This window comes from Streptomyces sp. NPDC031554 (assembly GCF_055580685.1).
In genome coordinates, this window is the sequence record NZ_JBVIKX010000016.1 from 55922 (window position 1) to 113126 (window position 57205).

The 57205-nt window shown below is 74.9% G+C and carries 45 protein-coding genes and 2 pseudogenes (2 of these 47 cut by a window edge); 27 read left to right on the plus strand and 20 right to left on the minus strand.

Annotation, left to right across the window (positions count from 1 at the left end):
- Positions 1-128, plus strand: partial view of a lysophospholipid acyltransferase family protein gene (locus ACZ5FU_RS31175; protein ID WP_451527533.1) — the 3' end only. The gene continues 601 nt to the left of window position 1, outside the view; only the last 128 of its 729 coding nucleotides appear in the window; the start codon falls outside the window, past its left edge; the stop codon is at positions 126-128.
- 470 nt (positions 129-598) lie between these two features.
- On the opposite strand, the gene ACZ5FU_RS31180 is transcribed toward ACZ5FU_RS31175, so the two are convergent.
- The 4 genes from ACZ5FU_RS31180 to ACZ5FU_RS31195 all read right to left on the minus strand — a co-directional run bounded on the left by ACZ5FU_RS31180 (position 599) and on the right by ACZ5FU_RS31195 (position 4520).
- Positions 599-1171 (minus strand): transglutaminase domain-containing protein, encoded by a 573-nt coding sequence (locus ACZ5FU_RS31180; RefSeq protein WP_451527534.1) that lies wholly within the window; start codon positions 1169-1171, stop codon positions 599-601.
- A 96-nt stretch (positions 1172-1267) separates the two neighbouring features.
- Positions 1268-2338 (minus strand): threonine aldolase family protein, encoded by a 1071-nt coding sequence (locus ACZ5FU_RS31185; RefSeq protein WP_451527535.1) that lies wholly within the window; start codon positions 2336-2338, stop codon positions 1268-1270.
- Positions 2335-3081, minus strand: a complete 747-nt coding sequence (locus ACZ5FU_RS31190) for an SDR family NAD(P)-dependent oxidoreductase (RefSeq protein ID WP_451779975.1) — start codon at positions 3079-3081, stop codon at positions 2335-2337. Before ACZ5FU_RS31190 ends, ACZ5FU_RS31185 begins: the two co-directional genes overlap by 4 nt.
- Positions 3082-3122: 41 nt before the next feature.
- Entirely contained in the window at positions 3123-4520 is a 1398-nt protein-coding gene (locus ACZ5FU_RS31195) for a DUF6421 family protein (RefSeq protein WP_451527536.1), read from the minus strand.
- 233 nt (positions 4521-4753) lie between these two features.
- Here ACZ5FU_RS31195 and ACZ5FU_RS31200 point away from each other — a divergent pair, with 233 nt between their 5' ends.
- Positions 4754-5467 (plus strand): glycerophosphodiester phosphodiesterase, encoded by a 714-nt coding sequence (locus ACZ5FU_RS31200; protein WP_451779939.1) that lies wholly within the window; start codon positions 4754-4756, stop codon positions 5465-5467.
- Between the two features lie 279 nt (positions 5468-5746).
- Here the strand turns inward: ACZ5FU_RS31200 and ACZ5FU_RS31205 are convergent, their stop codons facing one another.
- Complete coding sequence (locus ACZ5FU_RS31205) at positions 5747-6286, minus strand: GNAT family N-acetyltransferase (RefSeq protein ID WP_468837404.1); 540 nt, start codon at positions 6284-6286, stop codon at positions 5747-5749.
- A gap of 69 nt (positions 6287-6355) precedes the next feature.
- On the opposite strand from ACZ5FU_RS31205, the gene ACZ5FU_RS31210 reads away from it, so the two are divergent.
- Both ACZ5FU_RS31210 and ACZ5FU_RS31215 read left to right on the plus strand, forming a co-directional pair.
- Entirely contained in the window at positions 6356-6748 is a 393-nt protein-coding gene (locus ACZ5FU_RS31210; protein WP_451527539.1) for a VOC family protein, read from the plus strand.
- Positions 6749-6821: 73 nt separating this feature from the next.
- On the plus strand, positions 6822-7586 hold the full coding sequence (locus ACZ5FU_RS31215; protein WP_469047539.1) for a VOC family protein: 765 nt from the start codon (positions 6822-6824) through the stop codon (positions 7584-7586).
- Between the two features lie 87 nt (positions 7587-7673).
- Here the strand turns inward: ACZ5FU_RS31215 and ACZ5FU_RS31220 are convergent, their stop codons facing one another.
- Together ACZ5FU_RS31220 and ACZ5FU_RS31225 are read right to left on the minus strand one after the other, a co-directional pair.
- A complete protein-coding gene (locus ACZ5FU_RS31220; protein WP_451779973.1) occupies positions 7674-8240 on the minus strand; it encodes a MarR family winged helix-turn-helix transcriptional regulator in 567 nt (188 codons plus the stop codon).
- 167 nt (positions 8241-8407) lie between these two features.
- The gene (locus tag ACZ5FU_RS31225) at positions 8408-10132 is read right to left on the minus strand and encodes an FUSC family protein (protein WP_451527541.1); all 1725 of its coding nucleotides are present in this window, start codon (positions 10130-10132) and stop codon (positions 8408-8410) included.
- Positions 10133-10317: 185 nt separating this feature from the next.
- Between ACZ5FU_RS31225 and ACZ5FU_RS31230 the strand changes: the two genes are divergently transcribed.
- From ACZ5FU_RS31230 to ACZ5FU_RS31245, 4 genes are all read left to right on the plus strand, one after another.
- Positions 10318-10881, plus strand: coding sequence for a DUF5134 domain-containing protein (locus tag ACZ5FU_RS31230; RefSeq protein ID WP_451527542.1), 564 nt, complete (start codon positions 10318-10320; stop codon positions 10879-10881).
- Positions 10882-11012: 131 nt separating this feature from the next.
- Positions 11013-11948, plus strand: coding sequence for a M56 family metallopeptidase (locus ACZ5FU_RS31235; protein WP_469047541.1), 936 nt, complete (start codon positions 11013-11015; stop codon positions 11946-11948).
- Positions 11949-12003: 55 nt separating this feature from the next.
- Positions 12004-12675 carry a phosphatase PAP2 family protein gene (locus ACZ5FU_RS31240; protein WP_451527544.1) on the plus strand — a complete coding sequence of 224 codons (672 nt, stop codon included), beginning with the start codon at positions 12004-12006 and terminating at the stop codon, positions 12673-12675.
- A 362-nt stretch (positions 12676-13037) separates the two neighbouring features.
- Positions 13038-13790: a TetR/AcrR family transcriptional regulator gene (locus ACZ5FU_RS31245; RefSeq protein ID WP_451779933.1), complete on the plus strand. Its 753-nt coding sequence runs from the start codon at positions 13038-13040 to the stop codon at positions 13788-13790.
- Here ACZ5FU_RS31245 and ACZ5FU_RS31250 read toward each other — a convergent pair.
- Complete coding sequence (locus ACZ5FU_RS31250; protein ID WP_451527546.1) at positions 13778-15280, minus strand: LVIVD repeat-containing protein; 1503 nt, start codon at positions 15278-15280, stop codon at positions 13778-13780. The genes ACZ5FU_RS31245 and ACZ5FU_RS31250 overlap by 13 nt on opposite strands.
- A gap of 200 nt (positions 15281-15480) precedes the next feature.
- Here ACZ5FU_RS31250 and ACZ5FU_RS31255 point away from each other — a divergent pair, with 200 nt between their 5' ends.
- Entirely contained in the window at positions 15481-16125 is a 645-nt protein-coding gene (locus ACZ5FU_RS31255; RefSeq protein WP_469047543.1) for a DUF305 domain-containing protein, read from the plus strand.
- Positions 16126-16541: 416 nt separating this feature from the next.
- Here the strand turns inward: ACZ5FU_RS31255 and ACZ5FU_RS31260 are convergent, their stop codons facing one another.
- Positions 16542-16898: an ArsR/SmtB family transcription factor gene (locus ACZ5FU_RS31260; protein ID WP_469047545.1), complete on the minus strand. Its 357-nt coding sequence runs from the start codon at positions 16896-16898 to the stop codon at positions 16542-16544.
- A gap of 119 nt (positions 16899-17017) precedes the next feature.
- On the opposite strand from ACZ5FU_RS31260, the gene ACZ5FU_RS31265 reads away from it, so the two are divergent.
- Complete coding sequence (locus ACZ5FU_RS31265; protein WP_468645231.1) at positions 17018-18097, plus strand: NADH:flavin oxidoreductase/NADH oxidase; 1080 nt, start codon at positions 17018-17020, stop codon at positions 18095-18097.
- A gap of 216 nt (positions 18098-18313) precedes the next feature.
- Here the strand turns inward: ACZ5FU_RS31265 and ACZ5FU_RS31270 are convergent, their stop codons facing one another.
- Positions 18314-19660 carry an extracellular catalytic domain type 1 short-chain-length polyhydroxyalkanoate depolymerase gene (locus ACZ5FU_RS31270; protein WP_469047547.1) on the minus strand — a complete coding sequence of 449 codons (1347 nt, stop codon included), beginning with the start codon at positions 19658-19660 and terminating at the stop codon, positions 18314-18316.
- A 377-nt stretch (positions 19661-20037) separates the two neighbouring features.
- Here ACZ5FU_RS31270 and ACZ5FU_RS31275 point away from each other — a divergent pair, with 377 nt between their 5' ends.
- Positions 20038-20844, plus strand: coding sequence for a pectate lyase (locus ACZ5FU_RS31275; protein ID WP_451527550.1), 807 nt, complete (start codon positions 20038-20040; stop codon positions 20842-20844).
- A 117-nt stretch (positions 20845-20961) separates the two neighbouring features.
- On the opposite strand, the pseudogene ACZ5FU_RS31280 reads toward ACZ5FU_RS31275, so the two are convergent.
- Positions 20962-21577 (minus strand): annotated as a pseudogene (locus ACZ5FU_RS31280) (PaaX family transcriptional regulator C-terminal domain-containing protein); the annotation flags it as partial.
- 36 nt (positions 21578-21613) lie between these two features.
- Positions 21614-22186: an Rv1733c family protein gene (locus tag ACZ5FU_RS31285; RefSeq protein ID WP_469047549.1), complete on the minus strand. Its 573-nt coding sequence runs from the start codon at positions 22184-22186 to the stop codon at positions 21614-21616.
- Positions 22187-22463: 277 nt separating this feature from the next.
- On the opposite strand from ACZ5FU_RS31285, the gene ACZ5FU_RS31290 reads away from it, so the two are divergent.
- Positions 22464-23549 carry a WD40/YVTN/BNR-like repeat-containing protein gene (locus ACZ5FU_RS31290; RefSeq protein ID WP_451527552.1) on the plus strand — a complete coding sequence of 362 codons (1086 nt, stop codon included), beginning with the start codon at positions 22464-22466 and terminating at the stop codon, positions 23547-23549.
- A 90-nt stretch (positions 23550-23639) separates the two neighbouring features.
- Here ACZ5FU_RS31290 and ACZ5FU_RS31295 read toward each other — a convergent pair whose 3' ends face one another.
- Together ACZ5FU_RS31295 and ACZ5FU_RS31300 are read right to left on the minus strand one after the other, a co-directional pair.
- Positions 23640-23828: a hypothetical protein gene (locus ACZ5FU_RS31295; protein ID WP_451527553.1), complete on the minus strand. Its 189-nt coding sequence runs from the start codon at positions 23826-23828 to the stop codon at positions 23640-23642.
- A gap of 133 nt (positions 23829-23961) precedes the next feature.
- The gene (locus tag ACZ5FU_RS31300) at positions 23962-24639 is read right to left on the minus strand and encodes a uracil-DNA glycosylase (protein WP_451527554.1); all 678 of its coding nucleotides are present in this window, start codon (positions 24637-24639) and stop codon (positions 23962-23964) included.
- Positions 24640-25160: 521 nt separating this feature from the next.
- On the opposite strand from ACZ5FU_RS31300, the gene ACZ5FU_RS31305 reads away from it, so the two are divergent.
- Both ACZ5FU_RS31305 and ACZ5FU_RS31310 read left to right on the plus strand, forming a co-directional pair.
- Complete coding sequence (locus tag ACZ5FU_RS31305) at positions 25161-26168, plus strand: N-acetylglucosamine kinase (RefSeq protein ID WP_451527555.1); 1008 nt, start codon at positions 25161-25163, stop codon at positions 26166-26168.
- Positions 26169-26327: 159 nt separating this feature from the next.
- Positions 26328-27257 (plus strand): sirohydrochlorin chelatase, encoded by a 930-nt coding sequence (locus ACZ5FU_RS31310; protein WP_451779925.1) that lies wholly within the window; start codon positions 26328-26330, stop codon positions 27255-27257.
- Between the two features lie 140 nt (positions 27258-27397).
- Here ACZ5FU_RS31310 and ACZ5FU_RS31315 read toward each other — a convergent pair whose 3' ends face one another.
- Together ACZ5FU_RS31315 and ACZ5FU_RS31320 are read right to left on the minus strand one after the other, a co-directional pair.
- Positions 27398-28435: a lactonase family protein gene (locus tag ACZ5FU_RS31315; protein ID WP_451527557.1), complete on the minus strand. Its 1038-nt coding sequence runs from the start codon at positions 28433-28435 to the stop codon at positions 27398-27400.
- 292 nt (positions 28436-28727) lie between these two features.
- Positions 28728-30221, minus strand: a complete 1494-nt coding sequence (locus ACZ5FU_RS31320) for an FUSC family protein (protein WP_451779923.1) — start codon at positions 30219-30221, stop codon at positions 28728-28730.
- A 268-nt stretch (positions 30222-30489) separates the two neighbouring features.
- On the opposite strand from ACZ5FU_RS31320, the gene ACZ5FU_RS31325 reads away from it, so the two are divergent.
- Both ACZ5FU_RS31325 and ACZ5FU_RS31330 read left to right on the plus strand, forming a co-directional pair.
- The gene (locus tag ACZ5FU_RS31325; protein WP_363090268.1) at positions 30490-30966 is read left to right on the plus strand and encodes an Lrp/AsnC family transcriptional regulator; all 477 of its coding nucleotides are present in this window, start codon (positions 30490-30492) and stop codon (positions 30964-30966) included.
- Positions 30967-31181: 215 nt separating this feature from the next.
- Positions 31182-33971 (plus strand): beta-L-arabinofuranosidase domain-containing protein, encoded by a 2790-nt coding sequence (locus ACZ5FU_RS31330; RefSeq protein ID WP_468837392.1) that lies wholly within the window; start codon positions 31182-31184, stop codon positions 33969-33971.
- Positions 33972-34000: 29 nt separating this feature from the next.
- Here the strand turns inward: ACZ5FU_RS31330 and ACZ5FU_RS31335 are convergent, their stop codons facing one another.
- Positions 34001-34792: a LysR family substrate-binding domain-containing protein gene (locus tag ACZ5FU_RS31335; RefSeq protein WP_451527561.1), complete on the minus strand. Its 792-nt coding sequence runs from the start codon at positions 34790-34792 to the stop codon at positions 34001-34003.
- Between the two features lie 58 nt (positions 34793-34850).
- On the opposite strand from ACZ5FU_RS31335, the gene ACZ5FU_RS31340 reads away from it, so the two are divergent.
- The 9 genes from ACZ5FU_RS31340 to ACZ5FU_RS31380 all read left to right on the plus strand — a co-directional run bounded on the left by ACZ5FU_RS31340 (position 34851) and on the right by ACZ5FU_RS31380 (position 50028).
- On the plus strand, positions 34851-35246 hold the full coding sequence (locus tag ACZ5FU_RS31340; protein ID WP_451527562.1) for a DUF5997 family protein: 396 nt from the start codon (positions 34851-34853) through the stop codon (positions 35244-35246).
- A 123-nt stretch (positions 35247-35369) separates the two neighbouring features.
- Positions 35370-35759, plus strand: a complete 390-nt coding sequence (locus ACZ5FU_RS31345; protein ID WP_451527563.1) for a cold-shock protein — start codon at positions 35370-35372, stop codon at positions 35757-35759.
- A 253-nt stretch (positions 35760-36012) separates the two neighbouring features.
- Positions 36013-36867, plus strand: coding sequence for a DUF4132 domain-containing protein (locus ACZ5FU_RS31350; protein WP_451527564.1), 855 nt, complete (start codon positions 36013-36015; stop codon positions 36865-36867).
- Entirely contained in the window at positions 36864-41924 is a 5061-nt protein-coding gene (locus ACZ5FU_RS31355) for a hypothetical protein (protein WP_468837390.1), read from the plus strand. The genes ACZ5FU_RS31350 and ACZ5FU_RS31355 overlap by 4 nt, the downstream gene beginning before the upstream one ends.
- 35 nt (positions 41925-41959) lie before the next feature.
- Positions 41960-43129: an ATP-binding protein gene (locus ACZ5FU_RS31360; protein ID WP_451779970.1), complete on the plus strand. Its 1170-nt coding sequence runs from the start codon at positions 41960-41962 to the stop codon at positions 43127-43129.
- Positions 43130-43197: 68 nt separating this feature from the next.
- On the plus strand, positions 43198-46731 hold the full coding sequence (locus ACZ5FU_RS31365) for a vWA domain-containing protein (RefSeq protein ID WP_469047575.1): 3534 nt from the start codon (positions 43198-43200) through the stop codon (positions 46729-46731).
- Positions 46728-48506, plus strand: a complete 1779-nt coding sequence (locus tag ACZ5FU_RS31370) for a hypothetical protein (protein WP_469047550.1) — start codon at positions 46728-46730, stop codon at positions 48504-48506. The genes ACZ5FU_RS31365 and ACZ5FU_RS31370 overlap by 4 nt, the downstream gene beginning before the upstream one ends.
- A gap of 74 nt (positions 48507-48580) precedes the next feature.
- Positions 48581-49114 carry a DinB family protein gene (locus ACZ5FU_RS31375; RefSeq protein WP_451527568.1) on the plus strand — a complete coding sequence of 178 codons (534 nt, stop codon included), beginning with the start codon at positions 48581-48583 and terminating at the stop codon, positions 49112-49114.
- Between the two features lie 317 nt (positions 49115-49431).
- Positions 49432-50028, plus strand: coding sequence for a GtrA family protein (locus tag ACZ5FU_RS31380; RefSeq protein ID WP_468645252.1), 597 nt, complete (start codon positions 49432-49434; stop codon positions 50026-50028).
- A gap of 214 nt (positions 50029-50242) precedes the next feature.
- Here the strand turns inward: ACZ5FU_RS31380 and ACZ5FU_RS31385 are convergent, their stop codons facing one another.
- The gene (locus tag ACZ5FU_RS31385) at positions 50243-52504 is read right to left on the minus strand and encodes a hypothetical protein (protein WP_469047552.1); all 2262 of its coding nucleotides are present in this window, start codon (positions 52502-52504) and stop codon (positions 50243-50245) included.
- 449 nt (positions 52505-52953) lie between these two features.
- Between ACZ5FU_RS31385 and ACZ5FU_RS31390 the strand changes: the two genes are divergently transcribed.
- Complete coding sequence (locus ACZ5FU_RS31390; RefSeq protein ID WP_451527571.1) at positions 52954-54138, plus strand: type III polyketide synthase; 1185 nt, start codon at positions 52954-52956, stop codon at positions 54136-54138.
- A gap of 70 nt (positions 54139-54208) precedes the next feature.
- On the opposite strand, the pseudogene ACZ5FU_RS31395 reads toward ACZ5FU_RS31390, so the two are convergent.
- Positions 54209-54869, minus strand: a pseudogene (locus ACZ5FU_RS31395) (IS701 family transposase); the annotation flags it as partial.
- Between the two features lie 109 nt (positions 54870-54978).
- Here ACZ5FU_RS31395 and ACZ5FU_RS31400 point away from each other — a divergent pair.
- Entirely contained in the window at positions 54979-55311 is a 333-nt protein-coding gene (locus ACZ5FU_RS31400) for a type II toxin-antitoxin system PemK/MazF family toxin (RefSeq protein ID WP_468645257.1), read from the plus strand.
- A gap of 282 nt (positions 55312-55593) precedes the next feature.
- Here the strand turns inward: ACZ5FU_RS31400 and ACZ5FU_RS31405 are convergent, their stop codons facing one another.
- Positions 55594-57205 carry the 3' portion of a SpoIIE family protein phosphatase gene (locus ACZ5FU_RS31405; RefSeq protein ID WP_468645259.1) on the minus strand. Its footprint extends 530 nt past the window's final position, so only the last 1612 of its 2142 coding nucleotides appear in the window; its start codon lies off the right edge, out of view — the gene reads right to left on this strand; the stop codon is at positions 55594-55596.

A 57205-nucleotide genomic window follows, 5' to 3' on the forward strand; every position in this document is an offset into this window, starting at 1 on the left:
TGCTGGAGGCGGCCCAGCGCGCCTACCCGGTCCGCCCCAAGGACGCGGGCGACACCTGGTGGATGCCGGCCCACCTGGGCGGCACGGCGCCGACCCCGGAGCAGGTCCGCGCGGCCGAGGCCCGCTGACCCCGTCCCCCGCCTCCGGGGAGCGGTCCGGCGGCCGACAGGGTCCCGGCGGGGAACCGGGAGCCCGGCCTCCGAGGCATCGGTGGTGGTCGACGACGTACCGGGCGAGCACGCGGGCGACGCCGGGCGCCACGCCGTCGGGCGGTTCGACGTCGTTCAGGACCGCGGCCACCGCGAAGGCGGCGCGGGCATGGGCAAGGGTGTGCGGCACGTCGCCGCCGGCGGCTCGGGTGGCCGCGTCCGCCACCGCGCCGAGCACCCCGCCGTCGCCGCAGGGTGTTCGTGCACCAGGAGCGCGCCTACGGCGTCGAGGCGCCCGAGGTCGTCGCCCGGGTGGCGCGGGGTCCGCCGACCGCCCGGCCCGCTGGCGCGGTTCGCCGCTTCCGTCCGCATCGGCCTCTCGGGCCTCTCCCCCCTCGCGCATGCCGGGGAGGTCGGCGACCGCGACCGTCCGGGTGCGCGGCGGGATGTCACAGCGAGGTGGGGAGCGTCCTCCAGAGGTGGGGACGGTCGGGGGCGGCCTGGAGCGCGCGCAGGACGGGCGGGGGCGGCGCGGTGTACAGGACGGGGTGGTCGCGCTCGCCGGCGGCGGTGTCGGGGCGGAAGGCCAGCCGTTCGCCGTCCAGGGAGAACCGGGCGTCCACTCCCGGCTTGTTGCCGCGGGGGTCCTGGCGGTGCCAGGCGCCGTCGAAGCGGACGGCGACCAGCCCGTGGAGCACGTCGAACGTCTGGTAGCACAGGGCGGTCGGGATGTCCTCGGCGCGCAGCAGCGCGGCCAGCGCGTGGGCCTTGGCATAGCAGATGCCGGTGCGCAGCTCCAGCACGTCGGAGGCGCGCCAGGTGACCCGCGGATCGCCGGAGTCCTGGGAGTGGGGGATGGTGTCCCGCACGAATTCGAAGGCCAGCCGCGCATAGTCATACGAGTCGTCCGCGTCCTTGGCCAGCCGCGCGGCGGTGTCCCGGACCAGGGGGTGCTGGTGGTCGATGACCTCATCGGCCGCCAGATACGCGGACAGGTCGGGGTTTTCCTGGATCAGCTGCATGCCTGGAGAGCATAGGAAAGCGATCACCCGAACGTCAATCGTTTTTCAGGTGATCGCATACCTATGCACAACGTGTGATCGCTGCCGCGGTCGCCGCTAGCGAGCCGTCTCCTCCTTGAGCGCCGCCAGGAACGCGTCGACGTCCTCCTCCGTGGTGTCGAAGGAGCACATCCAGCGCACCACGCCGGCCGGCTCGTCCCAGAAGTAGAAGCGGAACCGCTTCTGGAGCCGCTCGCCCACGTCGTGCGGCAGCCTGGCGAAGACGCCGTTGGCCTGCACGGGGTGGAGGATCTCCACCCCGTCCACCGCGCGCACGCCCTCGGCCAGCCGCTGCGCCATCTCGTTGGCGTGCCGCGCGTTGCGCAGCCAGAGGTCCTTGGCCAGCAGGGCCTCCAACTGCACCGACACGAACCGCATCTTGGAGGCGAGCTGCATGGACAGCTTGCGCAGGTGCTTCATGTGGGAGACGGCGTCCTGGTTCAGCACCACGACCGCCTCGCCGAACAGCGCGCCGTTCTTCGTCCCGCCGAGCGAGAGGATGTCGACGCCGACCGCGTTGGTGAAGGTGCGCATCGGCACGTCCAGGGAGGCGGCCGCGTTGGCGATGCGGGAGCCGTCCAGGTGCACCTTCATGCCGTGCGCGTGGGCGTGCTCGCAGATCGCGCGGATCTCGGCGGGCGTGTAGAGGGTGCCCAGCTCCGTGCTCTGGGTGATCGAGACGACCTGCGGCATCGCCCGGTGCTCGTCCTCCCAGCCGAACGCCTGCCGGTCGATCAGCTCGGGGGTGAGCTTGCCGTCCGGCGTCGGGACGGTGAGCAGTTTCAGGCCGCCCATGCGCTCCGGCGCGCCGCCCTCGTCCACGTTGATGTGGGCGCTCTCGGCGCAGATCACCGCGCCCCAGCGGTCGGTGACCGCCTGCAGCGCGACGACGTTGGCGCCGGTGCCGTTGAAGACCGGGAACGCCTCCGCCGTCGGCCCGAAGTGGCCGCGGACGATCCGCTGGAGGTTCTCGGTGTAGTCGTCCTCGCCGTAGGCGACCTGGTGGCCGCCGTTGGCCAGGGCCAGGGCGGCCATCACCTCCGGGTGGGCTCCGGCGTAGTTGTCGCTGGCGAAACCGCGGACCTCCGGGTCGTGATGACGACGCGCGTCGGTCCTGGGGGGGTTCACGGCTTCTCGGTGAGCCACAGACGGTGTCCGTTCACTTCGGCGGCGGGCTTCTCCCAGACGTCGGCGATGGCCTCGGCCAGGTCCTTGACGTCGGTGAAGCCCGCGAACTTCGCGTTGGGCCGCTCGGCGCGCATCGCGTCGTGCACCAGCGCCTTCACCACCAGGATCGCAGCCGCCGAGTTCGGCCCGTCGGGTCCCCCCGCCTTGCGGAAGTAGTCGGCCATCGAGAGCGTCCACGCCTCGGCGGCGGCCTTGCCGGCGGCGTACGCGGCGTTGCCCGCCGTGGGCTTGCTGGCTCCCGCGGCGCTGATCAGGACGTACCGGCCGCGGTCGCTGCGCTGGAGCGCCTCGTGGAAGGCGAGCGACGTGTGCTGCACGGTGCGGATCAGCAGCAGTTCCAGGAAGTCCCAGTCGTCCAGGCTGGTCTTGGTGAAGGTCTCGCTGCCGCGCCAGCCGCCGACGAGGTGCACGAGACCGTCCACCCGGCCGAGGTCCTTCTCGATCCGGGCGGCCCAGTCCTGGGTGGACTTCAGGTCGAGCAGGTCGACCGGCTCGCCCATGACGGTGGCGCCGCCGGCGGCGTAGCTCGCCGCGTCGACGGCCTCCGCGAGCCGCTCCGGGTCGTTGTCCGCGCCCACCACGGTCGCGCCCGCCTCGGCGAGCCTGATCAGCGCCGCCCGGCCGGCGGGTCCGCCCGCGCCGGCCACCGCGATCACCGCACCGCTGAGAGCCCCGTTCCCCATGGTCTTCGCCTCCTGAGCAGTGTTCTCGGTACGCAGGTCGCTCACGCGGCGATCCGCTCGGCGCCGTCCGCGGTGATGCCCCGGGTGGAGGCGATCACGTTCTTCAGCTTCTTGGACAGCGCCTCATAGAACATGCTCAGCGGAAACTCGTCCGGAAGCACGTCGTCGACGAGCCTGCGGGGCGGCTGGGTCAGGTCCAGGGCGTCCGGCCCCTTGGCCCACTTGGATCCGGGGTGCGGGGCGAGGTAGGTGGAGACCAGCTCGTAGCCGGCGAACCAGTGGACGAGCTTGGGGCGGTCGATGCCGTCGCGGTAGAGCTTCTCGATCTCGGCGCACAGTTCGTTGGTGACCTGCGGGGCGCGCTGCCAGTCGATGTGCAGCTTGTTGTCGGTCCAGCGGACGACGTCGTGCTGGTGCAGGTAGGCGAAGAGGAGCTGGCCGCCGAGGCCGTCGTAGTTGCGCACCCGCTCGCCGGTGACCGGGAAGCGGAACATGCGGTCGAAGAGGACCGCGTACTGCACGTCACGGGCCTGCGGGACGCCGTCGGCCTCCAGCTTCACGGCCTCCTTGAAGGCGGTGAGGTCGCAGCGCAGCTCTTCCAGGCCGTACATCCAGAACGGCTGGCGCTGCTTGATCATGAAGGGGTCGAAGGGCAGGTCGCCGTGGCTGTGGGTGCGGTCGTGGACCATGTCCCACAGCACGAAGGCCTCCTCGCAGCGCTTCTGGTCATGGACCATGGCGGCGATGTCCTCGGGCAGTTCCAGGCCCAGGATGCCGACCGCCGCGTCGGTGACGCGACGGAAGCGGGCCGCCTCGCGGTCGCAGAAGATGCCACCCCAGGAGAAACGTTCCGGCGCCTCGCGGACGGCGATGGTCTCCGGGAAGAGGACGGCCGAGTTGGTGTCGTAGCCGGCCGTGAAGTCCTCGAACTTGATGCCGCAGAACAGCGGGTTGTCGTAGCGGGTGCGCTCCAGCTCGGCCAGCCAGTCCGGCCAGACCATGCGCAGCACGACCGCCTCGAGGTTGCGGTCCGGGTTGCCGTTCTGCGTGTACATCGGGAAGACGACCAGGTGCTGGAGGCCGTCCGCGCGGCCGGCGGCGGGCTGGAAGGCCAGCAGCGAGTCCAGGAAGTCCGGCACCTCGAAGCCGCCCTCGGCCCACCGGTCCAGGTCCTTCACCAGGGCGCGGTGGTAGTCGGCGTCGTGCGGCAGCAGCGGCGACAGCTCCTCGACCGCGGCGGTCACCCGCTGCACGGCCCGCTCGGCGTCGGCGCGCCCGGGGGCGCCCTCGGCGGCGAAGTCGATCGATCCGTCCTTCGCCTGCCAGGGCCGGATCCGCTCCACGGCATCCTTGAGCACGGGCCAGGCCGGGTGCTCCACCACCCTGACCACGGGAGGAACCCGCCCCTCCGAACCCGCCTGCACAAGAATTTCCGTCATGTCCCATCCTCCACGGAGAACCTCACGTACGGACACCGTATGCATAAGAGGTTTCTTCCAGCAAGATGACCTTCGGGAAAATATCCTGCTCACCCCCATGGTAACCGTGTTTTTTCCTGTACGTCATCGGGTGGTCGGGGGCTTCCCCGGAGGCTTCCGGCGCGTGTCGCCGGGTAGGGGTCCCCGCGGTGCGCGCCGGCCGCACCGGTCCGTCCAGGGAAGCGAGTCGTGACGTGAACGTCCCCACCATCGGCCACCGCGGGATCATGGGCGTCGAGCCCGAGAACACCCTCAGGTCGTTCGTCGCCGCCGAGCGGGCCGGTCTCGACGCGGTCGAGCTGGATCTGCACCTGAGCAAGGACGGCGCGCTCGTGGTGATGCACGACGCCGACGTGGACCGCACCACGGACGGGAGCGGTCCGGTCGCCGACCACACCCTCGCGCAGCTGCGCGCCCTGGACGCCGGGCTCGGTGAGCGGGTGCCGGTCTTCGAGGAGGTCCTGGCGGCGGTGTCGGTGCCGCTCCAGGCCGAGATCAAGGACGTGCAGGCGGCGCGGGCGCTCGCCGAGGTGATGCTGGAGCGGGACCTGGTGGGGCGAGTGGAGGTGTCGTCGTTCCACGACGAGGCCGTCGCCGAGATCGCCCGGCTGGTTCCCGGCGTGCGCACCGCGCTCATCGACAGCCTCCACCCCGTCCGGCCCGGGCCGGACGGGCGGATCCCCCACGGCCCCGGCGTCGCGGAACGCGCGGTGGCCGCCGGCGCCGCGACCGTGTGCCTGAAACTGCGGCGGCTCACCCTGGAGCTCGTCGAGGAGGTCCGCGGACACGGCCTGCGGGTCATCGGCTGGGTGGTCAACACCCCGGACCAGCTGCGCCTGGCCCGGGCCTTCGGTCTGGACGGCGTGACCACGGACCGGCCGGAGATCGGGGGCGCGGGGCGGGTCTAGGGCGGGAGCGGGGGTCGGGGTCGGGGTCGGAAAGCAGGTCGAGGGCGGGGGCGGGGGCGCCGGTCGGCCGTGGGCCCGACGCCGACGGCCGGGTAGCGGGCCCGCCCACCGGTCACGGCGGACGGGCCCGCCGGCTGCGTCCGGGGGCGACGTACGGGCGGCGGGCGGGGTCACCGGCCGGGCCGGAAGCGAAGTCACCGGAGCGGGCTCCCGGCCGTCCCGGATCGGGCGCCCCGGCCGGCCGGGGGCCGGACACGCCGCCGTCTCACGGTGTGCGGCTCATCCGAGGGGCTTGACCAGCAGCTCGAATCGGAGGTCGTCGCGCTGCGGGATGCCGAAGCGCTCGTCGCCGTAGGGGAACGGCGTCATCCGGCCGGTACGGCGGTAGCCGCGCCGCTCGTACCAGGCGATGAGGTCGTCGCGCACCGAGATCACCGTCATGTGCATCTCGGTGACGCCCCATTCGGCGCGGGCCCGGCGCTCGGCCTCCTCCAGCACCGTCCGGCCCAGACCGCCGCCCTGGACGGTGGGGCTGACCGCGAACATGCCGAAGTAGGCGTGCTCGCCCCGGTGTTCGAGCTGGCAGCAGGCGATGATCCGGCCGTCCCGCTCCACCGTGAGCACCCGGGCGTCGGGCGAGGCGACGATCTCCCGGACCCCTTCGGGGTCGGTGCGCCGCCCCTGCAGGATGTCCGCCTCCGTGGTCCAGCCGGCCCGGCTGGATTCCCCGCGGTAGGCCGACTCGACGAGCGCGACCAGCGCGTCCACGTCGGCGTCGACGGCGTCACGGAAGCTGACATCGGTGGCGGTGGTGTCCATGCGGGGTTCTCCGGATCTGTGGCGCGGCTGGGCACCGCCGAGCCTAACCGTCGCCTACGCTCCGGATGCATGGTGCATGTACTCAGCAGTCGAATCCTGCTCCGCCCCACCGACCCCGAGCGCTCCCGCGCCTTCTACGGGGAACAACTGGGCCTCGCCGTGTACCGCGAGTTCGGTACGGGCCCGGAGCGGGGCACCGTCTACTTCCTCGGCGGCGGGTTCCTGGAGGTCTCGGGACGGGCCCCGGCCCCGCCGGACCCCGCCGTACGACTGTGGATGCAGGTCCCCGACGCGGCGGCGGCCCACGAGGAGCTGACGGCCGCGGGGGTGGAGGTCGTCCGGCCGCCGGTGAAGGAGCCGTGGGGCCTGGTCGAGATGTGGATCGCCGACCCTGACGGGACGCCGATCGTGCTGGTGGAGGTGCCCGCCGACCATCCGCTGCGGTACCGGCCGGGTGTCTGACCTCAGCGGATGCCGGGGAGTCGGCCCGGGCTTAGCGTGCTGAGGGGGTGGTCCCTCTGCCGGAAGGAACGCCATGAAGCTCGACGTGCCCGTGCCCGGTGGGCCCTGCTGGGTCGAGCTGGGCACCGACGACCTGGCGGCCGCCCAGCGGTTCTACGCGGAGTTGTTCGGCTGGCGGTGCGAGACCGATCCGAGGGAGGAGGCGGGCGGCTACACCGTCGCGCACCTCGGGGACGCCGCGGTCGCCGCCCTCAGCCCTCTCTACCAGAAGAGCCAGCCGGTGGCCTGGAACGTGTCCTTCGGGGTGTCGGACGCCGACGTCACCGCGCGGATGATCGAGGAGGCCGGGGGCAAGGTGCTGGTCGGCCCGATGGACGTGTTCGACATGGGCCGCTTCGTCGTGGCCCTCGACCCCGGCGGCGCCGCCTTCCAGCTGTGGCAGGCGCACGCCTTCCCGGGGGCCGGACTGTTCAACGCGCCCGGCTCGCTGGGCTGGGTGGAACTGCTGACCCGTGACACCGGGCGGGCGGAGGCGTTCTACACCACCGTGTTCGGGTGGACCGTGGCCACCTCCGAGTACTACACGCGGTGGGGCGTCGGCGGCGTCGACTTCGGCGGCATGATCGTGATGGACGACAAGTTCCCGCCCGAGGTGCCGCCGCACTGGCTCCCGTACTTCGCGGTGGCCGACGTGGACGCCGCGGCCCTGACGGCCGGACGGACGGGCGGGACGGCGCTGATGGAGCCGACCTCGGTGCCGGACGGTCCGCGGATCGCGGTGCTGCGGGACCCGCGGGGCGCGTTGTTCGGTGTGTACCGGGCCGCCGACGAGCGGTGAGCCCGGCGGCGGTCCGGCTTGGGGATCGACGTGGCCCCGCCTTCGGCTTCGGTCCGGCTCCGTCTTCGGCTTCGGCCTCGGCTTCGGTCAGATCCGCAGCGCCTGCATGTGCCCCTCCAGCCTGCTGAGCAACTCCCCCAGCAAGCCGGCGAGTTCGCCCTGCCGGTCGGCGTCCAGGGCGGACAGCACGGCGCTCTCGTAGGCGAGCTGCTCGGGCATGATGCCGTCGACCAGCACGCGGCCGGCCTCGGTGAGGCGCAGGTGGGCGACGCGGCGGTCCCGGGCGTCACCGCGGCGCTCCACCAGACCGCGTTCGGTCAGGTGCTTGACGCGTTTGGTGACGGCGGCTCCCGAGGAGAACGTCTCCCGGACGAGTTCGCCGGGGGTCAGTTCGTGGTCGGTGCGGCGCAGCGCACCGAGCAGGTCGAACTCCGCGCGGGTGAGCCCGGCACGCCGCAGGGGGGCGTCCTCGGCCTGCTGCAGCAGCGCGGCGCAGCGGTTGACCCGCCCGATGATCTCCATGGGCCCGGTGTCCAGCTCGGGCCGCACGGCCTGCCACTGCCGCACCACGGAGGCGACGGTGTCACCACGGTCCGCGGTCTCGCGGGGTGCGGCGGGCCGCCGGGCGGCCGCCTCGTCACCGGCCCCGGACAGTCGGCGGGCTCCGGTGTCCGGACCGGCGAAGGGCCGCCGCGCGCCTGTCCGGGTGGGCTGTTCCCGCACCTCGTCGCCCTCGTCGGCCGCCCGCCCCCGCCCGTCGCCGTTCCCGCCGGCCGGCCCGCCCGCGTCGTTCCCCTCCACGGACTGTCCCTGCGTCGCCGTCATGGCCGTACGTCCTCCGGTCTCGCCTCGTGGTGCCCGGTCAGGTGGAGTCCCTGGCGCCGGACCGTCGCGGCGAGCGTACGGTGTCCGTCCTGTTCGGCCGTGACGACCCGCTCCTGCGGCAGGGCGCGCTGCCACCACTCGCCGCTCGCGGCGTCGGCGGTGGCGCGCAGGTCGACCAGTGCGGCGGCGAGGGCGCGGCGGGCGGACTCCAGTGCCGCCGGGGCGGGGTCCGGACGGGCGAGGAGGCGGGCGGCGGTGTCGCGGGCGCGCTCGGCGGCCGTCAGGGCGTGTTCGAGACGGTCGCCGGAGCGGCGGTTGGTGACCGCGACGGCGGCGACGAAACCGACCAGCGCGCCGACGAGGGTGTCCGCGACCCGTTCGGCGATCAGCGTGCCCGCGTCCTGGTACCGGGCGAACTCGGTGATGAGCAGCGCCATCGGGGTGACGCAGACGCTGCCGAGCCAGTAGTTGCGGCCGATCAGCGCCTCCGCGCCGAAGTTCAGGGCGAGGCAGGTGAGGACCAGGGCGGCCTGGTGGAGGTGGGCGAGCGGGGCGATCGCGGCGAAGGCGAGCACGCCGAGGAGGTTGCCGACAACGCGCTGGACGCCGCGGTTCCAGGTGAGGGTGACGTTGGCCTGGTAGAGGGAGGCGGCGGTGACCAGGGCCCAGTAGGGCCGGCCGACACCGAGGGCGAGGGAGGCGTAGCCGGCCAGGGCGCAGCCGAGGGCGGTGCGGACGGCGAGCGGGGAGAGCGGGCCGAGGCGCCGCCACAGCGGCGTCCGCGGCGCGGCGGTCTCGTTGTCCACCCCGAGGATCTCGTCGTCGTCCACCAGGTCGTCGGGGCGCGGCACGGCCCCCGTGCCGCGCAGCGCGCGGGCCCAGTCGCGCAGTCGTACCGGGTCGGTGTCGGCGGGCGCGGCGAGGGCCACCTCGGCGCGCACCACGAGCCGCTCCAGCGCGCGTCCGGTGTCCCCGTCGCGGGCCGACAGCAGGGTCTGCCACGCGGCGTGCACGGCGGCGGCCGCGGCGGCGCGGGTACGGGCGTGCCCCTCGCCGGTGCCGCGTGTGGCGGCGTACGCGGCGGCGGCGTTCAGCGCCTGCGCGGTGGCACGGCGCTCCGGGCCGTGCGGACGCAGCAGGCCCGGCGCCATGCCGACGGCCCAGGACCAGGCGCCCGCGAGGAGCGTCAGGCCCAGGTGGCCGGGGATCTGACCGGGGGTCTGCGGCGCGAACAGCGCGGCGGAGCTGATGAAGGTGAGGATGACGTTGCCCGGCGGCCCGATCCGGGTGGCGTCGCAGAGCGTCTTCTGCGCGGCCGCGAGGAGGGCGCCGACGGTGACGAGGACGACGGCGTCGGCGGTGAGGGCGGCCGCGAGGAGCGCGACGGCGAGCCCGCCCGTCATCCCCAGCACCACCAGGGCCAGGACGCGGGCACGGGCGGTGTAGGGGCGGTTGTGGGCGTACAGCGCGCACAGGGATCCGGCCATGGTGTACATCGCCAGGTCGAGGCGGCCGAGGGCCAGCAGGATCAGGTTGGGCGGGGCGACGGCGGCGACGACGCTGCACGCGGGCTTGAACCAGATGTCGGAGGGACGCCCGAGTCTCAGCACCCCGGCCAGGGGGAGACGGATCCGGGGACCGGCTCGGTGGCGGGTACGGGGACCGGGATCGGGGCGGGGGTGGCCGCCGGGTCGCCGGGGGGTCGCGCTGTTCGAACTCATCCTCATCAATTTAGCAGGTGTTTTACCTGTAAATGATTTATCGGGACGCATCCGGACGCGCCGGGGCGCCGGACTCACCCGCCGTGCCCCTCCGAATGCTCCCCGTGTACACCCTTGCGCTCGCGTGCGCACCGCGTGCCGCGGGCATCGCCTTCCTGGACCGTCCGTCGAGCGGGGAGGTACGCGTGCACGGACCGGCATCGCCCGGCTGGCTGCTGGTCGCCGTGTGCGCGGCGACCGGCGCCTACTGCCTGCTGCGGATGCGCAGCAGTGACGAGACGCAGCGCCGGGCCGCGGGCGACGAGGCGCTGATGGGTTTCGGGATGGCCGTGATGGCCGTGCCGGGCACCGCGTTCGCCCCGCCCGCATGGGTCTGGCCGGTGTACGCGGCGGTCTTCGGCGGGGCCGCGCTGCGGGCCCTGTGGGCGGCGCGGACGGACTCGCACCACCTGCACCACCTGGTGGGCGCCGCGGCCATGGTCTACATGGCGGCCGTGATGGCGGCCTCCCCCTCGACGGGCCACGGGCACGGCGGTTCCGGGACGCCCGTGCTGACGGGCGTCCTGCTGGTCTACTTCACGGCGTACGTCCTCGTCTCCGGGGTGCGGCTGCTGCCGGTGTCCGGGGCTCCGGGCGGCGCCGGCACGGCCGCGGGGGGCGCCGTGGCATGGGGCGACCGGCCCGAGCTGGCGCGCGCCTGCCGGCTGTCGATGGGGATCGGGATGCTCGCCATGCTGCCGGCCTTCTGAGGCGCCGGGCCCGGCGGGACGGCGGGACACCTCGGCCGGGCGTTGGCGGGCCGGGCCCGGCCGCCGTGGTCTGCGTCACTTGCCCACCGAGTCGTACCTCTGAGCGGCACGGCGCTCATAAGCTGCTCACCATGATGGTCCCCGCGGTGCTGCTGCTGCTCGGTGCGCTGACCGCCGTCGCCGCTCCGCGGCTGCTCGCGCGAGTGGACTGGCCGGACCGGGAACCGGTGGTCGCGCTGTGGGTCTGGCAGTGCGTGGTGGCGGCGGTGCTGATGTGTTGCGCGCTGGCGATGACGCTGAGCGCCGCGGCCGCCTGGCAGGCGGTGCGCGGGCACGTCTTCGCGCCGGCCCCGCACGCGGTCGTGGAGGCGTACGCCCTGAACGCGACCGGCCCCTGGGCGGCGGCGACCGCGGTGGCCCTGGCGGGTGGCGGGCTGTGGAGCGGGGCGATGCTGGTCCGCGAGATCGCCGCGGCGCGCACCCGGCTGCGTCACCAGCGACACGAACTGAGCCTGCGGGCACCCCTGTTGCCCGGCGAGGAACCCGCGGCCGGGCGGCTCGTGGTGCTGGAGGGGGAGCGATCGGACGCCTGGTGGCTGCCCGGCGGGGCGCCCCGGCTCGTCGTCACGACGGCCGCGCTGCGCCGGCTGCGGGGACGTCAGCTGGACGCGGTCCTCGCACACGAGCAGGGGCACGCCAGGGCCCGGCACGACTGGCTGCTGCACTGCTCGGCAGCGCTGGCCGCCGGTTTCCCGCAGGTGCCGGTGTTCGCCGCGTTCCGGGACGAGATGCACCGGCTGGTGGAGCTGGCCGCCGACGACACCGCCTCCCGACGCTTCGGCAGGCTGACGACCGCGCTCGCGCTGGTGCAACTGAACGAGGACCGGGGCGTGTTCGGCCCCTCCCCCGGCCCGCAGGCCCACGTTCCGCAGCGGGTGCAGCGGCTGCTGACGGCTCCGGGACGGCTCACCGCAGCCCGTCGGCTGCGGCTGACGGCCGCGGCCTCGCTGGTCCCGGTGCTTCCGGTAGTGGTGACGCTGGTGCCGGCGCTGCGGGCACTGGGCTGACGCGGCCCGGCCGCCGGGTTGGCCCGTCCCACAGCGGTTCGGCGAGGATCACTTCATGCACCGCCACTCCGTCGACTCCCCGCCCGCCCCGTCGCCGTACCGTGTCGCGATCCGCACCGCGACCGTCCTCGGCCTGTGCTCGCTCGTGCTGCTGATCCTGGTGGCCGTCCGGTGGCATCCCCTGGTCTCCGCCGACGGGGACGTCTCGCGCACGACCCACCGCTGGGCGGTCGCCGACCCCGGCGTCACCCACGCCTGCCGCATCCTGACGGACTGGGTCTGGGACCCGTTGACGATGCGGCTGCTGTGCGCCGCGGTGGCCGTGTGGCTGGTGTGGCGCCGCTCGGCGTGGTGGACGGCGGTGTGGCTGATCACGGTGTCGGCGGTCGGCACCGCTCTGCAGCAGGGGCTCAAGGCCGCGGTCGACCGCCGGCGCCCGGTCTGGACCGACCCCGTCGACTCCGCCCACTACGCGGCCTTCCCCTCCGGCCACGCCCTGACGGCCACCGTGGTCCTGGGCCTCCTCCTGTGGCTCCTGCACCGGCACGGCGCCGGGCCCGTCCTGTGGCGCACGGCGGTGGCGGTGACCGCCGTCTCGGTGGCGGGCGTCGGACTGACCCGCGTCTGGCTGGGGGTCCACTGGCCCACGGACGTCCTGGGCGGCTGGCTCATGGGCGCGACGCTGGTGTTCCTGGCGATCGCGGCACACATGAGGTGGCGTCCATGAGGCGGCGTCCGTGCCCCGCCGGGCGACCACGGCCCCGTACGCCGAGGTACCTGGTGCGCCGAGGGACCTGGTGCGCCGGGATGTGAGGGCCGGGCGACCGGTGCCGGACCCGCCGGGCGGAAGCCTCGCGCACACCGCACACCGCACACCGATGGGGCGGGAAGCGCGCGGGGAGCACGGAGTCGAGCCGTCAGGCTCCTCGGAAAGGCGCCGCAGGACACCATCGGCGACAAGCGCGCCCGCTCTGGACGATCCCCCGCGTCGCCCAGAGCGGGCGGCTTTCGGCACGCCTCCGCGAACGGAGCCGACCGGACCGCGTTGAGTATAGTTGGCTGGCAGCCAGTCAACGCAGGAGTTACAGGATGTCCCCGCGCAGCGCCTCGGTCAATGAAGAATTGCGTCGGCGTTCCCGGGAACGGCTCCTGCAGGCGGCCGTCGAGCTGGTCAGCGAGCGCGGGTACGAGGCGACGACGCTCGGCGCCATCGCGGACCGGGCGGGATCGGCCCGCGGTCTGGTCTCGTACTACTTCCCGGGCAAGCGCCAGCTGGTGCAGTCGGCCGTGCACCGGCTGATGCACCGGACGCTGGAGGAGGCGCTGGAGCGCGAGCCGCGCGCCGAGGACGGTCCGGAGCGGATGGCGCGGGCCCTCGACGCGATCCTGGGGCTGGCCCGGGACCGGACGGTGCTGATGCGCCAGCACATGGCGGGGCTGCTCCAGGCGGAGGGGTTCGTCCAGTGCCCCGAGCAACGGCGGCTGGCCGAACTGCTGCGGGACACGGTGGTCCGGCACGGCTCGCGGGACGTCGACGCCGACTACCCGATGCTGCGCTCCCTGCTCATGGGCGCCGTCTACGCAATGGTGCTGCCGAACGCGGGCATGCCCCTGACGCCGCTGCGGGCCGAACTGTTCGCCCGGTACCGGCTGGACTGGGCCCGGGGGGTCCCGCCGGACGCCGAGGCGCCCGGCGGGACGTGTGACACCGACTTCTCGCGCTTCTTCGCGACGGGCCGGTCGGCTCCGTCCGGCCCACGGGCCGCGGACCGGACGGAGGCGGAACCAGCGGACCGACCGGAGCCCGCGGACGGGCCGGAAACCGTCGGTCAGTCGAAGTAGTCCGGCTGCGTCTGGACGTTCAGCTCGCGCAGTCGCACGTGCTTGGCGGGGTCCGTGCGCCGGTCGTTGATCTTCAGCACGTCGAAGCCCTTGGCGATGTCGTTGGAGTAGATGTAGCCGTTGTAGTAGTACGCCGACCAGGGGCCGGCAGTTGTCAGCCGCTCGGTGTTGACCGGGCCGCGCTCGAAGTAGGCGATCTCCTTCGGGTGGGCGGAGTCGGTGAAGTCCCAGACGGAGACGCCGCCCTGGTACCAGGCCTGGACCATGATGTCCTTGCCCTTGACCGGGATCAGCGAGCCGTTGTGCGCGACGCAGACCTCGGTCGGCGCCTGGGGACGGTCGATCTTGAAGTAGCTGCGGAAGACGAGCTTGCGCTTGTCCCCCTTGCCGACGATGTCGTAGATGCCGTCGGCCCCCTTGTCCGGGCCGATCTCCGCGGTGCAGGTGGCCGCGCCGCCGCCGCCCAGCTCGTCGGTGAAGACGACCTTGTTCGCCTTCTGGTTGAAGGTCGCCGAGTGCCAGAACGCGAAGTTCACGTTGTCCTGGACCTGGTCGATGATCTTCGGGTTTTCCGGGTCCTTGATCGAGAACAGGATGCCGTCGCCCATGCAGGCGCCCGCCGCCAGGTCCTTCTCCGGCAGCACGGTGATGTCGTGGCATCCGGTCGTCTTGGAGACACCCGGGTTGGTGGGCCCGCCCGGGTTGCCGCCGCCGTCCGCTCCCTCGCCCGGGAACAGCACCGGGAAGTTCACGATCGCGGCCTTCTCCGGCGCCTTGCGCGGCACCTTGATGATCGAGATGCCGTCGTGCGGGGGCTGGCAGTCGGGGTAGGCCGCGTTGGGCGAGTACGACGAGACGTAGACGTAGACGTTCTTGCGCTCGGGCACCAGCGTGTGGGTGTGCGAACCGCAGGCGGTCTCGACGGCGGCGACGTACTTCGGGTTCGCCTTGTCGCTGATGTCGAAGACCTTCATGCCCTCCCACGAGGACTTCTCGGTCGCGGGCTGCGTAGTGCTGTTGCAACTGCTGTCGCTGCGCGAGGAGTCGGTGGACAGGAACAGCAGGTCCCCGGAGACGGAGACGTCGTTCTGCGAGCCGGGGCACAGCACCTGGGAGACCGTCTTCGGGGCCTTCGGGTCGCTGATGTCGAAGACGCGGAAGCCGTCGTAGTTGCCGGAGAAGGCGTACTTGCCCTGGAAGGCCAGGTCGGTGTTGGTGCCGGGCAGCAGGTCCTTGGGGATGTTGGCGAGATGCTCGATGTTGGCGGAGTGGACGATCTCGTCCTGGCCGGGCACCTCGCCGTCGGCGATCGCCTCGGCCACGTCGGCCCGCACCTTCTGGGACACCTCTCGCTCCACGGCCGGGCCGTCCCCCGGGTCGGGGGTCGCGACGGCCGGTGCCGCCGAGAGCAGCGTGGCCAGGAGTCCGGCACAGGCCGCGACAACCCCCAGCCGTCTGTGCCGCGTTCGGGATTCGTTCAACAGGGTCACTGCGTCCTCCCTAGTCTCCGTCCGCAGGGAACGGTTCACGGTCCTCCGAAGTATCGTCTTCATCATGCACAGATCAACAGTCGGCAACGCACTCGTCATGAATGTTTTCGATCAGTGAGGCGCAGACTCGTACCAGGACGGTCCGGGACCGTCCGCCCGCCCATGGCCGGTTCTGAACTCGCCAGCATCTGGAGGTCGTTGTGCCCGTCCGCCGTGCGTCCCTCGCCGCCGCCGCGCTGTTCGCCCTGGTCCTGACGGGCTGCGACGCCGGGTCGGACTCCGGACCGGGCGCGGCCGCCGGGCCGTCGGTGATCGTTCCGGGGCGGCCCGGAGAGGCGAACCGGACACTCTCCGCCCAGGACGCGGCGGAGCAGCGCGTCGACGACGACACCCCCAACAGCGCGGACGTCGACTTCGCCCGGATGATGATCGAGCACCACCGTCAGGCCCTGGAGATGACCGGACTCGCCCCGGAACAGGGCGAGTCGGCGAAGCTCAAGGCGCTCGCCTCCCGGATCACCGCCGCACAGGGCCCGGAGATCGAGGCCATGGAGAGCTGGCTGGCGACCTACGACAAGGACGGCGGCGGCGGCGCGGACGGTGGACACGAGCACGCCGCGATGCCCGGAATGGCGACCGAGGCGCAGCTGGAGAAGCTGCGGGCCGCGAGCGGCAAGGCCTTCGACCGGCTCTTCCTGACCCTGATGATCACTCACCACGAGGGGGCGATCACCATGGCCGCGGACGTCAAGGCGCAGGGGAACAACGTGCGGATCGAGGAGATGGCCGACGACGTCGTCGCGGAGCAGACGACGGAGATCACGCGGATGCGCGCGATGCTCTGACGCCCCAGGGCCCGGCGGCCGCGCGGCACACCGGCCGTGCCGTGCCCCGGGCGCGCAGCCGCCGGGCCGTGGCCACCGCCGGCGGCATCCTCGTCCCGCTCGGCCTGCCGCCCGTGCCGGGCGCGGTGGTGACGGCGGCCCCGGCACCGGTTCTCGGCGGTGGGGGCCCCGTGATGTCCGGGACCGTCGCGGCGAGCGGACCGCGGACGCCGGCCGGGGTCGACCTCGGGGGCGACCACGATCCGGCCGTGATGGCGGTGTCGGTGGCGGTGGGCGTGCCGGCGATGAGCGTGCCGGCGGTCCACGAGAGGTTCCCCGACTGGTTCCGGACGGTGATGAACAGCGGTGCCGGCGCGGGCCGCGTGACCGCGATCACCCTGAACCCGCCGTTCGACCGCCTTCCGCGGAGCGGGGGTTCACCCCTGCCGAAGACGCCGGTCCTCGCGGTCGGCGGCGTCGAGGACGGCGTCGAGAAGCCCCGGGAAGAGGTCGTCCAGGTCGTCCTTGCGCAGCCCGTTCATCTTGGCCGTGCCCCGGTAGACCTGCCGGAGGACGCCCGCCTCGCGCAGCACCCGGAAGTGGTGCGTGGTGGTCGACTTGGTGACCGGCAGGTCGAAGTGGGAGCAGGAGAGCTCGTCGCCGTCGCCGGCGGCGAGCTCCCGCACGATCCGCAGGCGCATCCGATCGGAGAGCGCGTGCAGCACGGTCTCCAGCCGGATCTCCTCGCGCGCCGGATGCGGGAGAGCACGGCTGCTCACTGCGGGGGCGGTCACGGCGGCTCCACTTCCTCGGGAGTCCTCATGGTACGAGATCCATCGTAGTTTGACACTCGACGTACTACGATGCCTATCGTACGAGTCGACCACCGGCCCCGTGACGAATGGAGTCCGCCGTGAGCGCGCTCTTCCAGCCCTACTCCCTGCGCGACGTGACGATCCCCAACCGGGTGTGGATGCCGCCCATGTGCCAGTACTCGGCCGCGCCCGAGGGCCCGCTGACCGGCGTCGCGACCGACTGGCACTTCGCGCACTACGCAGCCCGCGCGACGGGCGGCACCGGCCTGATCATCGTCGAGGCCACCGCCGTGTCCCCGGAGGGCCGCATCTCGCCGTACGACCTCGGCATCTGGAACGACACCCAGGTCGAGGCGCTCCGCCGGATCACCCGCTTCCTCGCCGGACAGGGCACCGTCCCGGCGATCCAGCTCGCCCACGCCGGCCGCAAGGCCTCCACCGACCGGCCCTGGAAGGGCGGGGCGCCCGTGGGACCGCAGGCCCACGGATGGCAGCCGGTGGGTCCGAGCCCGGTCCCCTTCGCCGGGAGCCACCCGGTGCCGAGCGAGCTGACCGCCGCCCGGATCGAGGAGATCGTCGGGGAGTTCCAGGACGCGGCGCGGCGCGCGCTCGCCGCCGGCTTCGAGATCGCCGAGATCCACGGCGCCCACGGCTATCTGATCGGCAACTTCCTCTCCCCGCACTCCAACCACCGCACCGACGAGTACGGCGGCTCCTACGAGAACCGCACCCGGTTCGCGCTGGAGGTCGTCGACGCCGTGCGGGCCGTGTGGCCCGACGACAAGCCGCTGTTCTTCCGCGTCTCCGCCACCGACTGGCTGGAGGAGGACGGCTGGACCCCCGACGAGACGGTCCGCTTCGCCCGTGAGCTGCACGCGCACGGCGTGGACCTGCTGGACGTGTCCACCGGTGGCAACGCCCCGGACGTGCGCATCCCGGTCGGCCCGGGCTACCAGGTCCCGTTCGCCGCGCGCGTGAAGGCCGAGACCCCCATGCCGGTCGCCGCGGTGGGCCTGATCACCGACGCCGGGCAGGCCGAGAAGATCCTGGCCAACGGCGAGGCCGACGCGGTGCTGCTCGGCCGCGAGCTGCTGCGCAACCCCTCCTGGGCACGGCAGGCGGCCCGCGAGAGGGGCGCCGAGGTGCGGGTGCCCGACCAGTACCACCGGTCGGTGTGAGTCACGGGCCCGGCCGGTCGAGCGCCGCGGCACCCTCGGGCGGGCACCGCGGCGCTCCCGGGCGGGCGCCGGTGGACACCGCCCCGCCGGGGTGGGTCTCCGGGCGGACGACGCCGTGCCGTCCGCCCCGAGGCGCGCCGCCGGTTCTCCACGCCGCCCTCGCGGGTGGCCTCGACCGGACCGGCTCGGCACCGCGTCCCGTTCAGCGTGGTGGCGTCAACCGACCGTGCACTGTGCCCCGTTCAGCGTGAAGGCCGAGGGCGCCCGGCTGTCGCCCGTGTGGCCGGCCTGGTAGCCCAGGGTGACGCTCGCGGCCGGCGCGAGTGTGCCGTTGTACGACGCGTTCGTGGCCGTCACCGCCCCGGAGGCCGGGGCGTAGGTGGCGCCCCAGCCATTGGTGACGGCCTGCCCGGCGGGCAGGGTGAAGCCGAGCCGCCAGCCGTTCACCGTCGAGGTGCCGGTGTTGGTCAGGGTCACCGAGGCGGTGAGACCGGTGTTCCACGCGTTGGTGGAGACGGTCACCCGGCAGGAGCCGGTGGGCTGGGGATCCGGTCCGGGCCCGCCGCCGGCGTCCAGGCCGAAGAAGGTGAGGACGCGGGCGGCCATGCCCCAGGCGTAGAGGTTGTGTCCGACGCCCTGGAGGCTGACGGCCTCCACCGGGGCCTGGTCACCGGTGCCGCCGTAGCGGGTGCGGGTCCAGCCGGTCTGCGGCGCGTCGGTGGCGGACGGGGTCTGGCCGAGCCCCCGCACCTCGGTCCACTGCTCGATCTCCTCGCCGAAGTTGGGGTAGCGCAGCACGTCGTCCTCGGTGCCGTGCCACAGCTGCATGCGCGGCCGGGGGCCGGTGTAGCCGGGGTACGCACCCCGCACCAGGTCGCCCCACTGCTGCGGGGTGCGCACGGCGGTGCCGCCGGAGCAGGCGCTGTTCCACTCGGAGCCGTCCGTGGTGGCGAAGCAGCCGAACGGGACCCCGGCGAACGCGGCGCCCGCCGCGAACACGTCGGGATAGTCGCCGAGCAGGACGTTGGTCATCATCGCGCCGGAGGAGATGCCGGTGGCGAACACGCGCGAGGTGTCGGCGGAGTACGCGGCGCTCACCCAGTCGATCATCGACTTGATCCCGACGGGGTCGCTGCCGCCGCCGCGGCGGAGCGCCTGCGGCGAGGAGACGTCGAAGCACTTGCTGCTGCGGGTGACGGACGGGTAGACGACCACGAAGCCGTACCGGTCGGCGAGTTGGGCGTACTCGGTGCCCGAGTGCATGGCCGGGCCGGAGCCGCCGCACCAGTGCACGGCGACGAGGACGGCGGGGTGGGCGGTGACGCCGGCCGGCGCGTACACGTACATCTGGAGGCCGCTGGGATTGGCGCCGAAGCCGGTGACCTCGGTGAGGGTGGCGGGCGGGACCGCCGTCGGCGCGGAGGGCGGCCGGGCGGCGGCGGTGGGGGCGGCGAGCAGGACACCGGTGAGCAGGAGCAGTACCGCGAGCAACGAACGCAGCGTTCTCCTGAGGGAGTCGGGGGTGATCACGCTGGTCCCTTCTGTTGACGGCTCGTCGTACACGGAAGGAGGGTGCAGCGGGCAGAGTTCGTCCGGGCGCATAGTGACATGAGCATGCCCTGCATGGAAGCGCTCCCACAGACCTGTTCCACGGACCCGCCCCACCGGCCCGCCCCGGGCCCCTCCGGCCGATCGCCGCGACCGGACGACTTCCACCGCCTTCTGTGCGAGGCGTTGACTAGAAAGCGCTTGCCCTCTACCTTCCGTTCAGAAGTGTGGACGAGCCGCTCATTGCGCTCCACCCTTCTCGGCACCGCTCGAGCAAGCAGTTCAACATCCAGAACATGGTTCACAGAGGTGAACAGATCGTCGCCCGGCGACGTCCGGTGCGACCACCGGAGAACTTCGACCATCCCCCACCTGGAAGAAGGCATCGGGACATGACTTCCCCAGCATCCACGCGCCCTCGCGGACGCGTCCTGACCGGCTCACTGGCCGCCGTCGGCCTCGCATTTGGCATGCTCACGACCAGCGGAGCGCTCACACCGGCGAGCGCGGCCACCTGGCCCACCGCGAACGGCAGCCAGGCCGTCTCCGCCACCATCGCGGTGTCCGGCACCAAGGACTACGGGATGAAGCGCCTGTACGGCACGGGCGACCTCGGCAGCGGTGGCCAGGACGAGGACCAGGGACCCATCCTGGAGCTGGCCGCCGGCGCGGTCCTCAAGAACGTCATCATCGGCGCGCCCGCCGCCGACGGCATCCACTGCAAGGGCAGCTGCACGCTCCAGAACGTCTGGTGGGAGGACGTCGGCGAGGACGCGGCGACCTTCCGCGGCTCCTCGTCGTCCAACGTCTACAACGTCGTCGGCGGCGGGGCGAAGGAAGCCAGCGACAAGGTCTTCCAGTTCAACGGCGCCGGGACGCTGAACATCTCCAACTTCGCCGTGAAGAACTTCGGCACCTTCGTCCGCTCGTGCGGCAACTGCTCCACGCAGTACAAGCGGACGATCAACCTCAACACCGTCGAGGTCACCTACAAGGGCGGCAAGCTCGTCGGCATCAACACCAACTACGGCGACAGCGCGACCCTGCGGGGCATCACGATCGTCGGGGACAGCAGCAAGAAGATCGTCCCCTGCCAGAAGTACATCGGCAACAACACCGGCAAGGAGCCGACGACGAACGGCTCGGGCCCCGACAGCACGTACTGCAAGTACGCCGCCTCGGACATCACCTACAAGTAGACCGGACACCCCGCAGACCGGGCGTTCCCCCACGGGCGGCCGGAGGAGGCGACCCGCGCGCCCCCTCCGGCCGTCACGCCTGCGCCCCTCCGGCCGTCACGCGTGTGCGGCCGTCCGTCACGCGTGTGCGCGCGTGCGAGCGGTCACCTCCCGCCGGAACCCGGCGTAGGCGGCGCGCAGTGCGGCGCCGGGCCAGTGCTCCGGCAGCAGTTCGGGGGGGCAGGACGGGGTCGGCGAGGAGGTGGCGCACGACGGCCGCGAAGGCGGTGAAGCGGTCGGCGGGCCGGCCGGCCCGCTCCAGGTGCGCGAGCAGGGCCCGGCCCTGGACGGCCCACTCCTCCAACGGCCACAGGACCGAGGCCAGTTCGGCGACGGAGGCGTCCGGGCGGGCGGTGAAGTGGCGGGTGACCGTGTCCAGTCCGGCGGGCCAGGGACGACTGAGGTTCGCGGGGCGCAGCCAGACCCCCTCGCGCAGTTCCGCGAGCCGCAGGCGCGTCAACTCGGTGCGCAGTTCCGCCCGTTCGGCGGCGCCCCGGCCGGTGGCCGTCACCACGGCCATCTCCCAGTCGCCGTTCCAGGGCAGGGTCGCCGGGTGCAGGGCGTCGTCCTGGCGGCGCCGGCGTTCCAGCAGGCGGTCGCTGAGGCCGTACACGGAACCGGCGCGCCGCAGGTCGCCCGCCGTCACCATCCGCTGGCGTCCGGCACGGGCGTCGAGCCGGGTCTCGCCGGCCGGCGGGTGGCCGCGCCGGTGAAGGCCGGACGGCCCCGCTCAGCCCGCGGGCCGCCCCCGCACCGCGTCGAACAGGGCCCACTCCACGTCCCAGCGCGCGATCCGGCGGCGCTCCAGCCGGCCGCGCAGGTACCGGCCGCCGGCGCACGGCAGGACCCCCACGGTCACGCCCGCCAGGCCGCCGACGAGCCAGGCCCGCACCCGGGCCTGGGCCGCGGTGGCCGGCTTCGTGACCAGGCGGCCCCGGCGGTCGGTCCACACCGTCACCGTGGTGCCGACGGCACTGCCCGGAGCCACCCTGACCTGACCGGTGCGGGCGGAGCCGTCGGGCCCGGTCCAGCCGGCCTCGGCCCAGACCCGTTCACCGGAGTGCGCGCCGGCCTTTCCGGGGGCCCGCTCGGTGAGCCGTCCGGCGACGGGCCGCCACTCGGCGCGCTCACGGGCCAGCCCCTGCTCGACCGACCGGGCGGCCGTCCAGCCGGCCAGCGCCCCGCACACGACGGTCAGCACCCAGGCGCCGAGCACGACCCAGGCCTCCACCGTGTCGGAGCGCCGCTTGAGCGGATTGCGCCGCCAGCGCCACAGCCACACCCTCGGACCACGGAACGCCATCGAAGGCTTCCTCCTCATGAGCGCGGGAACATCACGGCCGCCCTCCCATACGGGGCCGGCGGGCCGGATGCTCAGGACGAGTCCTGCGTCCCGACGGTCCCACGGACGCGGCAAACGCGCGGGACTCCCGCCGAAGGTGGCCGACACCTTGCGGTCCCGGACCGTCGTCGCCGCCGCGACCTGCGGCGACGACGGCTTCAGGGGTGACTGTCAGTGGCCGGGTGCAGACTGGCCGGTGAGGTGACAAGGACGTCACGGCACAACGGAGGTGGCCGGCATGACCGAGGTACTGCTCGCCGTGGGCACACGCAAGGGCCTGTTCATCGGGCGGAGGCGCGGGGGCACCTGGAAGTTCGACGCGTCGCCCTGCTTCAACGCGCAGGCCGTCCACTCGGTCGCGATCGACACGCGGGGCGAGCGCACACGGCTCCTCGCCGGCGGGGACAGCGCCCACTGGGGCCCGTCGGTGTTCCACTCCGACGACCTCGGCCGGAGCTGGACCGAGCCGGCGGAACCGGCCGTCAGGTTCCCCCGGGACACCGGGGCATCGCTGGAGCGGGTGTGGCAGCTGCACCCGGCGGCCGGCGAGCCGGACGTGGTGTACGCGGGCACGGAACCGGCCGCGCTGTACCGCTCCGAGGACCGCGGGGAGAGTTTCGAGCTGGTCCGCCCGCTGTGGGAGCACCCGACGCGCTCCCGGTGGGTCCCCGGTGGCGGCGGCGAGGGCCTGCACACGGTGCTCACCGACCGGCGGGACCCGCGGGCGGTGACGGTGGCCGTCTCCACGGCCGGCGTGTTCCGCACCACCGACGGCGGCACCAGCTGGACGCCTTCCAACTCCGGTGTCTCCGCGGTGTTCCTGCCGGACCCGAACCCGGAGTTCGGCCAGTGCGTGCACAAGGTCGCGCGGGACGCGGCCGATCCGGACCGGCTGTACCTGCAGAACCACTGGGGGGTGTACCGCAGCGACGACGCGGGCGCCCACTGGACCGACATCGGCGCCGGCCTGCCGTCCACCTTCGGCTTCGCCGCCGCCGCGCACCCCCACCGCGCGGACACGGCGTACGTCTTCCCGATCAACGCCGACGCGGACCGGGTGCCCGCCGACCACCGCTGCCGGGTCTACCGCACGGCGGACGCGGGCAAGAGCTGGGAGCCGCTGTCGGCCGGCCTGCCGCAGGAGGACCACTACGGCACCGTGCTGCGCGACGCGCTCTGCACGGACGACGCGGACCCGGCGGGCGTGTACTTCGGCAACCGCAACGGCGAGGTGTTCGCCTCGGCCGACGACGGCGACAGCTGGCGGCAGTTGGCCTCGCACCTGCCGGACGTGCTCTGCGTGCGGGCCGCGGTGGTCGGATGAGTCCGGCGGGGCGGGCGCGTGGTCCCGGCCGCCGGCCGGTCACCGCCGCCCGTACGGCGGCGGGCACCGTGGGCCGGTGCCCGCCCGGTCTCAGCCGACGTGGTCGGTCGGAAGCGTGCGGTAGCCCGCCACCTCCTCCGGCACCTGCAGGCTCTGCGCCCGGGCCGACGCCACCAGCGAGTTGAGCAGACTGCTCATGGCCTGGGAGAGGGCCTCGCCGTTGTCGCCGTCGGGGTCCTCCGCGATGTACGCGGCGGCGGTCCCGATCGTGCTCAGCACCGACTCACTGGCGTCACCGAAGCCGTACGTGATGATGTGCGGCCAGGGCTTCCAGGAGCGGTCGCGGGACCCGGAGGGCGACGGAGTGCTGCCGGGAGGCCGCCGTCCGCCGAGCCCGCACGTGCGGCACGCCCTACGGCAGGCGCCAGTCCACCGGCTGAGCACCCTGCCGCAGCAGCAGGTCGTTGGCCCGGCTGAACGGACGCGAACCGAAGAAGCCGCGATCTGCCGACATCGGGGACGGGTGCGCGGACTCGATCGCCGGAAGATCCCCCAGCAGCGGGCGCAGATTGCGCGCGTCACGGCCCCACAGGATCGACACGAGCGGCTTGCCGCGCGCCGCCAGCGCCCGGATGGCCTGCTCGGTGACCTCCTCCCAGCCCTTGCCCCGGTGCGCGGCGGGCTTGCGCGGGGCCGTCGTCAACGCCCTGTTGAGCAACAGCACACCCTGCCGCGTCCACGGCGTCAGATCGCCGTTCGACGGCCTGGGCAGCCCGAGGTCGGAGTGCATCTCCCGGAAGATGTTCTCCAGGCTTCCCGGCAGCGAACGCACCTCCGGGGAGACCGCGAAGCTCAGTCCGACGGCCATCCCGGGCGTGGGGTAGGGGTCCTGGCCGACGATCAGCACCCGGACGTCGTCGAAGGGCTGCTGGAAGGCCCGCAGGACGTTCGCCCCGGACGGAAGGTAGGTCCGGCCCGCCGCCACCTCGGCCCGGAGGAAGTCCCCCATGGCCGCGACGCGTCCGGACGCAGGTTCAAGGGCCTTCGCCCAGCCTGCTTCGACAAGTTCGTGCAAGGGTCGTGGTGCCACAGCAGGTCACCCTACTGGCACATTCCGGGGTCCCGCACAGACGCGTGGGCTCCCGCACGCGGCACTACCCTTCCTTCTCGTCGAGGTCATCGGGCCGGCCCGGCGGACCGGGCAGCCGGTCACCGGGCAGCCGGTCACCGACATCACCGGGAAGGACCGGTCACCGGGAAGGAGGGGAGCCTGTTGCGTCCGGTGGTCACCCCGCCCCGCCGCGGTCATCACGTCTCGCGGGCCTTTCACCGCCGGGGCCCGGAGCCCGGGACGCCCGCACCCGCGGCGGGCCTGTCCTTCCCGGTGGCGACCGGGGCGGGCCCGCCGTCCGGCGGCCTCGTCGGCATCTGCCGGGAGCCGAGCACCGGCGCGGGGCCGCGCCGGCCGTCCGGTGGCGGCCTGCCCCCGGTGGAGTCGGCGCACCCCTCGCCCGTGTCGGCGGGCCCGGACTTCTCCGGCTCCCTGCCGTCCGGCCGGGTCGACGGCCGACCGGCCCGGCAGGGCGGCCGCCCCGTGGGCCGGAGCCTGCCGTGACCTCCCCCGCGGCCCCGGAGCCCTCCCCGGTCGTCCTCGCCGTGGACTCGGGCGGCTCCGGACTGCGGGTGGCCCTCTGCGCGGCCGACGGCGGCACGCCCGCCGTGCGGTCGTCGCGCATTCCCGTGCGCACCGGCCGGCGAGGCGTCGACCCCGGGCACCTGATGGCACAACTGGTGCCCATGGTGCGGTCGTTGACGGTGGAGACCGGGGTGTCCCGGCCGGTCACGGCGGTGGTCGGTGCCGCCGGTCTCGCCACCCTCGGCGGTGCGCTGCGGGCCGAACTTCCCGGGGCGCTGGCGCGGGAGTTCGGGGTGGGCACCACCGTCCTGGCCGCCGACGCCGTCACCGCCTACGCCGGGGCCCTCGGCACCGGTCCGGGGGCCGTGCTGTCCGCCGGCACCGGGCTGATCGCGATCGGCACGGACCTGACGGTCTGGCGGCGGGCCGACGGCTGGGGCCATCTGCTGGGCGACTGCGGTGGCGGCGCATGGATCGGGCGGGCCGGCCTGGAGGCCGCCCTGCGGGCCCACGACGGCCGGCCCGGCGGTTCCGCCGCCCTCCTGACCGCCGCCGAGGAGCGGTTCGGGCCGATGCCGGGGCTGCCCGGCCTGCTCTACCCGCGCCCCGACCGCGTCGCCGTCCTGGCCTCCTTCGCACCCCGCGTGGCCGCGTGCGCGCCGGCCGACCCGGTGGCCGCGGACATCCTGCGCGCGGCGGCCCGGCACATGGCCGACTCGGCCGCCGCGGTCTGCCCGCCGGACGCCGGGACCCGTCCCCGCGTCGCCGTCACCGGCGGCCTCGTGCAACTGGGCGACCCCCTCCTCGTGCCGCTGACGGAGGAACTGGCGCGGCGGCTGCCGTACGCCCGGCGGGTGGCGGCCGCCGGTGATCCGCTGGACGGCGCCGTCCGCATCGCCCTCTCCCTCACCGCCGGCGCGCTCGGCCTGCCGGTCGACGGGACGATGCTCTGGGTGGCCCCGCGGGGGAACGGCGCGTCCTGACGGAAAAGGGGGATTGACCCCTTCGGGGGGCAAGTCGCCCGGAACACACGCTGATCACTTCTGATCCGTACGTAACTCATCAGACAAAACCGGACGGATACCGCTCACCTGCACCCTCCCCGAACAGGGGAGCCCAGGAAGCCAGTAACATGCGGCGCCATGAGCTCCCCCACTGGGCCCGCGTCCGGCCTCCCTGTACGAATGCCGCGCCCCCGCCAGCCCGGGCGGCACCGCCGACCCGAGCCCCTGGCGGCTCCCGAGGGCGCGCCCGCGCTCGTCCTCGCGGTGCCGGGCACGCCGAGCGCCGCCACCCGCGGCCTCGCCGAGGAAGTCGTGAGCATCGCCCGCTCCGAGCTTCCCGGCCTCGACGCGCGCATCGGGTACCTCGACGGGGGCGACGCCGAGTTCCCCAGCCTCCAGTCCGTCCTGGCGCACGCGGCCGACGAGCGCACCGCCCGCTACGAGCAGGCCCTCGCCGCCGGGGTGGACGCCAAGGAGCCCGACGGCCCGGCCGCCGTCGTCGTACCGCTGCTGGCCGGACCGGACAGCGCGCTGCTGCGCCAGGTCCGCCAGGCCGTCATGGAGAGCCGCGTCGCGGCCGACCTGACCGACGCGCTCGGCCCGCACCCGCTGCTCGCCGAGGCGCTGCACGTGCGGCTGTCCGAGGCCGGCCTGGCCCGCGCCGACCGCGCCCGCCTGTTCACCGTCGCCACGGCCGCGGACGGCATCATCCTCGCCACCGTGGGCGGCGAGGAGGCCGTGCAGGCCGCCGGGATCACCGGCATGCTGCTCGCCGCGCGCCTCGCCGTGCCGGTGATGGCCGCGGCCCTCGACCAGGAGGGTTCCATCGCCTCCGTGGCCGAGCAGCTGCGCGGCTCCGGCTCCCAGCAGCTGGCCCTGGCGCCGTACCTCATCGGTCCGGAGATCGACTCCACCCTGCTGGAGGAGGCGGCCAGGGAGGCGGAGTGCGCGTCCGCCGACGCGCTCGGCCCGTACCCGGCCATCGGCAAGCTCGCCCTGGCCAAGTACACGACGGCACTGGGCATCGCGCCGCAGCAGCCCCAGGGCGCACCCGCCCACCAGTCGTAAGTGACGCGGGCGCGAGCCCGTACGACCCGCACGGACGCCGAAAGGGTCCGCTCCCGACCGGGGAGCGGACCCTTCGTCGTGCCCGCGGTCCGGGGCGCGGAGCAGCCGAGCGGGCCTCGGGCCGCCGGTGGGTCCGGACCTCAGCCCAGGACCACGCAGGACGCCGCCGGCACCGGGATCGACCCACCGCGCCGGGGCAGTCCGGTCGCCGGGTCGAGAGCGAACCAGGTCACGTCGCCGGAGCGTTCGTTGGCGGCGTACAGGAAGCCGGCGGACCCGGTGAGCGCCCGCGGCCAGCGGCCCCCGCAGGGCACGGTGCCGGTGAGGCGCAGCGCCTCTCCGCCGCCCTCGACGGCGAACACCGACAGCACGTCCTCCCCGCGGGTGGCCGCCCACACGAACCGTCCGTCGGGCGAGACGACGATGCCGGAGGGGTAGGCGTCCCCGGCGGGCGCGCCCGGCAGCACGGACACCTCCGCCAGCGGCTTCAGGGCGCCGTCCGGGGCGTCCCAGCGGCAGACGGTCACGGTCGGGGTGAGCTCGTTGACGACGTACGCGTGGCCGCCGTCCGGGTGGAAGGCCAGGTGGCGGGGGCCGGAGCCGGGGCGCAGGGCGAACTCCCGGTGCAGCACCGGCCTGCCGTCGCGCAGGTCGCACACCCGCACCGAGTCCGTCCCGAGGTCCACGCTGACCAGCCGGCGTCCGCTCGGGTCCGCCTGGACCTGGTGGGTGTGCGGCCCCTGCTGGCGCGGGGTGTGCGGGCCGGAGCCGCTGTGGCGGAGGACGCCGGAGGGTGCCGGGGCGAGGGTGCCGTCGGGCCGGACGGGCACGGCGGTGACGCTGCCGGATCCGTAGTCGGCGGTCACGACGTGGCCCTCGAACACGGTGAGGTGGGTGGGACCGCCGCCGACCGGCACGGGCGGTCCGGCCTGCTCCGGGACGTCTCCCGCCAGGCTGTACGCGGCCACCGCGCCCTCGGCGGTCTCACTGACGGCGTAGAGCGTGCCGCCGTCCGGCGACAGGGTCAGGTACGAGGGATCGGGAAGGCCGTCCACGCTGCTCAGGACGGTCAGCGCGCCGTTGACCGGGTCCACGGCCGCCGCCACGATCCCGGGCCCTCCGGCCGCCGTGAACGACCCGATGAACGCCCGCCGGGGCCGTCTGCCGACGTCTGCCACCGCTGTCCCCTCTCGCGCCGTCGCTGTCCGGGGCGACGGTAGCAGCCGCTCCCGTGCGGTCCGGGCCGATGCGTGGAGGGTGACGCGGCGGCGTGCCGCGGGGTTTCGCCGGACGGCGCGAGCCGCGGCCGGGGACGGAACGCCGGCCGGCCGGGCGTGGCGGGGTGGGGCGGGACCGGCGGGGCGTGGCGGGATCGGCGGGACGGAGGCGGCGTGGCCCGACGGGATCGGCAGGGCGGTGCCGAGTCGGCGGGACCGGCGGGAGGGGGAGGGTCGGCGGGGCCGGGGGCGCTCAGGCTCCCACCAGGGGGGAGCCCGAGGGGGTGCGCAGGGGGTGGGCCAGTTCCGCCAGGGCGCGTTCCAGGCCGTGCAGGTGGGCCAGGGCGGGTTCGGCCGCCGTGGGGTGCTCGCAGGGGGCGAGGTGTTCCGCGCCGCCGTCGGTGAGGGCCTCCACCGCGGCCTGGACGCGCCAGCAGGCGGCGGCGAGGCGGGCGTCGTGGGAGGCCTCCGGGTCGGCGGCGACGGCGACCAGTCCGCGGATCTCGCGCGCGCAGTCGTCGAGCAGGCCGAGGACGCGGCGGGCGCGCGCCTTGCGGCCGAGCATGGGGTTCAGCGGATGGGTGAGGGGGGCGACCGAGAGCCGGACCCGGCCGAGGAGCTGTTCCAGTTCGGCGGCGCGCGCACCGGGGTCGGCGGCGGGGTCGCCGGCGAGGCGGGCGGCGGCTTCGGCGGTGCCGGCGTGGACGCAACGCAGCGCGCGCTGGATCCAGGCGTCGGTGACGGCGTGGGTGGTGACGGGGAGCACGAACAGCACCGCCAGCCCCGCGCCGAGCGCGCCCACGCCGGTCTCGGCGACGCGGACCGCCAGCAGCCCGGGGGTGAGCACGCCGAGGAGGCCGTAGAGCAGTTCGGCGAGCAGGGTCACCCAGAGCATCATCCAGGTGTAGGAGACGGCGGCGGTGTAGAAGATGCCGAAGACGCACACGGCGACGAGGGCGGCCGTGGGCGCGCCGGCGCCGTGCAGGGGGACGGCGACGAGCAGGCCGAGACCGATGCCCAGCACCGTGCCGAGCACCCGGCGGAAGCCGCGCACCAGGGTCTCGCCGCGGGAGGTGGTGTTCACGAAGATCCACCACGTGGCGCCGACGGCCCAGTACCAGCGTTCCCCGGACACCGCCTGGCCCACGAGGAGCGCGAAGCCCGCGCCGGCCGTCGCCTGGACGGCCTGCCGGGTGGTGACCCGGGCGAGGCCGCGGCCGCCCGGCGGGGCGGGCACGGTGGCCGGGGGCAGACGGCGCTCGTAGCACCACAGGCCGAAGCGCACGGCCGCCGCGCCGAGGACGGCGAGGACGACGGCCGCGGCCAGCTCGGGGAGCCGTTCCCCGGTCGCGTGCAGGAACTGGGCGGCGAAGAACATCATGAACGCGAACACGCCCAGGCTGTGGCCGCGCGGCCCCCACCGGCGGGCGTACACGCCCGCGCCGGTGACGGCCAGGAAGACCAGGTCGCGGGCCAGGGGCTGGTCGTGCAGGAGGGCCGCGGCGGCCAGGACGGGCAGGCCGGCGGCGGGCAGCAGCGCGGTGGTGACCGCCTGGCCGCGCACGGTGGTGTCGGTGACGGTGAACAGGGCGAGCAGCGCGGCGAGCCCGCCGGTGACGACACCGACCAGGGAGTGCCCGGCCAGCCCGCAGACCACGACGGCCAGCCCGATGCCGAGGACGGCCCGCGCGGCGAACCGCAGCCGTACCCGCCCCGGATCCGGAGCCGTGAACACCCTCTTCAGCACTTCTCGCCCCCAACGGACATCCGTGAACACCGGCATGAAAAAGGCGCCGCGGGATCCGCAGCGCCATCGACCGCTCCATGACAGCACCCGCGCCGCCGGTGGCTCAAGTGGCCGTCGATCGACTGATCCATTGGCCCAGTCACAGCCCTCCGGGAAGGACCATGGAAGGGCCAACGGACCAGGAACAGCCGGTACACCCGGAATGCGCACGCCTGGGCCATTGGTACAGTCGTCCGGATCACCGACGAACCCGAGGAGTCCGGGCACCATGGCCGTCGACCAGCTCGACACCCGCATCCTGCGCCTGCTGCTGGAGCAGCCCCGCACCAGCGTGCGGGAGTACGCGCGCGTCCTCGGCGTGGCCCGCGGCACGCTCCAGGCCCGTCTCGACCGGCTGGAGCGCGAGGGCGTGATCACCGGCTCGGGCCCGTCCCTCTCCCCCGCCGCGCTGGGCCATCCCGTGCTCGCGTTCGTGCACATCGAGGTCACCCAGGGGCACCTCGACGACGTCGGCGACGCGCTGGCCGCCGTGCCGGAGATCGTGGAGGTGTTCTCGATCACCGGCGGCGGCGACCTCCTCACCCGGGTCGTGGCCCGTGACAACGCCCACCTGGAGGATGTGATCCAGAAGCTGATCAGCCTCCCCGGCGTGGTCCGCACCCGCACCGAGGTGGCGCTGCGCGAGCGGGTGCCGTACCGCCTGCTGCCGCTGGTGGAGTCGATCGGCCGCACGGTCGGCGGCTGACGGCCGACGGCTGACGGCTGACGGCTGACGGCTGACGGCTGACGGCTGACGGCTGACGGCTGACCGTCAGCGACGGACGGCGGACGACGGACGACGGACGATCCTCGCCGATCCCGTCCGCATCGTTGACGCCCTCCGCCACCGCCTCTACCGTCTGGTCGATCATCCGCACACTGTCCGTGATATCGAACACTGTGGACCCGGAGGAGCAGCACATGGCACCGCCCCTCACCAGACGGACCCTCCTGCAGAGCGCGCTCCTCGCCGCCGCCGTCCCGGGCGCCGGGGGCGCCGCGGCCTCGGCGGCGGCCGGCGCCACGGCGGCGCCGCCCCCGGCCGCCCGGACGCTGCGGCCCTTCCCCCTCGACGCCGTCCGGCTCGGCGCCGGCGTCTTCGCCGCCAAGCGGCAGCTGATGCTCGACCACGCCCGCGGCTACGACGTGAACCGGTTGCTCCAGGTGTTCCGTGCCAACGCCGGCCTGTCCACCCTGGGCGCGGTCGCCCCCGGCGGCTGGGAGGGGCTCGACGGCGAGGCCAACGGCAATCTGCGCGGCCACTACACCGGACACTTCCTCACCATGCTGTCCCAGGCGTACGCGGGCACCGGCGAGCAGGTGTACGCGGACCGCATCGGCACGATGGTCGGCGCGCTGACCGAGGTGCGCGAGGCCCTGCGGCACGAACCGGCCGTCCTGAGCACGGACGGCCGGTTCGGCCGGGCCACGGAGCACGTCCGCGGCTCCCACCGGTACGTCGACCTGCCCGCCGGCGTCCTCGGCGGCGCCGACGAGATCACCCTGGCCGCCTGGGTGAGGCCCACCCACGACGGCGCCTGGGCCCGCGTCCTGGACTTCGGTGACGACACGACCCGTTACCTCTACCTGACCGTGCGCAACGCCGCCGGTGTGCCCCGGTTCGCCGTGACCACCGGCGGGCCCGGCGCCGAGCAGGCCCTCGACGGCACCGCGGCGCTGCCCCTGGACCGCTGGAGCCATCTCGCGGTCACGATCGGCGGCGGCACCGGAACGCTCCACGTCGACGGCACGGCCGTCGCCCGGAACACGGCCATGACGCTGACCCCGGCCGCTCTGGGCACCCTCGCCCACCACTGGCTCGGCCGCTCCCACTACGCCTCCGACCCGGTCCTCGCGGGCGCGTTCGGCGGGTTCGACGTGTGGTCGCGCGTCCTGACCGCCGAGGAGATCACCGGGCTGCAGAGCGCCCGCGTCCCCGGCGACCTCGTCTCGTACGCCTTCGACGAGACGTCCGGCTCCTCCTTCGCGGACTCCTCCGGGCGCGGCCTGACCGCCACCCTGCGCCGCACCTGGGGCGGCCCCGGCCATCCGGGGTTCCTCGCGGCGTACCCGGAGACGCAGTTCATCGAGCTGGAGTCGATGACCGGCAGTGACTACACGCGCGTGTGGGCGCCCTACTACACCGCCCACAAGATCCTGCGGGGCCTGCTGGACGCGCACCTCGCCACCGGTGACGCCCGTGCCCTGGACCTGGCGGCCGGGATGGCCGACTGGATGCACTCCCGGCTGTCGAGGCTGCCCGCGGCCACCCTCCAGCGCATGTGGGGCCTGTTCTCCAGCGGTGAGTTCGGCGGCCTGGCCGAAGCGGTCTGCGACCTGCACGCGCTCACGGGAAAGGCCGAACACCTCGCGCTGGCCAGGATGTTCGACCTCGACCGGCTCATCGACGCGTGCGCCGCGGGCACCGACGTCCTCGACGGCCTGCACGCCAACCAGCACATACCGATCTTCACCGGGTACGTCCGGCTGTACGACGCGACGGGCGAGGAGCGCTACCTCACCGCCGCGAAGAACTTCTGGGACATGGTCGTGCCGCACCGCACGTACGGCATCGGCGGCACCGGCACCGGCGAGTTCTGGAGGGCGCGGGACGTCATCGCCGGCACGATCGGCGCCACCACCGCCGAGACCTGCTGCGCGTACAACATGCTCAAGCTCAGCCGGACGCTGTTCCTCCACGAGCAGGACCCGAAGTACATGGAGTACTACGAGCGGGCCCTGCTCAACCAGGTCCTCGGTTCCCGGCAGGACCGGGCGGACGCGGAGAAGCCGCTGGTCACGTACTTCATCGGGCTCACGCCGGGGCATGTGCGCGACTACACGCCGAAGCAGGGCACCACCTGCTGCGAGGGCACCGGCATGGAGAGCGCCACGAAGTACCAGGACTCGGTGTACTTCACGGCCGCCGACGGCGGCGCGCTGTACGTCAACCTCTACAGCCCGACCACGCTGACCTGGGCCGAGAAGGGCGTCACCGTCACCCAGAGCACCGACTTCCCGCGCGAACAGGGCACCACGCTCACCGTCCGGGGCCGTACGGCGTCCTTCGCGCTGCGGCTGCGGGTGCCGGCGTGGGCGACCGCCGGGTTCCGGGTGACGGTCAACGGCCGTGCGGCGAGCGGCACGCCCACTCCCGGGACCTACTTCACGGTGTCCCGGACCTGGCACGACGGGGACACCGTGCGCGTGTCGGCCCCGTTCCGGCTGCGGGTGGAGAAGGCCCCGGACGACCCGTCCCTGCAGGCCCTGTTCCACGGCCCCGTGAACCTGGTCGCCCGCCACCCGTCGACGTCGTACCTGGAGTTCGGCCTCTACCGCAACGCGGCGCTCTCCGGCGACCTGGCGCCCTCGCTCACCCCCGTGAGCGGGAAGCCGCTGCACCACACGCTCGACGGCGTCGAGTTCGCGCCCTTCCACGAGGGCACCGAGGACCCGACGCACGCCTACGTGCGGCGGGTGGAGCCCCGGATCGTCTTCGGCGGCACCGACTCGGGCGTGGCCAACCCCGCGAAGGAGGACGGCACCACGCTGCTCGACGAGGTCTGGGCGGGGGCGCCGTTCGGCGGGAAGGGCGCCCTGGCCGGCCGGGTGCGCGGCGTGGTGGACGCCTGGGTCGCCGCGGGACTGCTCGGGCGGGCCGACGGGGAGAGGGCGGTGGGCACCGCGCGGAGCGCGACCTTCGTGCCCTGACGTGCCCGGTGCCGCCGGGGCCGGTACCGCTACGAGCGGCGGCGGGGCCTGCCGCCGGTACCGCGCCGGCCGCCGCCGCCCTTGGCTCCGCCGCCTCCCCTGGCGCCGCCGGCGCGGCCCCGGGCGGCCCCGCCCTGGCCGGCCTTGCGCGGGGCGCCGCCGGTCCTCGGCTCGACGCGCTCGGCCTTCGGCTCGGCGGACGGCTGCCGGGTCCGGCCCCGGGTGCTGTTGACCGTGCGGCCCCGGACGATGCCGATGAAGTCCTCCACCAGGTCGGTGGTGGCGTCCTGCGGCCAGGCGAGGGCGACGCCGGACTGCGGGGCGTCCACGAGGGTGCGGTAGGTGAGGTCGCGGCGGTGGTGCAGCCGGGCCAGCGACTGCGGCACGACCAGCACACCGATGTTCGCCGCGACCAGCTCGATCGCGTCGGCGGTGGTGGCCGGGCGCTCGAAGGCGGCCTCCCCCGGGGGCCGCTCCCAGCCGAGGACGTCGTCCAGCGGATGGATCACCACCTCGTCGGCGAGGTCCTCGAGGGACACCTCGTCGGCCGCCGTGATCACGTGGTCCTTGGGGACCACGACGACCGTGGTCTCGGTGTAGAGGGGGATCGCGCTGAACACCGTGCGGTCCACCGGGAGCCGGACGAAGGCCGCGTCGGCGGTGCCCTCGCGCAGCGTTCCGGAGGCCTCGGCGGGCGTCACCTGAAGCAGGACGAGGGGTACGTCGGGCAGGCGCTCCTGCCAGGTCCGCGCCCACTTGGCGGGGGTCACTCCGGGAACGTACGCGAGCCGGAACGAGGGGGAATCCGCCGAGTCGGTCATCCCGCCAGGTTACCGGCTGTGGTCGGCGGTCCGGTTCGCGGCCGATACCCTGGACCGCATGAAGTCGCACCAGAGCACCCAGACGATGAAGCCCGCGACCGCGGCGAAGAAGCTGGATGTGTACCTCCCCGCCACCCCCGCCGATTTCCAGGAGGGTGTCGTCACGCGCGCCGAGCTGAACGAGCTCCAGGCGAACCCGCCGGAATGGCTGCGCGCCCTGCGGGAGAAGGGCCCGCACCCCCGTCCGGTGGTCGCGGCCAAGCTCGGCGTGTCCATCGCCGGACTGGCGCGCGCCGGCGTCACGGAGGCGCTGACCACCGAGCAGATCCAGGAGATCAAGGACGCCGGGCCCGAGTGGCTGGCGAAGGAGCGCGCCACCCAGGCCGAGGTCCGCAAGGAGGCCGCCCGTCTGCACCGGCGCGACGCCGCGAAGGCCGACGGCGCGGAGGCCTGAGCCGCCTCCCTCACGGCGTCGGAGTCCGCCTCGCGCGACCGTGACGGTCGCCCCGGGGCGTCGGGGTGACTACGATCTGGTCAGGTTCACCGACGTGGGTGTGCGAGGTCGCTGGGGGTTGGGATGGTTGCTGGTCGTGTGGTGCGCTTCGACAGTCAGCGGGGGTACGGGTTCATCGCGCCCGACGACGGCGGGGAGGACGTCTTCCTGCACGTCAACGACATGCTGATGCCCGAGTCGCAGGTCCGCCGGGGCATCGTGGTCGAGTTCGAGATCGAGGACGGCGAGCGCGGTCCGAAGGCTTCCGGGGTACGGCTCGCGCGCGGGGCGGACGGCAAGCCGCTCGCGGTCGACGACGACGTCCTGTGCGACGTGCTCAGCACGGAGGAGTTCACCCGTGACGTCACCGAGGCCCTGCTGACGGCGGCGCCCTCGCTGACCGCCGAGCAGATCCTCCAGGTCCGCTCCGGGCTGGCCCAGTTCGCGAAGAACCACGGTTGGGTCGAGGGCTGACCTCCCCGCCGGCCGCCCGCCGGCACCTCTCCCGCGGCCGGCCCGCGGACCGCGCGCCGGCCGCCCCTTCTCACCGTCCGTGTCCCGGTGCCGCACCCGTGTGCGGCGCGGCGACGCTCCCGGCGGCGGTGGCCGAGGCGCCCCGGTCCGGGGAAGGCGGCCGCCGGAACGCCGGCCGCCCGTCGAGGACCCGTTGTCAGTGGCCTGATCTAGAGTTCCCGGCACTTGATCACTGCGGGTGCGGGAGGCACGCATGGGGTGGGTGTCGGCCGGCGACTACGAAGTCGCCCTCGACGACGGCAAGGTGGTGTGCCGCAACGCGGCGGGGCGACGGTTGAAGTCCGTTCCGCCCAAGATCGCCGACGATCCGGCCGTGGTGGGCCTGCGTCAGCTCGTCGAATGGCTGGAACGGCACGAGCAGCGGTGCCTGGCCGACGTGGAGCGCTGGATGGTGCGCTCGCTGCCGGTGCCGTTCGCCGTCCTCGCGCGGGTGTGGCCCGACCCGGCGTGGCAGGCCGCCCTGCGCGACCTCGTCGTCACCGGGGAGGACGGCGAGGTGGCCGGATTCCTGCGGGACGCCGACCCCGAGCGCGGCCTCGGCCTCGTCGACCTCGACGGCGACACCGTCCGCATCACCCCCGGTCTCGTCCGCCTCCCGCACCCGGTGCTCCTCGAAGACCTGGAGGACCTCAGGGAGTTCGCCGTCGAACTCGGCGTCGAGCAGCGCGCCCAGCAGCTGTTCCGCGAGGTCTGGCACCGGCCCGCCGCGCTCGACGCGGAGGGCACCTCCGTCGAGGAGTACGCCGGCGGCGTCTTCAAGGAGCTGCGTTTCCTGCACGGCAGGGCCGCCCAGCTCGGTTACCGCGTGCGCGGCGGCAACGCCGTCTGCTCCGTCCTGGAGGACGGCCGGGGCGTCGAGGCCCGGGTGTGGATCGGCGACTACGAGGGCTACGAGGAGACGGAGACCGGCCCCCTCACCTTCACCGACGCCGCCGGCCGGGCGCTGAGGCTCGGTCAGGTGGGGCCGGTGGCCTGGTCGGAGGGCATGCGCATGGCGGCCTCGCTGTACGCCGGGCGGAACATCGAGGACGAGGAGCAGGCGGCATGACGACGTACGACGAGACGGCTTCCGCGGCGCTGCTCGACGCCGGCGCGATCCTGCCGCCGGGCACGACCGGCCGGGAGGACGCCGACGTCCTCACCGTGCGCACGTACACGCACCCCGCCCTGGACGAGCGCAGGATCGTGCGGCTGGTGCCGGGCACGCTCGGCGAGGCGGAGGACCTGGCGCTGGACTTCCTCGGCCTGGTCCGGGAGCCGGAGACGCCGCTGGTCGGGCAGATACGCCGGGAGACGCTCGGCTTCCCCGCCTGGGCCCTGGTCAACGACCCGGCGAACGGCCACCACGCGCTGGCCCTCGTCAAGGACGTCGAGCGCCTCGCGCGGCAGGCGAAGTCCCGCCCCGGCACCGCAAAGGAGGGCTTCGAGGCGCTCGGCGAGCGACTCGGCCGGGCCGTGCCGCACTTCCTGCCCACCTTCTACGAGCAGGCCGCCCGCGTCTTCCTCCGGCACGAGAACACCACGTACGCCGCCGCGTTCTTCGGCAAGGCGCGCGAGGCCGAGCGGGTGCACGCGCTGACCGTGGACGAGGAGCGGCAGCGTGCCGTGTTCCTGGAGTTCGCGTTCGCCGGGGCGCTCACCGTGAAGGCGCTCAAGGAGCACGTCAAGGCCCTCGCGGCGCGCCTGAGCCCCGCCGACGCCTGGAGCCAGTTCCGGCAGCTGACGGTGGAGCGCTGCGCGGCCGGCATGCCGCCGTACGCCTCGCTCCCGCAGGACGCGCGCGGACTGGTCAAGGCCGCGGGGCTGGACCGGGTCGCCGAGGAGTGCGCGCTGGTCGCCGACCTGATCGCCTCCCCGGCGGCGGTGCGGGCGCCCGCGTCGTTCTGGAACACCTACCGGGGGACGCTGGTGCTGCTCGCCCGGCGGCAGCCCGCCGTACGGGCCCGGCTGCTGGAGATCATGCCGGCCGGCCTGGGCCGCTCCACGCGCGACGACGAGTTCTGGCTGGACCTGCTCACCGAGTGCGGAGCGGATCTGCTGCTCACCGGGGAGACCGACTCCGACGTCGACGCGGCGGACTGGCTCAGCCGCTGGTCCCTGCACCGCAAGCACGGCAGCTCGGTCAGCGGCCGGTCGCCGGCCACGCTGGCGCTCGTCCGGCGGATGGCGTCGCGGCTGCGCGAGGACGGCCGGCCCGTCGACCTCTTCACCGGGCGCTGGCATCCCGGCGCCGACCTGGACCTGCTCGACCTGTGCCTGGCGGAGGACGTGCCGCTGGCGGACCCCGCCGCCGGCCGGGACGTGTTCCTGCCCCTGGACCAGTGGCTGAAGGACAAGGCGCCGGGACAGCGGGACCTGACGGCCCTCGCGGCCCACCCCCGCCACCGCCGGCTGCTGTACCTGTCCGTCGGCGCGCTCGGCGGCCACCGGCCGGACGCGCGGCTGCTGGAGGGGCTGGCCGGTCACCCCGTACTGGCCGACGTGCTGCGCGAGTGGCTGGAGGACGCCGCCCGGGAACTGACCGCCGCGGCCGGTCTGCCCGCCGCGCGCGCGGCGCTGGAGAAGCTACGGCCGTTCCGCGCGGTGGCGGCCCGGGTCGGCCCCGCCGCCGTCGCCGCGGTCGCCGCCCACGAGGCGGCGCCGCTGCTCGGCCGCACCCTGCGCGCCGGCATCCCGGACGAACTGGTCTGGCCCGCCCTGGAGGAGGCGCTGACGCGGCTCGACGCCGAGACCAGGCGCGACCGTGACGACACCCTGCGGGTCGACGAGGCCTGGCCCGCGCTGATCCTCTCCCGCAGGCACAAGGTGATCGTCGTCGGCCCCGAGGGCGTCCTCCTCGAGCACGACCTGCGGCTGCCCGAGGGCCTGGACCGCTGGCAGCGTCCGTCGTTCCGCTTCACCGACGGCGAGCTGCTGGTGATGTGGCCCCAGGGCGGCAAGCAGTTCGGCTACTGGTCGGCCCGCCCCTCCGACGTCTTCCCCCTGAGCGGCGAACGGGTCCCCCACTGGTACGGCGCGCACGACGCCGGTGAACCCTCGATCCCGCTGCCGGGGGGCGGCCGGGCCACCGGCGGCCGCACGCTGCACCCCGGTGACACCGTCCTGCCGCCGAGCCGCCGCGTCCTCGGCGACGGCACCTCGTACTGGCGTCAGGGCCGGGAGGGGCGCAAGCAGGTGTGGCTGGAGTACGACCCGGCCACCGGCACCCACGGGCGTGCCTCGCTGCCCGCCTTCCTGCGGTCGGGCGTCTCCGACGACGCCACCCTGCTCCAGCAGCACTGCGCGGTGCTGCCGCTCCAGCCCGGTCTGGAGCACAGCCCGTTCGGCACGGACGGCACGGTCCTCGGACGCTGGGTGCGCGAGGAGGGCGAGGGCGCCGGGGCCCGCGTCACCGCCGGCACGCCGGACGGGCGCACGGTCTCCGTGCCGAAGGACCGCGACGGCGTCACGCGCGGCGTGCCGGTCGGCGCGCTGCGGCTGCCCGGAGGGGCCGAGCCCGTCGTCGTCGCCCTGCACCGGCAGATCGTCTTCCGCACCGCGGACGACACCTCCGCGTCCGGGGAGTCGGGGCGGGTGACCCCGCTGGAGCGGGGCGGCGAGTTCGCCGCCGGCACGCGGCTGGTCCCGCCGGTCGACTTCTGGCACGCGCTGCGGCCCTGGGACGAGGCCGCGTCCGCGGTCCTGCGGGCGCTGAGCGACGAGCAGGCGGCCACGGTGCTGCGCACCGGCGCGGAGGCGCTCGCCGAGCACGCCGCGCGCGTGGCGGCGGCCAGGGCCGCCTCGGCGGGCGGGGCCGAAGGACCGGCGGCGGCCGCGACGGGGACGTCCGCGGCGTCGAACGACGCCGCCGGCGGCACGCCCTCCCTGCCGAACGCCGACGAGGTGCTGCGCGAGGCGGTCTCGCGCTGCGTGCCCGGTCTGGGCGAGCGGCGCCTGCTCATCGGGGTCTCCGCGCTGGTGCGCGCGGTGCTGCGGCTCGCGGAGTCGACCGCCGCGTTCGTGGCGCCCCCGGCGGAGCCGAAGCCGGCGCAACAGCGGCGCGTCGTGGGCATGTTCGGCGACTACAGTCCCCGGCACGCGGACGACCAGACGCTGCGGGAGGCCGCCGCCGGCCTCGCCGACCAGCAGGGCTGGTGGGGCGGCGGGCAGCAGTGGAGCGCCGTGCGGCAGATCCGTGCCGTCAACCACGTGCTGTCCGGCAGGCCCGCCGACGGCAGGCCGCTGCCCGAGCGCTCCCGCTCGACGGGGGCCGCCGAGGGGTGGCGGAGCGACGAGTTCACCGTGCCCGGCATCGGGGTGCTGTGGCCGTCCCTCCTGGACGTGCTGCGGCCCCTGGCCTACCGTGCCGCCTCCCCCGTCCTGTCCGACGCGCACCGGGAGGCCCTCCTGGTGCTGTTCGAGGTGATCGCGGACGGGCGGCTGGCCGCGGCCGACGGCGCCGCCCTGCGGGAGGTCGTGCTGAGCGAGCCGCAGCACAAGCACGAGCGTCTGGGCCAGGTGCTGCGCCGCGAGGGCCGTACGGTCGTCGTGCTCGGCTGCCGGCAGGTCGACCGGGAGAAGGGCCGGGTGCACTGGCTGGCGCTGGATCACGACCCGTCCGGCGCGTTCGGCGCGATCGCCCACTTCGTGCTGGAGCGGGAGACCGCGCACCCGCCGGTCTTCCCCGCCGACGCCCTGAGCGCCGTCACCGGGCTGATCCGCGACAAGGGGCCCGCGCCCTGGCGGCCGGAGGCGCCGGACGCGCTCGCCGCCGCGACCGGGGGCGGGCTCGGGCCCGTGCAGTCGGCGCTGCTGCTGGCCGGCAAGCCGGTGCAGGTGGCCACCGACCTGCTCGCGACCATCGGCCTGAAGCCGCGTCAGAAGACCTTCGGCGACGGCCTGCTGACCTCCTTCCGGCTCGGCGACGGGCCCGCCCTCGTCGGCGCCCTGCTGCCCGACAGCCCCGGTGACCTGTGGACCGCCGGCCCCGACACGGCGGCCGCGGGCCGGATCTGGCAGGAGCGGTTCGGCGGGTTCGTCCGTCTCCCCGAGGACATCGCCGCCGATCTCGAACTCACCGGCGTCTCCGCCGGTGCGGCCGAGGACGTGCTCAACCCGACGCGCACGGCCTGGATCAGCCGCACCACCGTCCAGCGGCCCGGCAGGAACGGCGACCTCGTCCCCGACGACGCGCGGGCGCTGCCCGGCCGCCACCAGGTGTCGAGCGCCGTGGCCGCGCTGGCCGGGCTCGCCTACACGCTGCCCTACGGTCATCCGTTGCGCGCCGCCCTGCCCGAGGGGCTCGCCGCGGTGCGCCGCCGTCTCACGGACCCGGGGCTGCTGCTCGACCTCGACGTCACCTGGGCGGAGAAGGGCATGACCGCCCCCGCGCTGCGCAAGGCCCACGGTCTGCCCGCCACCGGCGGCGCCGACGCGGACGGCCTGACCCGGCTGGGCGACGCGCTCGTGCTGCGCCCCTGGTACCAGGAGCAGGAGGCGGTCCTGGTGCGGCCGGCCGGGCTGACCGGTCCGGACGACGCCGTGTTCGGACTCGTCGAGGGGCTGACCGGGCCGGGACGCGGCGGCGGACTGCGCGCGCTGCGGGCCGTCCTCGGTGACGACCTCGCCCGCGCGCTCGCCGCCGGCACCGGTCCCGGGGAGGCCGGCGGGCACGCCCAGGACCCGACGGTCACCGTGCCGGAGCTGGTCGCGGAGGTCGCCGGGGCGCACGGCCTGAGCGAGGACGCGGCGGCGCTGTACCTCCAGCTCCTCGCCCTGCCCGATCCCACGGACCGCAACTGCGCCCGCTGGAGCGGCTGGAAGCCCGCCCGGGCGAAGCGGGCCCGGACGGAACTCGCGGCCACGGACCTGGTCGTGGAGGCCAAGCGGCCGCGTGCCGGACGCACGCTCTTCCTGCCGTGCGGCTGGCGCGACCTGAAGGCGCCGGCGCTGCCGGTCGAGGTGTGGAAGGAGGGCCTGTACCCGGTGGGCGAGCGCTCCCGTGCGGTGCCCCTGATGCCGGTGCCCGAGCTGTTCGCCCGCGCGTGGGACCGCGTCCGCGCCGGCGACGCCCCGGCCTACGAGGAACTGACCACCCGCGCCACCCGCAAGGGCCGCCGCCGATGACCACCGTCCCCCCGCACCCGGAAGAGACCGCGCCGATGACGACCACCCTCTCCCCCGCCCCGGCCCGCCAGATCGTCCCGCCCGAGGACCGGCACGCCACCGAGCTGGCCTTCCTCGCGGCGTACGACGACGGGCCGCGTCCGCCCGCCTGGCGGCTGACTCCCCGGGCGGTCGTCACGTTCGTCATGGGCAGCGACGGGCGGGCCCTGAAGCTGCCCGACGGTGCGGCGGCGGGCGACGGGGTGCCGCGCCGGCTCGTGATCGAGGGCAAGTTCGTGGGCGACCGGGCCCTGGTCGAGCGGTGCGTGGTGACCCTGGCGGGCGAGCGCGGTCTGCTGCTCGTCGGCGAGCCCGGCACCGCCAAGTCCATGCTGTCGGAGCTGCTGTCGGCCGCCGTGTGCGGCACCAGCGGTCTGGTCGTGCAGGGCACGGCGGGCACCACGGAGGACCAGCTCAAGTACGGCTGGAACTACGCGCTGTTGCTGGCGCAGGGCCCCAGCCGGCAGGCGCTGGTGCCCTCGCCGGTGCTGACCGCCATGCGCCGGGGCGGCATCGCGCGGGTCGAGGAGGTCACCCGCTGTCTGCCCGAGGTGCAGGACTCCCTCGTGTCGCTGCTCTCCGAACGGCGCATCGCGGTCCCCGAACTGGCCGGCTCCGAGGACGCGTTGGCGCACGCGGCGCCCGGGTTCAACCTGATCGCCACCGCCAACCTGCGCGACAAGGGCGTCTCCGAGATGTCGGCGGCCCTCAAGCGCCGTTTCAACTTCGAGACGGTCGGCCCCATCCCGGACGTGGAGGCGGAGACGGCGCTCGTGCGCGGCCAGGCGCGGGCGTCGGTGGAGCGTGCGGGGGCGCCGTTCCACGTCGACGACGCGGTGCTGGAGGCGCTGGTGACGGCTTTCCGGGATCTGCGCGAGGGCCGGTCGGCGGAGGGCTGGGAGGTGGAGCGGCCGTCCACCGTGATGAGCACCGCCGAGGCCGTGTCCGTGGCGGGTGCCCTGGCCCTGGCGGCTGCGTACTTCCCCGGTGACCGGGACGTGCTCGGTCTGCTGCCGGGGCACCTGCTGGGCGTGGTCCGCAAGGACGACCCCGCCGACGCGGCCCGGCTGCGCGGTTACTGGGACGGTCCCGTCCGCCGCCGCGCGGAACAGGGCTCCGCCACCTGGCGCACCCTGTGGGACCTGCGCACGGTTCTGGAGGGCTGACGGCCGTGTCCCTCTCCCGCCTCTCCGCCCCCCACGGGCCGGACCCGTCCGGACCCGTCCCCGGCCGGGTGCCGCCCGTCTCCCGCCCCGGTCCGGTCTCTCCCGAGGAGGCCCTCGCCGCCCTGACCGGCCCGGCGGCGCCCTATCTCGTGGGAGTACGGCATCACGCGCCCTCCCTGGCCGCGGCGGTGCCCGCGCTGCTGGACGCGGCGGAGCCGGACGTGTTGCTCGTCGAGCTGCCGGCCGAGATGCAGGAGTGGCTGCCGTGGCTCGGGCACGAGGAGACGCGGGCCCCGGTCGCGCTCGCCGCCGCCCCCGCCGACGGGGGCGGCGGGGCGGGGCCGGCCTTCTACCCGTTCGCGGACTTCTCGCCCGAGCTGGCCGCCGTGCGCTGGGCGGACCGCCGGGGCGTGCCGGTGGTCGCCTGCGACCTGCCGCTGGCCGACCGCGCGTGGGAGGCGGGCCGGGCCGCCGCCCCGGCGCCGGGCGCGGGCGGTCCCGGGCTGGCCGCCGCGCTGCGGGCCGGGGTGAGCGGCCGTCCCGGGGACGATCTGTGGGACCGGCTCGTCGAGGCCACCGCGCCCGGTTCGCCGCCGGAGGCCCTGCGCCGGGCGGCCCTGCTCACCGGCTGGGCGCTGCGCGAGGACGCGGCCGCGGCGGGCGGCGTGCCCGAGCTGGACCTGCGGCGGGAGCGGTGGATGCGGGCGCGGATCGCGCGGGCCACCGCGCGGGGGGAGCGGGCCGCCGTGGTGGTGGGGGCCTTTCACGCCCCGGCGCTGGTGGGCCGGCACCCGGAGGAGGTGCGGGGGGCCGGTGCGGGGGAACAGGGCGCCGACGCGGGCCGTCCCGCGTGGACCACGTCCCTCATCCCCTACACCTACGCCCTGCTGGACGAGCGGTCCGGTTATCCGGCGGGCATCCGGGACCCCGAGTGGCAGGACATGGTCCTGCGGGCCGCGGGCGTTCCCGAGGCGATGGCAGAGGCGTTGACGCGGGCCGCCGTGCGCGTCTGTGCCGAGCTGCGCCTCCTCGGCCACCCGTCGGGGCCCGCCGACGCGCGGGAGATCGTCCGGCTCGCCTCCGACCTGTCCCGGCTGCGCGGGCTGCCCGCGGCGGGCCGGGGCGAGCTGGTGGAGGCCGTGCAGACGGTGCTGACGCAGGGCGAGCCGTACGGCAGGGGGCGGGCCGTGGCGCGGGCGATGGAGCGGGTGCTGGTCGGCACCCGCACCGGACGGCCCGCACCGGACGCGCCGCGCTGCGGTCTGACCCCGGCGGTGGAGGCCGAGGCGGCGGAGCTGGGCCTGCCCGGACCGGCGGATGGGGTGCCCGGTGCGGCACGGGACCTGCGCCTGGATCCGCTGCGCTCCGCTCTCGACCGGCGCCGTGAGCTGCTGCTGCGCCGGCTGGCGGTGTGCGGGGTGCCCTACGGGGAGGCGAAGGAGGTGGCTGGGGCGGGGGGTGCCGAGGCGCTCACCTCGCGCTGGGAGGTGCGCTGGACGCCCGCGACGGCGGCCATGCTGACCGCGGCCGGCGTGCGCGGGGTCACCGCCGCCCAGGCCGCCGAGGGGGTGCTGCGCGAGCGGCGGCGGGCCGAGGAGAGCGAGGGAGGGCCGACGGCGGCGCAGGCTCTGGAGGGGCTGGCGCGGGCCGCCGAGTGCGGTCTGACCGGGCTCGCGGACGAGCGTCTCGCCGATCTCGCCGAGGCGCTCCCCGGCGCCGGTACCCTGCCCGAGCTGCTCGCCGGGCTGGCCCTGCTGGACCGGCTGCGGGCCGGGCACGTCCCCGGTCTCGGCGCGGACGGGGACCGTACGGCACGGGCGGCCGGCGTGGCCGAGCTGCTGACGTCGGCGGCGGTGCGGCAGGTGGACGGCCTGACCGGTTCGGAGGACCCGGCGGACGCCCGCGCCCTGCTCGAGCTGGCCCACCGTGCCGATCTGTCGGGCGGCATCAGGCTCACCGATGCCCTCGGCCGGCTGGCCGCCGACGGGTCGCCGCTGATGCGCGGCGCCGCCGGGGCCGTACGCGTGCTGCTCGGGCTGGAGGACCCGCGGGCGTTCGGGGACCGGGTGGCGTCCTGGGTCGACGGGGCCGTCGACGCCGACTCGCGGGCCGCGCTCACCGCGCGGCTCGGCGGGCTGCTGACCGCCGCCGGTCCCCTGCTGGAGGCGGCCGCGCCCGCCCTGGAGCCCTTGCTCGACCGGGTGTCGGAGCTGCCCGACCGGCAGTTCCTGGACCGGCTCCCGGCGCTGCGCGGCGGCTTCGACGCCCTGAGCCCCGCGGCCCGTGACCGCCTGCTGGCGGCCGTCGAGGAACGCCTCGGCGTCTCGCACGTGGCGGACACCGGCGGTGTCGATCCGGCCGCGCTCGCCGCCTGGGCGCGGGCGGACCTCGCCGGCCGCGAGGCCCTGCGGGCCCTGGGACTGCTGCCCGTGCCCGCCACGGCGCGGGCGGACGTCCCCGTCGGGCCGCCGGCGGCCCGGGCCGAGGGCGGTGTGCTCGCCCCCGGTGACCGCTGGCGGCTCGTGCTGGGCCGCCGGAAGGACCGGCTTCCCTCCTCGGCTGCTTCGTTGGCGACCGCGCTGGACGAGCTGTACGGCAGCGGACGCGGGGAGGGCAGCAGAGGCGATCTGACCACCGGGCGCGGCTCGGGCGGCGGCCGGGAGGTGCCCTACCCCGGCGTGCGGGAGTGGTCGCAGGAGCTGGCGATGCTGTTCGGTCCGGGCATCCGGGAGGAGGTGCTGGCGGCGGCCGCCGCGTCGGGCCGCACGGACGTGCTCGCCGAGCTGGACGCGGACGGGGTGCGCCCCTCGGTCGACCTGCTGCGCACCGTGCTGCGTCACGCGGGCGGTCTGCCCGAGGCCCGGCTGGCCGCGCTGCGTCCGCTGGTGCGGCGGCTGGTCGAGGCCCTGACCCGACAACTGGCGACCCGGCTGCGGCCGGCCCTGCACGGCACGGCCCTGCCGCGGCCGAGCAGGCGGCCGGGGGGCGGTCTCGACCTGCCGCGCACCCTGCGCGCCAACCTGGCGACCGCGCGCCGCGCCCCCGACGGCACGGTCCGGGTCATCCCGGAGCACCCCGTGTTCCGCACCCGCGCGCGGCGGTCCGCGGACTGGCGGCTGATCCTGGTGACCGACGTGTCCGGTTCCATGGAGGCGTCCACGGTGTGGGCCGCGCTCACGGCGTCGGTGCTGGCCGGGGTGCCGACCCTGTCCACGCACTTCCTGGCGTTCTCCACCGAGGTCATCGATCTCACGGGACACGTCGAGGACCCGCTGTCGCTGCTGCTGGAGGTCAGCGTGGGCGGCGGCACGCACATCGCGGCGGGCCTGCGGCACGCCCGTGAGCTGGTCACCGTCCCCTCGCGGACCCTCGTCGTGGTCGTCAGCGACTTCGAGGAGGGGTACCCCCTCGGCGGACTGCTCGCCGAGGTCCGCGCGCTGGTCGGGGCGGGCTGTCATGTCCTGGGCTGCGCGAGCCTCGACGACACGGGCCGGCCCCGCTACTCCACGGGCGTCGCCGGTCAGCTCGTCGCCGCGGGCATGCCCGTGGCCGCCCTCAGTCCACTCGAACTCGCCCGCTGGGTAGGGGAGAAGATCACATGACCGCAGGCCTGCCCCCGGTCGCCCCGTCCGTCACGGCCGAGCTGGTCGGGGCGCTGTCGCCCCGGCTGCGCAAGCGGCTGGACGCGGGGGTCGCCAAGCTCGCGGCCCGTCCGGTGGTGCGCGACGGCGACACCGTGCGGATCGCCGTCGACGACGACACCGACCTCGAACTGCACGCCCCCGGCGGGACGGTGACCAGTGCGGACGCCGTCCGCTGCGGCTGCCTGCTGGCACCGGACTGCCTGCACCGCGCGGCCGCCGCCTCGGCGGCGCCGGTCGCCGAGGACGTGCCGGTGGCAGCGCCGGCCGGCGAAGCGGCGGACACGGGACGGGAGTTGCGGGAGGAGGACGGACGCGGACCCGCGCCGGAGTCCGCGGGGCCGGAGGAACGCGCCGCCGCCCGTGCGGTGTTCGAGGCGGCGGCCGCCGTGCTGGAGGCCGGCGCGGACGGGGCCGGCGCCGTGCTCCAGTCGGAGCTGCTGCGCGCCGCGCACACCGCACGTCTCGCGGGTCTCCCCCGCGCCTCGGCCGCCGCGGTCTCCGTGGTCACCGGGGTGCGCGCGGCCCGCTCCGCCGACCCCGCCCACCGCCTCGACGGCCTCGCGGACGCGTTGCGCGGCGCCCTGGCCGTGGCGCACCGCATCCCCCGCGCCACGGGAGCGGACCTGGCCGAACTGCGCGGTACGGCGCGCCAGCCGTACCGTCCGGACGGCTCCCTGCGGCTGTACGGTCTGTTCTCCGAACCGGTCCTGACGACCACCGGTCACGCGGGCGCGGTCACCTGGACCGCCGATGCCGACGGCCGCCTCCACACGGTGTCCGACGTGGCGCCCGGCGGTCCCGGCCGCGCGACCGGCGCCGCCGACCGGGCCGTCCGGATCGGCGACACGTCCCTGACGCACCGTGAACTGGCGCGCGCGGGCCTCGCCGTGTCGGGCGCGACCGTCTCGCCGACGGGACGCCTCGGCGCGGGAGCGGGGGTGCGGGCGGTGCGCGCCTCCGGTGCGGCGTGGCGCGAGGCACCGCTGGACCGGCTGTGGGCGGTACCCGTCGCCGATCAGGTGGCGCGGGCCCTCGGGGGCGGTCACGATCTGTTGTTCCTCGAGGTGACGCTCCTGGGGGCGGTCCGGGAGACGGCGGGCGACTGTCTGCTGGCCGACTGCGCCGGCGTGCCCCTGCGGCTGGCGGCGGCACACGACGCGCCCGCTCTGCCGTACCGCGAGAACCTGCGACTGCTGGCGGCGGCCGGGGGCGGCGTTCTGCGGGTCGTGGCCCGGCTGGTGCCCGGACCGGTCCCCCGTGCGCTGCTGCTGGCCACCGAGCACCCGAGCGACCCGGCGGCGCGGGTGGACCTGGGGCTGGACCGGCTCCAGCACGCGGATCTGCCCGCGACGGCGTCCCGGGGCGCGGTTGCGGCGTCGACACCGGACGTGGACGAGGCACCGCTGCACCTGCTGCGCCGACGGGTCCACCAGGCCGTGTCGGGGGGCCGCCGGGTGCTGGCCTTCCCGGGCGGCGCGGCGGGCGACGGGACCCGGCTCCGCCGCGCGGGGCTCGGTACGGCGGGCGATCTCCTCGACGCGCTGCACGCCGCCGCGGCGGACCGCGCCCGTGACGTGTTCGGACGGCTGCTGCCGTCGGACTCGGGCCGCTTCGCGAGCGCGTGGCTGGCGGCGGCGCTGTACGCCGGCGAGGCCGAGCGGGCGCTGTGCGCGCAGGCGTGGGGGGTGTCCGTGCTCCCGGTGGGAGAACGATCCGCGACGCCGTCCCTTTAGGACAGGACCTGACCTGTATCCCTCCTAACGTGGTCCACGAAGGCGGAACACACTCTCGGAGACGGAGACACGTCATGTCCCTGAACAACCTCGCCGCACTCACCGGGGAACGCGCCGACCTGCTGGAGGTCCTGGCCAAGCACCGCGGCTTCCTGCGCTTCACCACCGACGGCCTCACCGACGAGCAGGCGGGGCGGCGGACCACCGTCAGCGAGCTGTGTCTCGGCGGACTGATCAAGCACGTCACCTCGGTCGAGCGGAGCTGGGCCTCCTTCATCGTGGACGGTCCGTCGGCGATGGGCGACTTCGCGGCCATGACCGAGGAGGACTTCGCCCGACGCGCCGACGAGTTCCGGATGCTGCCCGGCGAGACGCTGACGGGAGTGCTGGAGGAGTACGCCGAGGTGGCCCGCCGTACCGACGAACTGGTCGCTTCACTGCCCGACCTCGACGTGGCGCACCCGTTGCCGTCGGCGCCGTGGTTCGAGCCGGGCAAGCACTGGTCGGCCCGCCGGGTGCTGCTGCACGTGATCGCCGAGACCTCCCAGCACGCGGGGCACGCCGACATCATCCGCGAGTCCCTGGACGGTGCGAAGACCATGGGATGAGCGGGGCGTCGGTCCGGAAGCCCCACCCGGAAGGGGCGCCCCCGGCGGCGTCCGCGGGCGGGCGGGGCGGGTGCGGGCGCCTTGCGCGGACGTCCGTACGGGCGATGCGGGCGCGCTCGGGCGCGGGTCCCCGGCGGCCCGCCCCACCGTCGGGGGTGGGGCGGGCCCCACCATCGGTCCGGTGGACCGCTCCCTCGTGCCGGGGAGCGGAACACGGCATCGTTCGACACGTCGGTTCCGCAAGGGGTCCGGGCCCCGGCGGCCGGGTACCCAGGTCCGCGTGCCGGCAGGTCAGATCGCCCCGGAAGGAAACCGTCATGAGGACGCCCGGCCCGCTCACCTCCTTCGTGCGGTTCGTGGTCTGCGGCGGTGGGATCGGGCTCCTCTCCGGTGCCGCCGTCCCCCTGCTGGCGACGCTGATCCCCTGGGCCCTGGCGAACGCGGTGGTCACCGTGGTCTCGACACTGGTGTGCACCGAGTTGCACGCCCTCTTCACCTTCGGCACCGGCCGACGCGCCGGGTGGCGTCGGCACCTGCAGTCCGCCGGTTCGGCGACCGCCGCGTACGGGGTCACCTGCGCCGCGGTGTTCGTCCTGTACGCGGTGCAGTCGTCGCCCGGTCTCGTCGCGCAGCAGGCCGTGTACCTGGGTGCCTCGGCCCTGGCGGGCACGGGGCGCTTCCTGATGCTGCGTCTGTTCGTGTTCGCGGACCGCTCGCGCGGCGGGACGACCGAGGCCCCGCGGGCGGGAGCGGCCACGCCCGCCGCAACCACGCCCGCCGCTCCGGTCACGGCCGCTCCGGTCCGGGGCCTGCCGATCCAGGCCGTCGCGTCCACCGCCGGGCCGTACGCCGTCAAGCCGGGCGCGGTCGGGCCGGGTGTCGTCACGCGGCCCGCCCTGGCCGCCGCCTGCTGAGCCGTCCGCCGGAAGGCCGAACGGCGCCCGAGGCCCGCCGTGCCGACGGGCCGACGGACCGAGGCCGGAACGCTGTCGGCGCCGGTCTCCTCGAGCGTGCTGCGGACCTGTCGCACGGTCTCAGGCCCGGCCTGCGTGTCCTCGTGCCGGGCGGTCCGTCCGGGTATCGGGAGGCCCCACCGGTCAGGTCGGCTCCGCCCGTGGTGACCGTGCGTCAGTCCCGGGCGGGCGGACGCGGCACCTGTCCCGGCACCCCGGACGGCGCCGCGTCCGCCGCGTCCGCCGTGCGGGCCGCGTCCGCCGCAAGGGCGGTGTCTCCCGCAAGGGCCGCGTCTCCCGTGAGGGCCGTGAGCGTTTCGCGGGCGCGGGCGGCCAGTTGCTCGTCGGCGCGGATGATCCGGTTCTCGATCCCCGCGGTCACCACCCGCCGGTCGCCCCGGGCCAGGCGTCCGATGCGATCCAGGTGCTCATCGGTCAGGGCGGCACGGCCCAGCGCCGACAGCGCCTCGAACGCGCAGGCCGAGTCGACGTCGGACTCCGCCGCGTCCAGCACCCGACCGGCCAGCGCGGTGCGCTCCAGCGGGCCGCGCAGTTCCTCCTCGGGGAGCGCGGCCAGCAGCGCGAGGACCGCGGCCGGCGCGTGCAGCGGTGTGGCGAGGAGGTCCTCCAGCGCCGGACGCAACGGCCGGGCCGCGGGCCCCAGCCGGGCCGCGAGGCGCGCCGTGCGCAGGGCCGTCCACCGGGTCCAGGGACCGCCGTCGGCCCTGATGACGGCGTCGAACACCGGGACCGCCGCGGCGGCGTCGCCCGTGATGTCCCAGAGGGCGGCGGCGAGTTCCGCGAGGGCGTCGAGCCGGGGCGACGAACGGCCTTCGGGCCGTTCCCGCAGGACGTCGCGCATCGCGGGCACGAGCTCCCCCGCGGCCTCCCCGAGGCGGGTGACGAGCCGGGCGGCCTCCCGCAGGCGCCGTCCGTCGCCGGTCAGTTCGGCGCGTATCGCGGCGAGCAGCGGTCCGCTCTCGCCCGTCAGCCCGTGCAGAGCGTGCGCCGCGGACAGCCGTCCTTCGACGGGACCGTCCAGGGCGGCAGCGCGCAGGGCCTCCGCCGTGCGGGTCAGGGGCTCGCCGTCGGGCGGGCGGACCGCCGCCAGCGCGGTGGGTCCTGCGAGCGGGATCCTCGGCAGCGCGTCGAGCAGTTCGGGGACGGCGGGGGCCGCCCGTCGCCCCCAGGAGGCGAGCAGCAGGGCGAGGTGGATGAGCTCGTTCCCCTTCGCCCCGGGGTCGGCGAGACGCCGTCGGACCGCGTCGAGCAGCGCGGCGTCGTAGGGAAAGGGGACGCTGACGGTCGTACCGAGCGCGCGGGCCCCGGCGGCCTCGGCCAGCGCCAGGGGGCGCTGCGGCAACCGTTCGGCGAGCAGCGGGGCCGCCGGGCCGGGGGCGGCCGTCACCAGCACGGCGAGCGCCCGGTCGGCGAGGTCTCCGTCACCGGTGGCGAGCCGGGCGAGTGCGTCACCGGCGGCGCCCGCCTGCTCCGCGATCTTGCCGAGCAGGGTCACCACACCGTGCGCCGGCTCCGGTCCGTCGAGCAGCGGGAGCAGGACGGGCAGCAACCGCGCGGGCGCGGAACGGGACACCATGCACGCGTGGTCCGCCGCCCACACCGCTTCGGCGCGCACGTCCGGCGCCGGAACGCGCAGGGCTTCCGCCAGCAGGGCGAAGGCGGCCTCCCGGTCCTCGGCCGTGTCCCGCCGGAGCAGCGCGCCGGCCACGGCCCGGAGCGGCTCGCACTGCTCGAAGGAGGAGACCAAACCTTCGGCCGGCAAGGCGGCGAGTACGGCGTCGTGCTGCCGGGCGTCCCACGGCAGGCCGGCCGCCAGGCAGGCGAGGACGGCGGTGACGCGCAGCCGGGCCGGACCGTCCGGCGCGAGGGCGGCCAGGGCCGTCGGGGCGCCTCGTGCCGGGTCGAGCCGGACCAGTGCGGTCACCAGCTCCGCCCGGACCACCTCGTCGGACTCCTCCTCCCACCGCCGCCGCAGCACGGGCCACGCCTCGGCCGGGGCGGCGGTGTGCCCGGCCGCCCATACGGCGGCCTGCCGCACCGGCGCCTCCCCGGCGCCCGCCAGGTCCAGGAGGAAGGGGAGTTGACCGGCGACCGCAGCGCGGCAGGCACCCGGCGCCACCCCGTACTCGTCGGTGCTCTCGGCGATGCCGCCGAGCAGGACGAGGAGGTCGGCGCCGCGGTGACCGGCCGCCGCGAGACGCGCGAGGAACGGCACCGCCTCGACGGTCGCCGGGTAGACGGTGCCCTGGTGCAGGATGCTCCCGTACAGCTCGTGCAGGGCACCGTCCGCGGTGTCCGGGTCGTCACCCGCCAGAGAGCGCAGGAGGACGGGCAGGTCCTCCGCGCTCCCGTAGGCGTGGTCCAGTTCGGGCCAGGGACGGTCGTCGAGTCCGGCGAGGGCGGTCGTGCGGTCCATGGGCGGATCCTCGCAGAACGACACACCGGCGCCGCCACCGCCCCGAGTGCCGCGGAGTAGCGCGGAGCCGGAGCCCGACCCGCGGTGCGGCTCGCCACGAAGGGCCCGCCGGCCGGCGCACGGTCCGCCCCGGTGCGGCCTGTTCGACACGGCCTGCCCGGCCGGGTGGGCGGTCACCGTCGGCTGACGACAGGTCGGGCGACACCCGGGGGGAGCCGCCCGAGGGTCGCACCCCGGCGGTGTGTGCGGTGTCACGCCCCCAGAGGTCGCCGGAGTCGTCCACATCACAGCGCAAATGTCGCTTTGTCACCCATGCTCGAGACGGACAACGGCTCCCGAACTGGAGCCCTTCGGCGACGTCTTGGGCACCCGCTTCCGAAGTGACCCAAGGCACACCACGCGTGACACTCCCGCTCGCTCCCCGCGTTCCCCTGGAAAGGTGACCCACGATGGCCGCATACCTCTGCCCTCCCGCCGTGATACATGGCGAACACGCCGTGCGGACCAGCCAGATCGTGGCGGAGGTGCGCGAACGGCATCCGCATGCGGCGTGGGCGCCGCGGATCGACGGCATCGCGGCCGCCACGGGCATCGAGACCCGCGGGTGGATGCTGCCGCTGGAGGCCGCCGTCGCGTCCGGTGACGGCGGCGCTCTGCCGGCCGTCGGCGCCGGGCCGGCCCAAGAGGCCTTGGTGCGCGCCGGTTTCGCCCAGCAGGACGCGGAACGGGCGATCGCCGCCCTGGAGGCGGCACCCGGACCGCAGACCGTCCAGGAACGCACCGCGCCGGCCTGGGAGGCCGTGCAGTCCTACGGTGAACGTGCCGCGCGCGGGGCCCTGCAGACCGCCGGGCTGGACACCGCGGACGTCGACTGCCTGATCACCAGTCACTCCACCACCCCGGCGCTGCCGGGTCTGGACGTCGCCCTGGCCAACAGGCTCGCGCTGCGCGGCGACGTGAGTCTGCTGCCTGCCACGCAGTGGGCGTGCGTCGCGGGAACCCGCTCACTGGCGCTGGCGGCGGATCTCGTGGCCGCGGACCCCGACCGGGTGGTTCTGGTCGTCATCTCCGAGGCGCTCAGCACGACCTACCAGCCCGCGGACGACACCCTCGAATCCCTGATCGTGCGGTTGCTGTTCGCGGACACCGCCGTCGCCGCGGTGGTCACGGGCCGCCGGCGGCCCGAGTCGGTGCTGCGGCTGGACTCCGCCTGGCACCACACCCTGCCCGGCACCCAGGACCTGCACCGCCTGGAGACGCGTGCGGACGGCACCCACTTCGTGATGGACCGGCGCGGGCCGCGCGCCGTGCAGGAGACGGTGACCGCGATGTGGGAGTGGCTGCGCCTGCGTTACCGGGACGACCCCTCCTCCTGGCACCCCGACGTGCTGCTGGCCCACCCCGGCGGGACCCGCGTGCTGGAGTACATGGAGCAGACGATGCCCGACTCCTGGCCGTCGGGACTGCTGGACCACAGCCGGGAGAGCTACACCAGCGGCAACCGTGGCGGCGCCGCCGTGTTCGACATCGTGCGGCGGGCGCACGACGCCGGGCAGAAGCCGGGCGCCCGCGCCGTGCTGTACGCGGCGGCGCCGGGCCTGACCGCCACCGCCCTGGAAGGGGAGTGGCTGTGACCGCGACGGCGACGGACCGTCCGGACCACCGGCCGCACCGCGCCGCCCGCGCCGCCGCGTCGTCGCCGTCGCAGGCCACCGCGAGGACGTAGCCGGTACCGCGTTTCTCCAGCGCGTCTCGCAGCTCGGGGTTGCCGCAGTGGACCTCGTCGCCCGCGACCCGTGCGGCCTGATGGCCGGCGTCCAGGAACCGGGCGCCATGCGGGCGGCCGGCTCCGGTTCGGTGGCGGAGGGAGTCTCCCCGCCGAGCCCGGCGGCGCGGCAGCGGTCGGGGGCGGAGGTCCAGGAGCGCGGGACGTACAGTTCCCGGTCCACCGCGGCGTGCCCGCGCCGCCCTGCGTGGACCGGGTGGACGGCGCCCTGGGCGTTCTCGATCCTGCCCGCGGTGCCGGTGTACCGGCGCTGAAGGCCGACCGTGCCGGTGCCCTTCTTCACGTCCCGCGCTCCTGGACCTCCGGCCCCGTGGTCGCACAGGTCGTCGCGTACCCGGCCGGCTTCCCGCTCGGCCCGGCCGAGCAGGTGCTGCATGCCGTCCGGGGCGGCCTCCCCGGCCCACTCGGCGGTGGTCCAGCAGTTCTTGCGCGGCAGGTCCGACACGACAGCGGCCCGCGCCCCCACTGCCTCGCCCGACGCCGGGGTTCGACCCGCGCGAACCGCCCCGCCATCCGGCTCATCAGGCCCTCGAACGCCTCCTGCCGGCAAGCAGGGTCTACGCTGCGACCTGCGGCCATCACATGATCTTCAGTCTTCGCACACCGGTGATCAACGGTGGCCGCACCCGTCTCCACAGCGCGTCGGGGTCGCGCAGCGTCCGCCTGCCGTCCCGTGTCAGGAGGACATGTGCAACGTGGCGAAGTCTGGTGGGTCGAGTTCGACGAGCGGCGGCCGGTCGTACTGCTGTCGGGAGACGACGCGTCCGGGATCCGGGTGATGCAGGTCGTCGCTCCGGCGGGCGTCGACATCAGCGGTCTGGGCGTCGAAGTGGTAGTGGGTGCCGTGGAAGGACTGCCCTTTGAAGGCGTGCTGCGGTTCGCGTTCCCGCGTCCAGGCTTCACCCCTTGCACGTGGCTGACCACCGTGTCCCGGGACGACCTGATCGAGCGGGCCGGCGCCCTGTCCTCCGCGAAGCTCGGCGAGATCGAGGACGCCCTCCGTCTCGGTGGAATCGGGTAGGCCCAGAAGGAACGGACGCCTCTGATGGCGTGATCGGTCTCGTCCGGATGATCGCCGCCGGCCCCGTGTCTCCTCGGCGCCCCTCACCATCGAGATCACGATCCACCACTGGAGTACCAGGAGCACCGTGCGCATTACGGGGCCGGCCGACGCGCATCCCGGCCGGACCGGCACCGCGCTCCGGTTCGCCGGTACACCGGCGGCTTCGGCACCGCGGCCGCACACCGTGCCGAACGGATGAAGCGGTTCGCGGAGCACGCGGCGTCGCGGCCCGTGGTCGCGTCACCTCGCGACGGCCGCCCAGACCACCTTGCCGTTCTCCGTCCACCGCACCCCCCACCGGGCGGTGAGCCTGTGCACGATGCGCAGGCCACGACCGCCCTCGTCGAGGAGACCACCCGGTCCCAGCCGCGGTCTGCCGTTCCCGGTGTCGCCCACCTCGCACAGCAGTCCGTGGCCGGCCCTGATCAGCCGTACCGTGACCGGACCGGTGGCGTGACGCACCGCGTTCGTGACGAGCTCGCTGACCAGCAGTGACATGGTGTCGCGGGTGCCGTCCCTGATGTGCCACTGCCGCAGCAGCGCGGCGACCCGCGCGCGGGCGCGGGCGGGCGCGTCGTCACGGGCGGGCAGCCGCCAGGTCGCGGTGTCCCCCTTGCGGTGGCCGATCGTGCGGGCGAGCAGCAGGGTCACGTCGTCGCGCTGGCGCACGGGCGCCAGCACGGAGACGACGCGCCGCGCGGCCTGCTGCAGGGAGTCCCAGGGGTGCACCGTGGACACCGTCTCCGCCAGTCTGCCGATGCCCTCGTCGATCGACATGGCCGGGTCCTCCACCAGGCCGTCGGTGTACAGGGCGAGCAGGGAGCCCGGGGGTGCGTCGAAGGTGTGGAGGTCGAACGGCTCCCGCAGCGCGAACTCGGCTCCGAGACCGGGATGGGGGCGCACCGCGAGCAGGTCGGCCCGCCCGTCCGGCGAGACCAGGACCGGCGGGAGGTGACCGGCGCTGGACAGCGTCATCCGGTGGCCGACCGGGTCGTAGAGGACGATGCAGCAGGTCGACCCGAGGGCGCTGTAACCGGCCGTCAGCCCGGCCTCGGCGTCGTCCAGCAGCGTCACGGTCTCGTCCAGGTGTTCCAGCACCTCGTCGGGCGCCAGACCCGCGGAGAGCAGCGCGCGGGCCTCCATGCTCAGCTGCCCCATGGTCGCCGCGGCTCCCAGACCGTGCCCGACGACGTCACCGACCACCAGCGCGGTACGGCCGTCCGGCAGGGGGAAGCTGTTCACCCAGTCGCCGCCGACGCCGGCGCTGTCGGGGGTGGCGGGCTGGTAGACGCTGGCGACCGCGATGGTGTCGCCGCCGGTCCGGGGCAGCAGCCGCCGCTGCAACGCCAGGACCTGCGTGTGCTCGCGCTGGTGCCGGCGGGCCAGGTCGACGTGATGGGCGGTCCTGGCCACCAGTTCCTGCAGGTCCAGCAACTCGCTGTCGCGAAAGGGGCGGTCCGTCCGCCGCCAGATCTCCGCCACGCCCAGCACGACGGGCGGTGTGCCGTCCAGCACCAGCGGGACGCACGCCACACCCGCCGACCGGTCGCCGGGCACCAGGGCGCGCACCAGCCGCGGACTGCCCAGCACCCGCTCGACCGTCTCCCGGTCGGGTATGACGATCGTCTGCGGCGCGTCGTCCCGTTGTACCGCCTGCGCCAGCAGGCGACTCGCGTCACCGGGCAGGTCGTCACCCGGCGTCGCGTAGCCGTCGGGCCACGCGCGGTCCGGCACGAGGGCCGCCCGCCGGAGCCGGATGCGCCCCTGCGCCTGCCCGGCGACCCCCTCGCCCGTCCACACCGCGAAGTCCAGGTCGACGGCGGCCACCTCGCCCCAGGCCAGCAGTGACTCC

Bases quoted from the DNA above. Each gene is read 5' to 3' on its own strand.
- ACZ5FU_RS31180 (WP_451527534.1), bottom strand. From the start codon at position 1,171: ATGCAGCTGATCCAGGAAAACCCCGACCTGTCCGCGTATCTGGCGGCC.
- ACZ5FU_RS31190 (WP_451779975.1), bottom strand. From the start codon at position 3,081: ATGGGGAACGGGGCTCTCAGCGGTGCGGTGATCGCGGTGGCCGGCGCG.
- ACZ5FU_RS31195 (WP_451527536.1), bottom strand. From the start codon at position 4,520: ATGACGGAAATTCTTGTGCAGGCGGGTTCGGAGGGGCGGGTTCCTCCC.
- ACZ5FU_RS31205 (WP_468837404.1), bottom strand. From the start codon at position 6,286: ATGGACACCACCGCCACCGATGTCAGCTTCCGTGACGCCGTCGACGCC.
- ACZ5FU_RS31210 (WP_451527539.1), top strand. From the start codon at position 6,356: ATGGTGCATGTACTCAGCAGTCGAATCCTGCTCCGCCCCACCGACCCC.
- ACZ5FU_RS31215 (WP_469047539.1), top strand. From the start codon at position 6,822: ATGAAGCTCGACGTGCCCGTGCCCGGTGGGCCCTGCTGGGTCGAGCTG.
- ACZ5FU_RS31225 (WP_451527541.1), bottom strand. From the start codon at position 10,132: ATGAGTTCGAACAGCGCGACCCCCCGGCGACCCGGCGGCCACCCCCGC.
- ACZ5FU_RS31235 (WP_469047541.1), top strand. From the start codon at position 11,013: ATGATGGTCCCCGCGGTGCTGCTGCTGCTCGGTGCGCTGACCGCCGTC.
- ACZ5FU_RS31240 (WP_451527544.1), top strand. From the start codon at position 12,004: ATGCACCGCCACTCCGTCGACTCCCCGCCCGCCCCGTCGCCGTACCGT.
- ACZ5FU_RS31245 (WP_451779933.1), top strand. From the start codon at position 13,038: ATGTCCCCGCGCAGCGCCTCGGTCAATGAAGAATTGCGTCGGCGTTCC.
- ACZ5FU_RS31275 (WP_451527550.1), top strand. From the start codon at position 20,038: ATGACTTCCCCAGCATCCACGCGCCCTCGCGGACGCGTCCTGACCGGC.
- ACZ5FU_RS31285 (WP_469047549.1), bottom strand. From the start codon at position 22,186: ATGGCGTTCCGTGGTCCGAGGGTGTGGCTGTGGCGCTGGCGGCGCAAT.
- ACZ5FU_RS31290 (WP_451527552.1), top strand. From the start codon at position 22,464: ATGACCGAGGTACTGCTCGCCGTGGGCACACGCAAGGGCCTGTTCATC.
- ACZ5FU_RS31310 (WP_451779925.1), top strand. From the start codon at position 26,328: ATGAGCTCCCCCACTGGGCCCGCGTCCGGCCTCCCTGTACGAATGCCG.
- ACZ5FU_RS31325 (WP_363090268.1), top strand. From the start codon at position 30,490: ATGGCCGTCGACCAGCTCGACACCCGCATCCTGCGCCTGCTGCTGGAG.
- ACZ5FU_RS31330 (WP_468837392.1), top strand. From the start codon at position 31,182: ATGGCACCGCCCCTCACCAGACGGACCCTCCTGCAGAGCGCGCTCCTC.
- ACZ5FU_RS31335 (WP_451527561.1), bottom strand. From the start codon at position 34,792: ATGACCGACTCGGCGGATTCCCCCTCGTTCCGGCTCGCGTACGTTCCC.
- ACZ5FU_RS31340 (WP_451527562.1), top strand. From the start codon at position 34,851: ATGAAGTCGCACCAGAGCACCCAGACGATGAAGCCCGCGACCGCGGCG.
- ACZ5FU_RS31345 (WP_451527563.1), top strand. From the start codon at position 35,370: ATGGTTGCTGGTCGTGTGGTGCGCTTCGACAGTCAGCGGGGGTACGGG.
- ACZ5FU_RS31350 (WP_451527564.1), top strand. From the start codon at position 36,013: ATGGGGTGGGTGTCGGCCGGCGACTACGAAGTCGCCCTCGACGACGGC.
- ACZ5FU_RS31355 (WP_468837390.1), top strand. From the start codon at position 36,864: ATGACGACGTACGACGAGACGGCTTCCGCGGCGCTGCTCGACGCCGGC.
- ACZ5FU_RS31360 (WP_451779970.1), top strand. From the start codon at position 41,960: ATGACGACCACCCTCTCCCCCGCCCCGGCCCGCCAGATCGTCCCGCCC.
- ACZ5FU_RS31370 (WP_469047550.1), top strand. From the start codon at position 46,728: ATGACCGCAGGCCTGCCCCCGGTCGCCCCGTCCGTCACGGCCGAGCTG.
- ACZ5FU_RS31375 (WP_451527568.1), top strand. From the start codon at position 48,581: ATGTCCCTGAACAACCTCGCCGCACTCACCGGGGAACGCGCCGACCTG.
- ACZ5FU_RS31380 (WP_468645252.1), top strand. From the start codon at position 49,432: ATGAGGACGCCCGGCCCGCTCACCTCCTTCGTGCGGTTCGTGGTCTGC.
- ACZ5FU_RS31385 (WP_469047552.1), bottom strand. From the start codon at position 52,504: ATGGACCGCACGACCGCCCTCGCCGGACTCGACGACCGTCCCTGGCCC.
- ACZ5FU_RS31390 (WP_451527571.1), top strand. From the start codon at position 52,954: ATGGCCGCATACCTCTGCCCTCCCGCCGTGATACATGGCGAACACGCC.